At 57.8% G+C, this 56,473-nt stretch carries 56 protein-coding genes and 1 tRNA gene (2 of these 57 cut by a window edge); 27 read left to right on the top strand and 30 right to left on the bottom strand.

Annotated features, from left to right (window positions below):
• Positions 1–113 carry the final stretch of a heavy metal sensor histidine kinase gene (locus KDX37_RS05840; RefSeq protein WP_231651813.1) on the top strand. Its footprint begins 1,231 nt before the window's first position, so 113 of the gene's 1,344 nt are visible here — the last part of the coding sequence; the start codon falls outside the window, past its left edge; it ends in the stop codon at positions 111–113.
• Between the two features lie 49 nt (positions 114–162).
• On the opposite strand, the gene KDX37_RS05835 is transcribed toward KDX37_RS05840, so the two are convergent.
• The 3 genes from KDX37_RS05835 to KDX37_RS05825 all read right to left on the bottom strand — a co-directional run bounded on the left by KDX37_RS05835 (position 163) and on the right by KDX37_RS05825 (position 3,410).
• Positions 163–1,407, bottom strand: coding sequence for a lipoprotein-releasing ABC transporter permease subunit (locus KDX37_RS05835; RefSeq protein ID WP_231651735.1), 1,245 nt, complete (start codon positions 1,405–1,407; stop codon positions 163–165).
• A 61-nt stretch (positions 1,408–1,468) separates the two neighbouring features.
• Positions 1,469–2,152: a lipoprotein-releasing ABC transporter ATP-binding protein LolD gene (lolD, locus tag KDX37_RS05830; protein ID WP_231651734.1), complete on the bottom strand. Its 684-nt coding sequence runs from the start codon at positions 2,150–2,152 to the stop codon at positions 1,469–1,471.
• 7 nt (positions 2,153–2,159) lie between these two features.
• Positions 2,160–3,410 carry a lipoprotein-releasing ABC transporter permease subunit gene (locus KDX37_RS05825; protein WP_231651733.1) on the bottom strand — a complete coding sequence of 417 codons (1,251 nt, stop codon included), beginning with the start codon at positions 3,408–3,410 and terminating at the stop codon, positions 2,160–2,162.
• A gap of 102 nt (positions 3,411–3,512) precedes the next feature.
• On the opposite strand from KDX37_RS05825, the gene KDX37_RS05820 reads away from it, so the two are divergent.
• Positions 3,513–4,097, top strand: coding sequence for a PilZ domain-containing protein (locus KDX37_RS05820; RefSeq protein ID WP_231651732.1), 585 nt, complete (start codon positions 3,513–3,515; stop codon positions 4,095–4,097).
• Between the two features lie 58 nt (positions 4,098–4,155).
• Positions 4,156–4,878: a glycerophosphodiester phosphodiesterase gene (locus tag KDX37_RS05815; protein ID WP_231651731.1), complete on the top strand. Its 723-nt coding sequence runs from the start codon at positions 4,156–4,158 to the stop codon at positions 4,876–4,878.
• Positions 4,879–4,920: 42 nt separating this feature from the next.
• Here KDX37_RS05815 and sthA read toward each other — a convergent pair whose 3' ends face one another.
• A complete protein-coding gene (gene sthA, locus KDX37_RS05810) occupies positions 4,921–6,315 on the bottom strand; it encodes a Si-specific NAD(P)(+) transhydrogenase (RefSeq protein WP_231651730.1) in 1,395 nt (464 codons plus the stop codon).
• A gap of 165 nt (positions 6,316–6,480) precedes the next feature.
• The gene (locus KDX37_RS05805; RefSeq protein WP_231651729.1) at positions 6,481–7,503 is read right to left on the bottom strand and encodes an FAD:protein FMN transferase; all 1,023 of its coding nucleotides are present in this window, start codon (positions 7,501–7,503) and stop codon (positions 6,481–6,483) included.
• A 632-nt stretch (positions 7,504–8,135) separates the two neighbouring features.
• Here KDX37_RS05805 and tcuC point away from each other — a divergent pair.
• Positions 8,136–9,428, top strand: a complete 1,293-nt coding sequence (gene tcuC / locus KDX37_RS05800; protein WP_231651728.1) for an MFS transporter — start codon at positions 8,136–8,138, stop codon at positions 9,426–9,428.
• 115 nt (positions 9,429–9,543) lie between these two features.
• Here the strand turns inward: tcuC and KDX37_RS05795 are convergent, their stop codons facing one another.
• Positions 9,544–11,007, bottom strand: coding sequence for a glyceraldehyde-3-phosphate dehydrogenase (locus tag KDX37_RS05795; protein ID WP_231651727.1), 1,464 nt, complete (start codon positions 11,005–11,007; stop codon positions 9,544–9,546).
• A 189-nt stretch (positions 11,008–11,196) separates the two neighbouring features.
• Between KDX37_RS05795 and mfd the strand changes: the two genes are divergently transcribed.
• The 5 genes from mfd to KDX37_RS05770 all read left to right on the top strand — a co-directional run bounded on the left by mfd (position 11,197) and on the right by KDX37_RS05770 (position 20,975).
• Complete coding sequence (gene mfd, locus KDX37_RS05790; RefSeq protein ID WP_231651726.1) at positions 11,197–14,649, top strand: transcription-repair coupling factor; 3,453 nt, start codon at positions 11,197–11,199, stop codon at positions 14,647–14,649.
• A gap of 11 nt (positions 14,650–14,660) precedes the next feature.
• Entirely contained in the window at positions 14,661–15,185 is a 525-nt protein-coding gene (locus KDX37_RS05785) for a CsiV family protein (protein ID WP_231651725.1), read from the top strand.
• 74 nt (positions 15,186–15,259) lie between these two features.
• Complete coding sequence (locus tag KDX37_RS05780; RefSeq protein ID WP_231651724.1) at positions 15,260–17,992, top strand: DEAD/DEAH box helicase; 2,733 nt, start codon at positions 15,260–15,262, stop codon at positions 17,990–17,992.
• 65 nt (positions 17,993–18,057) lie between these two features.
• On the top strand, positions 18,058–20,241 hold the full coding sequence (locus tag KDX37_RS05775) for an outer membrane assembly lipoprotein YfiO (protein WP_231651723.1): 2,184 nt from the start codon (positions 18,058–18,060) through the stop codon (positions 20,239–20,241).
• Positions 20,241–20,975, top strand: coding sequence for a DUF3142 domain-containing protein (locus KDX37_RS05770; protein ID WP_231651722.1), 735 nt, complete (start codon positions 20,241–20,243; stop codon positions 20,973–20,975). The genes KDX37_RS05775 and KDX37_RS05770 overlap by 1 nt, the downstream gene beginning before the upstream one ends.
• On the opposite strand, the gene KDX37_RS05765 is transcribed toward KDX37_RS05770, so the two are convergent.
• Complete coding sequence (locus tag KDX37_RS05765; protein WP_231651721.1) at positions 20,972–21,535, bottom strand: cysteine hydrolase family protein; 564 nt, start codon at positions 21,533–21,535, stop codon at positions 20,972–20,974. The two genes, KDX37_RS05770 and KDX37_RS05765, sit on opposite strands and share 4 nt — an antisense overlap.
• Positions 21,536–21,585: 50 nt before the next feature.
• Positions 21,586–22,554: a LysR family transcriptional regulator gene (locus KDX37_RS05760; RefSeq protein WP_231651720.1), complete on the bottom strand. Its 969-nt coding sequence runs from the start codon at positions 22,552–22,554 to the stop codon at positions 21,586–21,588.
• Positions 22,555–22,667: 113 nt separating this feature from the next.
• Between KDX37_RS05760 and KDX37_RS05755 the strand changes: the two genes are divergently transcribed.
• The 3 genes from KDX37_RS05755 (at position 22,668) to KDX37_RS05745 (ending at position 24,935) form a co-directional block, all read left to right on the top strand.
• On the top strand, positions 22,668–23,417 hold the full coding sequence (locus KDX37_RS05755; protein ID WP_406641351.1) for a 3-oxoacyl-ACP reductase family protein: 750 nt from the start codon (positions 22,668–22,670) through the stop codon (positions 23,415–23,417).
• Between the two features lie 188 nt (positions 23,418–23,605).
• Positions 23,606–23,695, top strand: a tRNA-Ser gene (locus KDX37_RS05750).
• A gap of 403 nt (positions 23,696–24,098) precedes the next feature.
• Positions 24,099–24,935: a lipopolysaccharide biosynthesis protein gene (locus tag KDX37_RS05745; protein WP_231651718.1), complete on the top strand. Its 837-nt coding sequence runs from the start codon at positions 24,099–24,101 to the stop codon at positions 24,933–24,935.
• 111 nt (positions 24,936–25,046) lie between these two features.
• Here the strand turns inward: KDX37_RS05745 and KDX37_RS29400 are convergent, their stop codons facing one another.
• A complete protein-coding gene (locus tag KDX37_RS29400) occupies positions 25,047–26,654 on the bottom strand; it encodes a M10 family metallopeptidase (protein ID WP_264759150.1) in 1,608 nt (535 codons plus the stop codon).
• Between the two features lie 654 nt (positions 26,655–27,308).
• Between KDX37_RS29400 and KDX37_RS05730 the strand changes: the two genes are divergently transcribed.
• On the top strand, positions 27,309–27,677 hold the full coding sequence (locus tag KDX37_RS05730; protein WP_231651717.1) for a c-type cytochrome: 369 nt from the start codon (positions 27,309–27,311) through the stop codon (positions 27,675–27,677).
• 44 nt (positions 27,678–27,721) lie between these two features.
• On the opposite strand, the gene KDX37_RS05725 is transcribed toward KDX37_RS05730, so the two are convergent.
• Positions 27,722–27,886 (bottom strand): DUF6021 family protein, encoded by a 165-nt coding sequence (locus KDX37_RS05725; protein ID WP_231651716.1) that lies wholly within the window; start codon positions 27,884–27,886, stop codon positions 27,722–27,724.
• Between the two features lie 170 nt (positions 27,887–28,056).
• On the opposite strand from KDX37_RS05725, the gene KDX37_RS05720 reads away from it, so the two are divergent.
• Positions 28,057–28,479, top strand: a complete 423-nt coding sequence (locus KDX37_RS05720; RefSeq protein WP_231651715.1) for a DUF4124 domain-containing protein — start codon at positions 28,057–28,059, stop codon at positions 28,477–28,479.
• Between the two features lie 13 nt (positions 28,480–28,492).
• Here KDX37_RS05720 and KDX37_RS05715 read toward each other — a convergent pair whose 3' ends face one another.
• Positions 28,493–28,807 (bottom strand): EthD family reductase, encoded by a 315-nt coding sequence (locus tag KDX37_RS05715; RefSeq protein ID WP_231651714.1) that lies wholly within the window; start codon positions 28,805–28,807, stop codon positions 28,493–28,495.
• A 166-nt stretch (positions 28,808–28,973) separates the two neighbouring features.
• Between KDX37_RS05715 and KDX37_RS05710 the strand changes: the two genes are divergently transcribed.
• The 3 genes from KDX37_RS05710 (at position 28,974) to KDX37_RS05700 (ending at position 31,227) form a co-directional block, all read left to right on the top strand.
• Complete coding sequence (locus KDX37_RS05710) at positions 28,974–29,267, top strand: DUF6388 family protein (protein ID WP_231651713.1); 294 nt, start codon at positions 28,974–28,976, stop codon at positions 29,265–29,267.
• Between the two features lie 174 nt (positions 29,268–29,441).
• Positions 29,442–30,137, top strand: coding sequence for a crotonase/enoyl-CoA hydratase family protein (locus tag KDX37_RS05705; protein WP_231651712.1), 696 nt, complete (start codon positions 29,442–29,444; stop codon positions 30,135–30,137).
• Between the two features lie 118 nt (positions 30,138–30,255).
• Positions 30,256–31,227, top strand: coding sequence for a magnesium and cobalt transport protein CorA (locus KDX37_RS05700; RefSeq protein WP_231651711.1), 972 nt, complete (start codon positions 30,256–30,258; stop codon positions 31,225–31,227).
• A gap of 79 nt (positions 31,228–31,306) precedes the next feature.
• On the opposite strand, the gene KDX37_RS05695 is transcribed toward KDX37_RS05700, so the two are convergent.
• Positions 31,307–32,035, bottom strand: coding sequence for an amidotransferase (locus tag KDX37_RS05695; RefSeq protein WP_231651710.1), 729 nt, complete (start codon positions 32,033–32,035; stop codon positions 31,307–31,309).
• Positions 32,036–32,727: 692 nt separating this feature from the next.
• Here KDX37_RS05695 and KDX37_RS05690 point away from each other — a divergent pair.
• On the top strand, positions 32,728–33,099 hold the full coding sequence (locus tag KDX37_RS05690; protein WP_231651709.1) for a rhodanese-like domain-containing protein: 372 nt from the start codon (positions 32,728–32,730) through the stop codon (positions 33,097–33,099).
• Positions 33,100–33,245: 146 nt separating this feature from the next.
• Here KDX37_RS05690 and KDX37_RS05685 read toward each other — a convergent pair whose 3' ends face one another.
• The 8 genes from KDX37_RS05685 to KDX37_RS05650 all read right to left on the bottom strand — a co-directional run bounded on the left by KDX37_RS05685 (position 33,246) and on the right by KDX37_RS05650 (position 41,642).
• On the bottom strand, positions 33,246–34,079 hold the full coding sequence (locus KDX37_RS05685) for a transglutaminase family protein (protein WP_231651708.1): 834 nt from the start codon (positions 34,077–34,079) through the stop codon (positions 33,246–33,248).
• Complete coding sequence (locus KDX37_RS05680; RefSeq protein ID WP_231651707.1) at positions 34,076–35,035, bottom strand: alpha-E domain-containing protein; 960 nt, start codon at positions 35,033–35,035, stop codon at positions 34,076–34,078. Before KDX37_RS05680 ends, KDX37_RS05685 begins: the two co-directional genes overlap by 4 nt.
• A gap of 12 nt (positions 35,036–35,047) precedes the next feature.
• Positions 35,048–36,457 carry a circularly permuted type 2 ATP-grasp protein gene (locus KDX37_RS05675; RefSeq protein WP_231651706.1) on the bottom strand — a complete coding sequence of 470 codons (1,410 nt, stop codon included), beginning with the start codon at positions 36,455–36,457 and terminating at the stop codon, positions 35,048–35,050.
• A gap of 528 nt (positions 36,458–36,985) precedes the next feature.
• Positions 36,986–37,327, bottom strand: a complete 342-nt coding sequence (locus tag KDX37_RS05670; RefSeq protein ID WP_231651705.1) for a ribonuclease E inhibitor RraB — start codon at positions 37,325–37,327, stop codon at positions 36,986–36,988.
• A gap of 248 nt (positions 37,328–37,575) precedes the next feature.
• Entirely contained in the window at positions 37,576–37,812 is a 237-nt protein-coding gene (locus KDX37_RS05665) for a hypothetical protein (RefSeq protein ID WP_231651704.1), read from the bottom strand.
• Positions 37,813–38,023: 211 nt separating this feature from the next.
• Complete coding sequence (locus KDX37_RS05660) at positions 38,024–40,117, bottom strand: LTA synthase family protein (RefSeq protein ID WP_231651703.1); 2,094 nt, start codon at positions 40,115–40,117, stop codon at positions 38,024–38,026.
• A gap of 277 nt (positions 40,118–40,394) precedes the next feature.
• Complete coding sequence (gene speE / locus KDX37_RS05655; RefSeq protein WP_231651702.1) at positions 40,395–41,255, bottom strand: polyamine aminopropyltransferase; 861 nt, start codon at positions 41,253–41,255, stop codon at positions 40,395–40,397.
• Positions 41,256–41,450: 195 nt separating this feature from the next.
• Complete coding sequence (locus tag KDX37_RS05650; RefSeq protein WP_231651701.1) at positions 41,451–41,642, bottom strand: PLDc N-terminal domain-containing protein; 192 nt, start codon at positions 41,640–41,642, stop codon at positions 41,451–41,453.
• Positions 41,643–41,807: 165 nt separating this feature from the next.
• Here KDX37_RS05650 and KDX37_RS05645 point away from each other — a divergent pair, with 165 nt between their 5' ends.
• On the top strand, positions 41,808–42,734 hold the full coding sequence (locus KDX37_RS05645; RefSeq protein WP_231651700.1) for a ZIP family metal transporter: 927 nt from the start codon (positions 41,808–41,810) through the stop codon (positions 42,732–42,734).
• A 15-nt stretch (positions 42,735–42,749) separates the two neighbouring features.
• On the opposite strand, the gene KDX37_RS05640 is transcribed toward KDX37_RS05645, so the two are convergent.
• Together KDX37_RS05640 and KDX37_RS05635 are read right to left on the bottom strand one after the other, a co-directional pair.
• Positions 42,750–43,268, bottom strand: a complete 519-nt coding sequence (locus tag KDX37_RS05640; RefSeq protein WP_231651699.1) for a hypothetical protein — start codon at positions 43,266–43,268, stop codon at positions 42,750–42,752.
• 102 nt (positions 43,269–43,370) lie between these two features.
• The gene (locus tag KDX37_RS05635) at positions 43,371–43,910 is read right to left on the bottom strand and encodes an ankyrin repeat domain-containing protein (protein WP_231651698.1); all 540 of its coding nucleotides are present in this window, start codon (positions 43,908–43,910) and stop codon (positions 43,371–43,373) included.
• 336 nt (positions 43,911–44,246) lie between these two features.
• Between KDX37_RS05635 and KDX37_RS05630 the strand changes: the two genes are divergently transcribed.
• The gene (locus tag KDX37_RS05630) at positions 44,247–44,525 is read left to right on the top strand and encodes a DUF3509 domain-containing protein (protein ID WP_231651697.1); all 279 of its coding nucleotides are present in this window, start codon (positions 44,247–44,249) and stop codon (positions 44,523–44,525) included.
• A gap of 149 nt (positions 44,526–44,674) precedes the next feature.
• On the opposite strand, the gene KDX37_RS05625 is transcribed toward KDX37_RS05630, so the two are convergent.
• From KDX37_RS05625 to aroC, 6 genes are all read right to left on the bottom strand, one after another.
• Complete coding sequence (locus tag KDX37_RS05625) at positions 44,675–45,397, bottom strand: helix-turn-helix transcriptional regulator (RefSeq protein WP_231651811.1); 723 nt, start codon at positions 45,395–45,397, stop codon at positions 44,675–44,677.
• Between the two features lie 276 nt (positions 45,398–45,673).
• Complete coding sequence (mtnC, locus tag KDX37_RS05620; protein ID WP_231651696.1) at positions 45,674–46,357, bottom strand: acireductone synthase; 684 nt, start codon at positions 46,355–46,357, stop codon at positions 45,674–45,676.
• 69 nt (positions 46,358–46,426) lie between these two features.
• Positions 46,427–46,972, bottom strand: a complete 546-nt coding sequence (locus KDX37_RS05615; protein ID WP_231651695.1) for a 1,2-dihydroxy-3-keto-5-methylthiopentene dioxygenase — start codon at positions 46,970–46,972, stop codon at positions 46,427–46,429.
• Between the two features lie 86 nt (positions 46,973–47,058).
• Positions 47,059–47,673: a methylthioribulose 1-phosphate dehydratase gene (locus KDX37_RS05610; RefSeq protein WP_231651694.1), complete on the bottom strand. Its 615-nt coding sequence runs from the start codon at positions 47,671–47,673 to the stop codon at positions 47,059–47,061.
• Positions 47,670–48,824, bottom strand: a complete 1,155-nt coding sequence (locus KDX37_RS05605) for an MFS transporter (protein ID WP_231651810.1) — start codon at positions 48,822–48,824, stop codon at positions 47,670–47,672. The genes KDX37_RS05610 and KDX37_RS05605 overlap by 4 nt, the downstream gene beginning before the upstream one ends.
• A gap of 39 nt (positions 48,825–48,863) precedes the next feature.
• A complete protein-coding gene (gene aroC / locus KDX37_RS05600) occupies positions 48,864–49,955 on the bottom strand; it encodes a chorismate synthase (RefSeq protein WP_231651693.1) in 1,092 nt (363 codons plus the stop codon).
• Positions 49,956–50,098: 143 nt separating this feature from the next.
• Between aroC and KDX37_RS05595 the strand changes: the two genes are divergently transcribed.
• Both KDX37_RS05595 and KDX37_RS05590 read left to right on the top strand, forming a co-directional pair.
• Positions 50,099–51,106, top strand: coding sequence for an alpha/beta hydrolase (locus KDX37_RS05595; protein ID WP_231651692.1), 1,008 nt, complete (start codon positions 50,099–50,101; stop codon positions 51,104–51,106).
• A 112-nt stretch (positions 51,107–51,218) separates the two neighbouring features.
• Positions 51,219–52,016, top strand: a complete 798-nt coding sequence (locus tag KDX37_RS05590; RefSeq protein ID WP_231651691.1) for a hypothetical protein — start codon at positions 51,219–51,221, stop codon at positions 52,014–52,016.
• A 40-nt stretch (positions 52,017–52,056) separates the two neighbouring features.
• Here KDX37_RS05590 and prmB read toward each other — a convergent pair whose 3' ends face one another.
• On the bottom strand, positions 52,057–52,965 hold the full coding sequence (gene prmB / locus KDX37_RS05585) for a 50S ribosomal protein L3 N(5)-glutamine methyltransferase (protein WP_231651690.1): 909 nt from the start codon (positions 52,963–52,965) through the stop codon (positions 52,057–52,059).
• Positions 52,966–53,214: 249 nt separating this feature from the next.
• Between prmB and KDX37_RS05580 the strand changes: the two genes are divergently transcribed.
• The 5 genes from KDX37_RS05580 (at position 53,215) to KDX37_RS05560 (ending at position 56,306) form a co-directional block, all read left to right on the top strand.
• Positions 53,215–53,805: a cysteine hydrolase family protein gene (locus KDX37_RS05580; RefSeq protein ID WP_231651689.1), complete on the top strand. Its 591-nt coding sequence runs from the start codon at positions 53,215–53,217 to the stop codon at positions 53,803–53,805.
• 134 nt (positions 53,806–53,939) lie between these two features.
• Positions 53,940–54,260, top strand: coding sequence for a hypothetical protein (locus KDX37_RS05575; protein WP_231651688.1), 321 nt, complete (start codon positions 53,940–53,942; stop codon positions 54,258–54,260).
• A 46-nt stretch (positions 54,261–54,306) separates the two neighbouring features.
• Complete coding sequence (locus KDX37_RS05570) at positions 54,307–54,864, top strand: Smr/MutS family protein (protein WP_231651687.1); 558 nt, start codon at positions 54,307–54,309, stop codon at positions 54,862–54,864.
• A gap of 444 nt (positions 54,865–55,308) precedes the next feature.
• The gene (folE, locus tag KDX37_RS05565; protein WP_231651686.1) at positions 55,309–55,854 is read left to right on the top strand and encodes a GTP cyclohydrolase I FolE; all 546 of its coding nucleotides are present in this window, start codon (positions 55,309–55,311) and stop codon (positions 55,852–55,854) included.
• Between the two features lie 80 nt (positions 55,855–55,934).
• On the top strand, positions 55,935–56,306 hold the full coding sequence (locus tag KDX37_RS05560) for a glutathione S-transferase N-terminal domain-containing protein (RefSeq protein WP_231651685.1): 372 nt from the start codon (positions 55,935–55,937) through the stop codon (positions 56,304–56,306).
• A gap of 19 nt (positions 56,307–56,325) precedes the next feature.
• Here KDX37_RS05560 and KDX37_RS05555 read toward each other — a convergent pair whose 3' ends face one another.
• Positions 56,326–56,473, bottom strand: the end of a protein-coding gene (locus tag KDX37_RS05555) for a lysozyme inhibitor LprI family protein (protein ID WP_231651684.1). It continues 239 nt past the right edge of the window; the window shows 148 of its 387 coding nt (coding positions 240–387); its start codon lies beyond the right edge, outside the window; its stop codon occupies positions 56,326–56,328.

Raw genomic sequence — 56,473 nt, 5'->3', positions numbered from 1 at the left:
ATGCAGGGCTGGGGCTGGCAATCACTCGATCAATCGTCGCAGCCCACGGTGGGACCATCACCTGCGAATCGAAAAACGGTATCACCCGTTTTCTGATTGCCCTGCCCGCCTGATATTCGCGGGCTTTCAGGAGCACGCGAATATCCGATCACACCAGATTGATCACTCGTAGCGCAAGGCATGCGCAGGTTCGATCTGCGCCGCACGCCATGCCGGGTAGACCGTCGCCAGAAAGCTCAGGATGAAACCCGCGCTACAGATCAACAGCACATCGCCACCTTGCAATTCGGAAGGCAGGTTGCTGATGAAATAGACGTCGGAACTGAAGATATGCTGGCCGCTGACACGCTCGAACCATCCCACCAGACTGCTGACGTTCAGCGCGGCAATAATACCCAGCACGCCGCCGATCAAGGTGCCAACGATACCGATCACTGTGCCCTGCACCATGAAGATCGCCATGATCTGCCGAGGCGTCGCGCCGATGGTGCGCAGGATCGCAATATCAGCGCCCTTGTCGTTGACCACCATGATCAGCGTGGCAATGATGTTGAACGCGGCCACGGCAACGATCATCAGCAACAGCAGGCCAATCATGGTCTTTTCCATTTTCATGGCGCTGAACAGGCTGCCTTGAGTGTGGGTCCAGTCATCGGCCGTATAACCGGCACCCAGACCGGTGGCAATCGCCTTGGAAACCTGTGGCGCCATGTACAAGTCCTTGAGCGCCAGACGCACGCCCTGCACCTGATCGGGTTGCCAGCGCTGCATTTGCGCGGCGTCAGCGATGTTGATCAACCCCATTGAGCCATCCAGCTCGGCGCCGACCTTGAACACACCAACCACCGTCAGACGCTGCAGACGAGGAGTGATGCCACCCGGCGCACTGCTGACTTCCGGAACGATCAGAGTCAGTTTGTCGCCAATGCTCAGGCGAAAGCGCCGCGCCGTAATATCGCCCAGTACTACGCCAAACTCACCCGGTTTGAGATCCGCCAGACTGCCGCGCGTGATGTGCTGTGTGACGATCGACACTTCGTGCTCAAGCGCAGGGTCCACGCCGCTGATCTGGATCGGCTGCATCGAGCCCTTGTACGAAAGCATGCCTTCCATGTCCGTGAACGGGACTGCGGCAGTCACCTCAGGGTTTTTCAGGGCTGCGGCGGCCAGTGGTTTCCAGTCGTCGACCGGCGTCGTGCCCGCAATTACCGCGTGAGGCACCATCCCGAGGATGCGCGAGCTCATTTCGCGCTGGAAGCCGTTCATCACCGACAGCACCACAATCATCGCCAGCACGCCCAGCGCCAGACCGATCATCGAGGTCATCGAAATGAACGAGATAAAACTTTTGCGGCGTTTGGCGCGGGTATAGCGCATGCCGATGAAGATGGGTAACGGTCTGAACATTCGCGGAGCACCGTAGAAAAAAGTAGAACCCGGCGCGATGACTTGCGCCGGGTCAGGTGAATCAGGCCTCGACGAGGCGACCGTCTTCCAGACGCAGAATGCGGTCCATCTGCTGAGCAAGGCTCATGTCGTGGGTCACGACCAGAAACGCCGTGCGCGACGAGGTGCTCAATTCACGCATCAGGTCCTGAATACCTTGCGCGGTGTGATGGTCGAGGTTACCCGTGGGCTCGTCGAGCATCACCAGGCCCGGCTGATTGACCAGGGCACGGGCAATCGCCACGCGCTGGCGCTCGCCACCGGACAGCTCCGAGGGCTTGTGAGCCAGACGATGGCCGAGACCGACACGTTCGAGCAACGCCGTGGCACGCTGACGGGCCTCTGGAATGGCGGTGCGGCCGATCAACAGCGGCATGCAGACGTTTTCAAGCGCTGTGAACTCGGGCAGCAGGTGGTGGAACTGGTAGACAAAGCCCAGCGCCCGGTTACGCAATAGTCCGCGAGCCTTTTCACCGAGTGCCGACAGTTCTTCACCCGCCAGCCAGACGCTGCCTTCGGACGGCGTATCAAGGCCACCGAGCAGGTTGAGCAAGGTACTTTTGCCCGAGCCTGAACTGCCGACAATCGCCACCCGCTCACCAGGGTGCAGCTCCAGTTGCAGACCAGACAACACCACCACAGATTCCGGGCCTTCCTCGTAGGATTTACCCAGGTTGCGGCAACTCAATACTGCTTTATCAGACATGCCCGACTCACTCATAACGTAACGCCTCCGCCGGCTGGGTGCGCGCGGCACGCCAGGCGGGATACAGGGTGGCGAGGAAACTCAGCACCAACGCCGCACCGCAGACCTGGAACACGTCCTGGGCCATCAGTTGCGAAGGCAGGTAATCAATGAAATAGACGTCGGCGTTGAGAAACTTGTGGCCGATCAGCCCTTCGAGCATAGAGATGGCGGCACTTACATTCAGCGCAGCCAGAATGCCCAGCACAGCACCAATGAAGGTGCCGACCACACCGATCACCGTACCCTGCACCATGAAGATCGCCATGATCTGCCGCGGCGTTGAGCCCAGGGTGCGCAGGATCGCAATATCGCCTTTCTTGTCATTCACCACCATGACCAGCGTGGAAATGATGTTGAACGCCGCCACTGCCACGATGAGCAACAACAGCAGACCGATCATGGCTTTTTCCATGCGTATGGCCTGATAAAGGTTGCCGTGGGTACGGGTCCAGTCGCGGGAGTAGAAATGGTTTTCACCCAGCTTCTGGGCGATTTCCCACGAGGTACGCGGGGCGGCGAACAGGTCGTCGAACTTCAGACGCAGACCCTGCACCTGATTGGGCTTCCAGCGATGCAGACGGCCCAGGTCATCAAGATTGGTCAGGCCCAGGAAGCCGTCGATTTCACCGGCGCCGACATGAAAGATGCCGACCACTTCAAAGCGTTTCATTCGCGGGAACATACCGGCAGGCGTGACCGTCACTTCGGGGGCGACAAACGTCAGCTTGTCACCGATCCCGACGCCCAGCTTGGCCGCCGCCTTGTCGCCGATCATGATGCCGAAGCTGCCGGGCGCCAGACTGTCGAGCTTACCCTGCTGGATGAAGTGGTCGATGATCGACACGTTCCGTTCCTGCACAGGGTCGATGCCATTGAGCAGCACCTTCTGAACCTTGCCATCATGGGTCAGCAAACCCTGCATCTGGGTAAACGGCGCGACAGCCAGAACCTGAGGGTTTTCCTTTACTTTGGCGGCGAGACCCTGCCAGTCAGTGATCGGGTCACCTGATTCGATGGTGGCGTGTGGCACCATGCCAAGCACGCGGGTACGCATTTCATGATCGAAACCATTCATGACCGATAACACGACTATCATCACCACAACGCCAAGGGCGAGGCCGATCATGGATGTCAGGGAAATGAAGGAAACAAAATGATTGCGTCGCTTTGCACGTGTGTAGCGCGTGCCGATAAATACAAAAAGAGGTCTGAACATTTAGGAATTTGTTCGCAGGAATGAGGACGTCCGTGTGGCGGGCCTTGACGTGCAGCTTTACACTCGAAACTCTCTGACCACAGCCGCTACCATGGGTTCGCCATGTCAACATTAGATGAAGCAGGACGCCGCGAATACTACCGTATCGATGACAGCGTCGCACTGGAAATTCACCCGCTATCTTCTTCAGATCAGGCAAGCCAGGCTGCCATGCAGGAGACCTCGACCCTCTTCGACCTGCTGAGCGAACTGCATGTCAGTGAGTTCGAATCCCAGCACCTGATGCGCCAACTGGACGAGCGAGACCGGGTGCTCAACAGTTTTCTCAAGTCACTGAGCAAACGCATCGACCTGCTCGGACAGGTCGTCGCGCACACTGCGCTCGGCAAACTCGGCGCTCCACAGCCGGTAAAACTGTCCGAAGGCGGTGTGCAGTTCAATTCGTTGCAGGCTTTTGCAGTAGGCGAACAGCTCTCCATCAAGATGGTGTTGATGCCACAGGCTGCCGGCCTGATGTTGCGCGCCAGGGTCGCGCAGTGCAGCGCACTGGGCGATGGTTTCGACATCAGTACCGACTTTATCAACCTGCCGGACACCCAGCGGCAACTGCTCGCCCGGCATGTGTTGCAACGCCAGGCCCAGCAAAGACGTCAGGCTCTGGAACAGGGTCAGCCGAACGGCTCCTGAGCCACTGTCAGCTCACACATGTCCAATGTATTTGAAGCCTTCGAGGCCAGGAGTAAACGTGACCCTCATTTATGGCCACCGCGGCGCAAAGGGCGAAGCACCGGAAAACACGCTGAACAGTTTCAAGGAATGTCTGAAGCATGGAGTACGCCGCTGCGAACTGGACCTCCACCTGTCTCGCGATGGTGAACTCATGGTCATCCACGACCCGACGCTCAAGCGCACCACAGACCGACGCGGCAAGGTCAACGAACACCTGGCTGACGATCTGGTGACCTATGACGCACGCAAAGGTGGGCCTGGCTGGGTATCACCCTGCCCGATACCACGCCTGGAAGAACTGTTTGAACAGTGCGATTTCGATCACTGGCAGCTTGAAGTCAAAAGCGCTTCACGCACCCGCGCCGCCAATACCGTGCTGGCCATTCGCGAGCTTGTCCAGCGACATGGTTTGCTGGACAAAGTCACCATCACCTCAAGCTCACGCGAAGTACTGCGAGCAGCAGTCGATCTGACACCGGACATCTCGCGCGGGCTGGTCGCCGAATATGCCTGGCTCGATCCGCTGAAGGTTGCCCAGAGTTACGGTTGCGAGATTCTCGCGCTGAACTGGACACTGTGCACCCCCGAGCGTCTGCAAAAAGCACAGCGTCAGGGGCTGCATGTGTCGGTATGGACGGTCAACGAACCTGCCCTGATGCGCAGGCTCGCTGACTTCGGCGTGGACAGCCTGATTACAGACTTTCCCGGTTTGGCCACCGCCACGCTCGGGAATCACTGAAATCGGTCTCCCCGGCCGGCTCAGGCCACCGGCCGGAGTCGCTTAAAAAAGCCGGTTGAGGCCATCATAAGCCGCTACCCGATAGGCTTCGGCCATGGTTGGGTAGTTGAACGTGGTGTTCACGAAATACTTGATGGTGTTGGCCTCACCGGGCTGGCTCATGATCGCCTGGCCGATGTGCACGATCTCCGATGCCTGGTCGCCGAAGCAATGCACGCCCAGCACCTCGAGGGTTTCGCGGTGGAACAGGATTTTCAGCATCCCGACCCGCTCACCGGAAATCTGCGCTCGCGCCATGCCTTTGAAGAACGCCTTGCCGACTTCATACGGCACTTTGGCTTGGGTCAGTTCATGCTCGTTCTTGCCGATCGAGCTGATCTCGGGAATGGTGTAGATACCGGTTGGCACGTCGTTGACGTAACGCCAGCTGCCATTGTCGACCATGCTGCCAGCCGCTGAACGGCCCTGGTCGTAGGCGGCACTGGCCAGGCTAGGCCAGCCGATCACATCGCCAGCGCCATAGACGTTGGTAACACTGGTGCGATAAGTCTCATCGACCTCGATCTGACCGCGCCCGTTGGCCTTGAGGCCGATGTTTTCCAGCCCGAGACGATCGGTGTTGCCGGTACGTCCGTTACACCAGAGCAAGGCGTCGGCCTTGATCTTCTTGCCGGATTTCAGGTGCAGGATCACGCCGTTGTCCAGCCCTTCGACCTTCTCGTATTCTTCGTTGTGGCGAACCATCACATTGTTGTTGCTGAAGTGATAGCTGAGGGCCTGAGAGATTTCCGAGTCCAGAAAGCTCAACAATTGATCGCGGTTGTCCACCAGCTCGACCAGTACACCCAGACCGCTGAAGATCGACGCGTATTCACAGCCGATCACGCCAGCACCATAGATGATCAGTTTGCGTGGGGTGTGCCCTAGGCTGAGGATGGTGTCGCTGTCGTAGATGCGCTTGTGGCTGAAATCGATGTCCGCCGGGCGATAAGGACGCGAGCCGGTGGCAATGATGATCTGGTTGGCAACCAGTTTTTCGACCACGCCATTCGCGCAGACCACATTGATGCTGTTCTCGTCGGCAAAACTGCCTGTGCCAAAGAACACGTCGACGCGGTTGCGGGCGTAGTAACTGGTGCGTGAGGCTACTTGCTTGGAAATGACCATCTCGGCGTTTTTCAACACATCCGGAAACGAAAACCAGCGCGGCTCGCCGATGGCCCGGAACATCGGGTTGGTGTTGAACTGAATGATCTGTTTGACCGAGTGACGCAGTGCCTTGGACGGGATGGTGCCCAAGTGCGTGCAGTTACCGCCCACTTGCCGACGGCTGTCGACCATGGCGACCTTGCGCCCCGCCTTGGCGGCGTTCATCGCCGCGCCTTCTCCGGCAGGGCCGGAACCCAGTACTACCACGTCGTAGTTGTAGACAGCCATGCGTACTCCTTTAAAACGGACCGAGGCACCCTTCTGGCATCTCTGGCTAAATCACGCGGCGCAGTCTAGCGCTGCTCTGTTGCGGCGAACATTAACCGTTGGTCGCGTCGAAGGCCAATTTTTGTCTGCGCTGCATGCCAGTGTCTGGCATTTCCTGCTGCGGACTCAGCGGGGCTCATCAACAACCAGCCGGTCAAACGCCGTATTACTGCGAATGATAAAGCGCTTATCGGCACGAATCACAAAAAACGCAGCAATCTGATGCTCCTGCGCATAGTTCCAGCCGCGCTCCGGGCCCAGGATCAGCAACAACGAAGACAAGCCGTCAGCCATCAGCGCCGACGGATGGATCACTGTCACTGATGCCAGACTGTGCTGGATTGGCGCGCCGGTCAACGCATCGAAGGTGTCGGAAAAATGCTGACTGCCTTGTCTCAGATAACGGCGGTAGTCGCCTGAGGTAGAAACACTGTAGCCGTTCAAGGGGAAAACCTTGTGCTCTATGTGTGAGTCGTCGCGTGGCACTTCCAGCGTTACTCGCCAGGGCGAGCCATCCGGCTTGCTACCCTTGACCTTGAGCTCGCCGGTGGCCTGTACCAAGTAATCGTGCAGACCGAGCGCCTCCATTCTTTCGCTGATGCGCTCCACGGCGTAACCGGCGGCAATGCTGTTGAGGTCGACATGCACGGCGGCGTCCTTGCAGAGCCGCTGACCATCAATGCGCAGATTCCGATACCCGACTCGGGCCCTGGTCCGCACGACCTGCTGCGCAGAAGGCACGCCCTCGGCGATGGCATGGGGGCCGAAGCCCCACAGGTTCATCAAAGGCTCAACGGTCAGATCAAAAGCTCCGCCACTTTCACGGGACAGCTGCTCGCCGACACGCACCAGTTTCAGGATGGCATCGGGCATGTTCTGGCAGGCATTGGCAGGCAGACGGTTGAACCGTTCAAGATCCGAGTCGCTGTGCCACAGAGACATTTGCTGATCGATCTGCGCCAGAATCGTCTCGACCTCAGGACGCAGCACCTCCTTGTCAGGCTGATCGGGCGTTCGCCCGTACATCACCGAGTAGTGGCTACCCATGGTCGGACCACCAAAACTTTCCAGCTTGCGCGTTTGATCACAGCCACTGCACACGATCAATACAACCCACAGCACGATCCGTCCAAACCCAAACAAATGCATATCCCATCAATAAAAAGCGATCCAGAGTGCCCTGCGAAACAACGCCGGACAAGGACGCGGTCGTCTGCGTCGTTCACGCGCCGCCGATCGGCCCTGTCCTTGTAAATAACCCCATGTCGCCCTGTGTCCGATATCGCAGGCTCTCGCACCAACGTTGAGTTTTTTCACGCGCACCGGCATTTCCGAGCGGTTTCAGATAAGCGGTCGGTGCTGACTTCATAACGACGAAGGCTACTCAAGCACTTGAGTGGTCTGCGCAGCGAGATCGTTCCCAAGCCTTTGTCGAACGCCTTGCCTCACAGACTCAGCGCTCTTGCTGTGCCGCAACAGCCCCGGCGGGGCTCGTTTTGACTGAAGCCGTAGGTTGGAGATACCCGCATGGCCATCTTCAGCGGCATGACAGAACCGCCAATACTGCGATAACGCCCACCTGCGAACAGCGTTATGGAACATTCAAAACGTTAACTGTCAATAGCTTACCGACTGATAGCCAATGGCCGAAACGGTTGTTTTTGAGCGGTGTAACACATACTGTTACAAATATGCAGGAAGACGCGCAACACGCCTCTGACCTGCATACGGGATAAAAACGACAACGGACTCCAAGCCGATGAGCCTGAGCGAGTAACTAAATGGCCTCCACAACCAGTAAGGGCAAGGCGATCTTTCGCGTTGTCAGCGGTAACTTCCTCGAGATGTTCGATTTCATGGTCTATGGCTTCTACGCCACGGCCATTGCCAAGACCTTCTTCCCTGCCGACAGTGCGTTCGCATCATTGATGCTGTCGCTGGCAACCTTTGGCGCAGGCTTCCTGATGCGTCCACTGGGCGCCATCTTTCTCGGCGCCTACATCGACCGCCACGGACGTCGCAAAGGTCTGATTATCACCCTTGCCATGATGGCAATGGGCACACTGTTGATTGCCTGCGTGCCCGGCTACGCCACACTCGGTGTTGCCGCACCGCTGTTGGTGTTGGTCGGTCGCTTGCTGCAAGGTTTCTCGGCAGGCGTTGAGCTGGGTGGCGTATCGGTTTATCTGGCCGAGATTTCGACGCCAGGCCGCAAGGGCTTTTTCGTCAGTTGGCAGTCCGCCAGTCAACAGGCGGCCGTTGTGTTCGCCGGTCTGCTGGGCGTCGGCCTGAACCACTGGCTCAGCCCCGAGCAAATGGGTGACTGGGGCTGGCGTGTGCCGTTCCTGGTCGGCTGCATGATCGTGCCTGCGATCTTCATCATCCGTCGTTCGCTGGAAGAGTCTCCGGAATTCGAAGCCCGTACGCACCGTCCGACGCTGCGTGAAGTGATGCGCTCGATCAGCCAGAACTTCGGTCTGGTGCTGGGCGGCATGGCGCTGGTGGTCATGACCACGGTGTCGTTCTACCTGATCACGGCGTACACACCGACCTTCGGCAAGAACGAACTGAACCTGACTGACCTGGAAAGCTTGCTGGTGACAGTGTGCGTGGGCGTCTCGAACTTCATCTGGCTGCCGATCATGGGCTCGTTCTCGGACCGTATAGGGCGCAAGCCGCTGTTGGTCGCGGCCACCGTACTGGCCATCGCGACGGCCTACCCTGCCCTGTCGTGGCTAGTGGCGCACCCGAGCTTCGGCAACCTGTTGATGGTCGAACTATGGTTCTCGTTCCTGTACGGCTCGTACAACGGCGCCATGGTTGTTGCACTGACCGAAATCATGCCGGTCGAAGTGCGCACAACGGGCTTCTCTCTGGCTTACAGCCTGGCGACCGCCACCTTCGGCGGATTCACTCCAGCAGCCTGTACCTACCTGATCCACGCCCTGGACAACAAGGCAGCCCCAGGTATCTGGCTCACCGGTGCAGCCGTGCTGGGTCTGGTTGCAACTCTGGTACTGTTCCGCAAAGGCGGACAGCGACTGGAAGCACCTCGCGCGGCCTCTGCCACCTGACGTTCACCACGATGATCGTCAAACTGTAGAAACAAAAATGCCCCGACATGTCGGGGCATTTTTTTGCCTTGAGCTTCTGCAGCAAAAACTCAAGGCCTGTCGCTGGGTGCGGCTTTTACAGAGGGAACGCAGGCGGGTTGACGTCCGCCATGTCTTCCATAACGCGAACCACCTGGCAGCTGTAACCAAACTCGTTGTCGTACCAGACGTACAGCACAACGCGGTTATCGTTGACGATGGTGGCTTCGGCATCCACGACACCGGCGTGACGCGAGCCCACGAAGTCAGTGGACACCACTTCCTGTGAGTTCACGAAGTCGATCTGCTTGTGCAGGTCCGAATGCAGCGCCATGTAGCGCAGGTACTCGTTCATTTCTTCGCGAGTGGTCTGCTTCTCAAGATTGAGGTTGAGAATGGCCATGGAGACGTTCGGCGTAGGAACGCGAATCGCGTTGCCGGTCAACTTGCCGGCCAGCTCAGGCAGCGCCTTGGCAGCAGCAGTGGCAGCACCGGTTTCGGTGATGACCATGTTCAACGCAGCGCTACGGCCGCGACGATCGCCCTTGTGGAAGTTGTCGATCAGGTTCTGGTCGTTGGTGTACGAGTGAACCGTTTCAACGTGACCGTTGACGATGCCGAACTTGTCGTTGACGGCCTTGAGCACCGGCACGATGGCGTTGGTGGTGCAGGAAGCCGCGGATACGATCTTGTCGTCGGCAGTGATTTCACCGTGGTTGATACCGTGCACGATGTTCTTCAGCTTGCCTTTGCCCGGCGCAGTCAGCACGACGCGGTCGATACCTGGGCAGGCCAAATGCTGACCCAGACCTTCGGCATCACGCCATACACCGGTGTTGTCCACCAGCAAGGCGTCCTTGATCCCGTACTGGGTGTAATCCACCTCGGTCGGATTCTTGGCATAGATCACCTGAATCAGGTTGCCGTTGGCAGTGATGGTACTGTTGGCTTCATCGATGGTGATGGTGCCATCGAACGGGCCGTGTACCGAGTCACGACGCAACAGGCTGGCACGCTTGACCAGATCGTTCTCTGCACCTTTGCGCACAACAATGGCACGCAGACGCAGGCCATCGCCACCGCCGGTCTTCTCGATCAGGATCCGTGCCAGCAGGCGACCGATACGACCGAAACCGTACAGCACGACATCCGTGCCTTTACGCGGGCTGGTGTTCTGCTGACCGACAACACTGGCCAGCTCTTCACGCACGAACTGCTCCGGCGTGCGGCCATTGCCTTCGGTCTTGAACTTGACGGCCAACTTGCCCAGGTCCACCGAAGCGGCACCCAGCTTGAGCTCGCTCATCGCTTTGATGAGCGGGAAAGTCTCGTGTACGGACAACTCAACCGCATCGGACTGACGATGACGCGCAAAGCGGTGAGCTTTGAGAATCGCGATGACTGAACGGTTGATCAGGCTGCGGCCATAGATCGAACTCACCACATTGTTATTGCGGTAGAGCTGACCGATAAGCGGGATCATCGCCTCGGCGAGGGCTTCACGATCAATCCATTCACCAAGACACTGGTCGGGCTTCTGAGTCACGGGAACCTTCCACATGTAGGGGCTGAAAAAAGGGGCTACATTATGACTTCGCCAGTGTTTATGAGCAATGCGCGACTGTCAGAACATTGCGCACTACATAATTTTCGCCCGAAAACACGGGGCAAAACATTCGAAAACTGACAGCCACCACCTTCCCCCGCTACAATCGCGGCCCCTGTCGCAACGCCTGGAGCCTGACCTTCCGTGCCAGTTCTGCGTCTACCGCTTCTTTCTGCCGCTGCAGGCAAACAACACTGGGGCAATCTTCCCGGTGCCGCACTGAGCCTGGCCATTGCCGAGGCTGCCAGCGCCGCCAAGCGCTTTACCCTGTTACTGACCGCCGACAGCCAGACTGCCGAGCGACTTGAACAGGAGCTGAAGTTCTTCGCACCCACGCTGCCGGTTCTGCACTTCCCGGACTGGGAAACCCTGCCCTACGATCTGTTCTCGCCGCACCAGGACATCATTTCCCAGCGCATCGCAAGCCTTTATCGCCTGCCTGAGCTGGAGCATGGCGTTCTGGTAGTACCGATCACCACCGCCCTACACAGACTGGCCCCGACCAAGTTTCTGCTGGGCAGCAGTCTGGTGCTGGATGTCGGCCAGAAGCTGGACGTGGATGCAATGCGCACGCGCCTGGAAGCCAGCGGTTATCGATACGTGGACACGGTATACGAGCACGGCGAGTTCACGGTGCGTGGCGCCTTGATCGACCTGTTCCCGATGGGCAGCAAGGTGCCTTACCGCATCGACCTGTTCGACGATGAAATCGAAACCCTGCGCACGTTCGACCCGGACACCCAGCGTTCCATCGACAAGGTCGAATCGGTACGCCTGTTGCCCGCGCGCGAGTTCCCGCTCAAGAAAGAAGAAGTGACGCGTTTCAAGGCCCGTTTCCGTGAGCGCTTTGACGTGGACTTCCGTCGCAGTCCGATTTTTCAGGACTTGAGCAGCGGCATCACACCTGCGGGTATCGAGTACTACATCCCGCTGTTCTTTGAAGAAACGTCGACCCTGTTCGACTACCTGCCGCAGGACACTCAAGTATTCTCGCTGCCGGGTATCGAACAGGCTGCAGAAAACTTCTGGAACGACGTACGCAATCGCTACGAGGAACGCCGCGTCGATCCGGCGCGCCCGTTGCTGCCGCCAGCCGAGCTGTTCCTGCCCGTGGAAGACTGCTTCGCCCGCCTGAAAAACTGGCCGCGGGTGGTCGCCAGCCAGCAGGACGTGGACGCCGGCGCGGGACGCGAGCGCTTCCCGGCGCAAGCCCTGCCGGATCTGGCCATTGAGGCCAAGGCCAGCCAGCCATTGGCTGCGCTTTCGAAATTTCTCGACGAGTTTCCGGGTCGCGTGCTGTTCACTGCCGAATCTGCCGGACGCCGGGAAGTACTGCTTGAACTGCTCGAACGCTTGAAGCTGCGCCCGAAAACCGTAGACAGCTGGCTGGACTTTGTCGATGGCAAGGATCGGCTGGCCATCACCATTGCGCCACTCAACGACGGCCTGGTACTGGAGCAGCCTGAACTGGCGCTGGTCGCGGAAAGCCCGCTGTTCGGCCAGCGCGTCATGCAGCGCCGTCGCCGCGAGAAGCGCACCGATGGCGGCAACAACGACGCCGTCATCAAGAACCTCACCGAACTGCGTGAAGGCGCACCGGTGGTGCACATCGACCACGGCGTCGGCCGCTACCTGGGTCTGGCGACGCTGGAGGTCGAAAATCAGGTCGCCGAGTTCCTGATGCTGGCCTACGCCGAGGACGCCAAGCTGTATGTTCCGGTGGCCAACCTGCACCTGATCGCACGCTACACCGGCAGCGATGACGAGATGGCGCCCTTGCACCGCCTGGGTTCGGAAACCTGGCAGAGAGCCAAGCGCAAGGCCGCCGAACAGGTTCGCGATGTGGCCGCCGAGCTTTTGGATATCTATGCCCGCCGGGCAGCCCGCGAGGGTTACGCGTTCGCCGACCCAAAGGCCGACTACGCCACTTTCAGCGCGGGCTTCCCGTTCGAAGAGACGCCCGATCAGCAGACCACTATCGAAGCCGTACGCGCCGACATGCTGGCGCCCAGGCCCATGGACCGTCTGGTGTGCGGCGACGTGGGTTTCGGCAAGACCGAAGTGGCCATGCGCGCAGCGTTCATCGCCGTGCATGGCGGGCGTCAGGTCGCGATTCTGGTGCCGACCACGCTGCTTGCCCAGCAGCATTACAACAGCTTTCGCGACCGTTTCGCCGACTGGCCGGTAACGGTAGAGGTCATGAGCCGCTTCAAGTCAGCCAAGGAAGTCAGCGCCGCCGTGGCAGACCTGGCCGAAGGCAAGATCGACATTGTGATCGGCACGCACAAGCTGTTGCAGGATGACGTGAAGATCAAAAACCTGGGCCTGGTCATCATCGACGAAGAGCACCGCTTTGGCGTCCGCCAGAAAGAACAGCTCAAGGCGCTGCGCAGCGAAGTCGACATTCTGACCCTGACCGCCACCCCGATCCCCCGCACCTTGAACATGGCCGTTTCAGGCATGCGCGATCTGTCGATTATCGCCACACCGCCAGCGCGCAGGTTGTCGGTACGCACCTTTGTCATGGAACAGAACAAACCCACGATAAAAGAGGCGCTGCTACGTGAGTTGCTGCGTGGCGGGCAGGTTTATTACCTGCACAACGATGTAAAAACCATCGAGAAGTGCGCAGCCGATCTGGCCGAGCTGGTGCCGGAAGCCCGAATCGGCATCGGCCACGGGCAAATGCGCGAACGCGAACTCGAACAGGTGATGAGCGACTTCTACCACAAGCGCTTCAATGTGCTGATCGCCTCGACCATTATCGAAACCGGTATCGACGTGCCGAGCGCCAACACCATCATTATCGAGCGCGCCGACAAGTTCGGTCTGGCTCAGTTGCACCAGTTGCGTGGCCGCGTCGGACGCAGCCACCACCAGGCCTATGCCTACCTGCTGACACCGCCGCGCAAACAGATTACTCCAGACGCCGAAAAGCGCCTGGAGGCCATCGCCAATACCCAGGACCTTGGCGCAGGCTTTGTGCTTGCCACCAACGACCTAGAGATCCGTGGTGCAGGCGAGCTGCTGGGCGACGGCCAAAGCGGCCAGATCCAGGCCGTGGGCTTCACGCTGTACATGGAAATGCTTGAACGCGCAGTGAAATCCATCCGCAAGGGCGAGCAACCCAACCTTGATCAACCGCTGGGTGGCGGCCCGGAGATCAACTTGCGAGTGCCTGCGCTGATCCCGGAAGCCTATTTGCCGGATGTCCATACTCGCCTGATTCTCTACAAGCGCATCGCCAATGCCGCTGACGAGGATGCGCTGAAGGATCTTCAGGTCGAAATGATCGACCGCTTCGGCCTGCTGCCCGAGCCGACCAAGAATCTGGTGCGCATTACCTTGCTCAAGCTTCAGGCCGAACAACTGGGCATCAAGAAGATCGACGCCGGACCGCAAGGCGGGCGTATCGAGTTTGCTGCTGAAACGCCGGTCGACCCGTTGACCCTGATCAAACTGATCCAGAGCCAGCCTAACCGCTACAAGTTCGAAGGCGCCACATTGTTCAAATTCATGGTCCCCATGGAGCGTTCTGACGAGCGCTTCAATACGATCGAAGCGCTGCTTGAGCGCCTGACCCCGAAAACTGCTTGAAGGATTCATGCATGCGTCTGTTTCGTTCATTGTTCCTGATGCTTACGCTGGTCGCCCCGGCCGCGTTTGCAGACGGTGCCTATCAGGTCGAGATGATTCTGTTTCGTCAGAGCGGCGAGCCGGCTGCAACCCGCCAGTTGGCACCTGAAGACTGGGACGCGGGCGCCCAACGGATTGGCCCGGAGAACGAACGCAGTCCTGCGCTGAATGATCTGGCCGGTAAACTGCAAGGCAGCGGCAGCTACGAGGTGCTTATGCAGCGCGCCTGGCAGCAGACCCTTGGCGCCGAGCCGAGCAGGATGGCAGTTACCAAAGGTCAGGAGCAACTGGGGCACTTCCCTGTCGAGGGCACGATCAGCCTGGCTCTGGGGCGCTTTACTGACATTGATGCGCAGTTCTGGGTCAATCAACTGGACGCGCACGGCGTGGTGGTGAGCAGCGAACGCTTGAAGCAGAACGCCCGGGTCAAGAACGGTGAGCTGACTTACCTGGACAACGGCAATCTGGCGCTGCTGATCAAAGTTTCCCCACTCTGATAGGTATGTATTCAAGGGGCGCTGCGGCGCTCCCTTTCTTTTGAGCATCGCTGCGGCGTAGGGCTTTTTAAAACTTGTCGTCCATTCTCGAAAAAGTCCTCGCTTCGGCCTGGACAGACTTATTCAACGATCGAACGCTTGAGCGAGGGCTCGACTATGCCCGGCAGAAACGTATTGTGCTGGAAGACTCCAGCCCGCAGATCATCCGTACCGCCTGCCGCGGCTCCAGCCTGGAAATCTATACACAGACCCTGCTGTTCAAAGACCCGGATCGTTATCAGAATTACCTGACCTGCAAATGCACCTGCCCGGTTCGCAACGACTGCAAGCACTGTGTGGCGGCGCTGTATTTCCTGCAGGACCCGCAAAACAAATCGTTGTTGCAGGCTGCTCTTGGCGCACAACATCGCGAGATCGAACAAAAGCCGAGACTGCCTGAGCGCCTGATCGACAACCTTCAGCCCAAGCCGCGGCTGATTCTGGCCAGCATAGAATTCAGCGCTTACGAGCCGCGCAACGGCCGCATGCAGCGCCACATTCAGCACCGCGCCGCACTGGCATTTGCGTATGGCAAGCATTACGCCGTAGGCACCACCAATGTCAGCATTCTGGTGAGTTCGCTGGGCAGTGATCTGGTCAACCAGAAAAGCGACATCATCGAGCACACCGAAACTGAAACCCTGCGCATCCGCCGTCAGGGCGAGCAGGAGCGCCAGCTTCGCCAGCAGCTCGCCGACCTGGGTTTCAAGGTAGCGACGCGGCAGAGCAAGGCCCTGCCCGACAGTGCGGGCGACATGTATGAACTGCCCAACGACAAGGCCTGGCTGCATTTTGTACTCGACGACCTGCCGCGCCTGCGCGAGCAAGGCTGGGAGATCGAGATTCAGGACGAGTTCGGCTTCGACGTCACGCCAGTGGATGACTGGTACGCCGTCATCGACGAAGAGACCGAGCGCGACTGGTTCGATCTGGAGCTGGGCATCATCGTCAACGGCGAACGGCTCAGCCTGCTGCCAATTCTGATCAACCTGATTCGCACCCATCCTGAGCTGATGAACCCCTCAGCTGTTGCCAAACGGGGCGACGAAGAACAATTGCTGGTGCAGCTCAATCACTTTACGGTGAGCGGCGGCGCGCCGGTGCAGATTGCCCTGCCCTATGGTCGGCTCAAGCCGGTACTGGCAACACTTGGCGACTTCTACTGGCGCCAGGACGGCAATAATGCGCTGCGCATGAGCAAGGCCGACGCCGCTCGCCTGACACAGCTCGAAGACCTTCCTCTGACCTGGCAAGGCGGCGACCGGTTGCGGCATTTTGCCGAGCGCCTGGTCAACATCAAGGACGCGCCGATCAACGTGCCGGAGGGCCTGAACGCCACATTGCGCCCGTACCAGCTCGAAGGCCTCAGCTGGATGCAATCATTGCGAGAACTGGAAGTCGGCGGCGTGCTGGCTGACGACATGGGTCTGGGCAAGACCCTGCAGACCCTGGCTCACCTGTTGATGGAAAAACAGGCCGGACGCCTTGATCGTCCAGCGCTGGCCGTCATGCCCACCAGCCTGATCCCCAACTGGCTGGACGAGGCGGAGCACTTCACGCCCGAGCTCAAGGTGCTGGCCTTGTATGGCGCCAATCGTCATCAGGACGCGAACAATCTCCAGGACTACGACCTGATCCTGACCACCTACGCACTGCTGCCGCGCGACCTTGAACTGCTCCAGAAACAACCATTGCATGTGCTGATTCTCGACGAAGCGCAATACATCAAAAACCCCAACAGCAAAGCCGCACAGGCCGCCCGTGAACTCACTGCCCGACAACGCTTGTGCCTGAGCGGTACGCCGCTTGAAAACCATCTCGGCGAGCTGTGGTCGCTGTTTCACTTCCTGATGCCCGGCTGGCTGGGTAACAGCAAGGAGTTCAACAGCAACTACCGCACCGCCATCGAGAAGCATGGCAACCAGGATCGCCTGCAACACCTCAATGCTCGCATCAAGCCGTTCCTGCTGCGTCGCACCAAGGAGCAGGTCGCCACCGAGCTGCCACCCAAGACAGAAATCATTCACTGGGTGGACCTCAACGACGCGCAACGTGACGTTTACGAAACCGTGCGCCTGGCGATGGACAAGAAAGTCCGCGACGAGATCACCCGCAAGGGCGTCGCGCGCAGTCAGATCATCATTCTGGAAGCGCTGCTCAAACTGCGTCAGGTGTGCTGCGACCTGCGGCTGGTCAACGATGACATGCCCGTCAACAGCAAACAGGGCACATCGGGCAAGCTCAACAGCCTGATGGAAATGTTCGAAGAGCTGCTGGCCGAAGGACGCAAGATCCTGTTGTTTTCGCAGTTCACCTCGATGCTGACGCTGATCGAGGGCGAACTCAAACAGCGCGGTATTGCCTATGCGCTGCTGACGGGTTCGACCCGCGACCGGCGCACGCCGATTCACGACTTCCAGAGCGGCAAGCTGCCCATCTTCCTCATCAGCCTGAAGGCAGGCGGTACCGGCCTCAACCTGACGGCTGCCGACACCGTGATCCACTACGACCCCTGGTGGAACCCGGCGGCTGAAAATCAGGCCACTGACCGTGCCTATCGTATCGGTCAGGACAAGCCGGTGTTCGTCTACAAGATGATTGCGCGCGGCACCGTCGAGGAGAAAATCCAGCGTCTGCAACGAGAAAAATCCGCGCTGGCGGCTGGAGTTCTCGACGGTCGCACCACCGGCGACTGGAAGTTGCGCGACGAGGACCTGCAAGCGCTGTTCGCGCCCCTGCCCCTGGCGCCGAAGAAGACCAGAAAATAGCCGCCGAAGGTGCGCGCGCAAGCTATCATCAGCAGCGCTCGCACCCTCGACCTCAAGGACTTCTCATGCGTACCCGATTATTGACTGCAATGGCGGTCATGCTGGGCTCTGCCCTTTTCAATCAGGCCCAGGCCAGCGGCGACGACTCGTGCTATCCGTCCTGGACGCTCATCAAGGAAGATCTCGACCCCTTCAGCAACCTGGCATTCCTGAGCCCCGGCAATGACAGCGAGGTCAACCTTCGACTGTTGCTGGCCGATAGCGGCGTGGACACGCTGCAATTGCCGGCTGCAAAGGGCGTCGAGCTTGACGAGGGATATGGACAGGTGCCGTTTTCACTGTACCGTTTCGCCGCAAACGCATCACTGGAAGAAAGCACAGGCCGCTCGGCATCTGAAAAAAACCCGACTTCGCCGCTGACATCCCTGCTTGCAAACCTCGGGCTGACACGTGACGCAACGCCTGCTGCCGGTGACGCGTTTCTGGACGGGGAAGGCAGTCGCTGTCGCAGCAATTCAGACGCCAGCGCCGAGGCGTTCATCGAGCAAGTAACAGCGAGCCCGAACCTGCCTGATAACGAGCGCAAAGCCCTGGCAGCCAGCCGGTTGCAGATGCTCGAAGCCTGCAACTGGGACGCCGAAGCCCTGCAAGCGCTGCAGCCCAAAGACATCCAGTCCGATACGGGCAAGGCATTCGCGCGCTACCTGCAAGCCGCCACCCAGTTCTATAACGGACAGTTTGATGAAGCAGTAGCAGGCTTCAATGCGTTGACCAGTACTTCCCAGCCGTGGCTCAAACAAACGGCCCTGTACATGAGCGCACGTAGCAAATTGAACGCTGCCACCGAGGATGTGTTCGACGAATACAGCCAGTTGCAGCGGGACAAGGTGGACCAGCCCTATCTGCAAGAGGTGGAAAAAGCCTTCAAACACTATCTCGACACCTACCCGGACGGCGATTATTCGGCATCGGCGACTGGCCTCCTCAGGCGTGTCCACTGGCTAGCAGGGGATGACGCACAACTGGTCGAGGATTATGCCCGGCAGTTCAAACGCAAACCCGATGACACTGACGCTCCGGACATAAATCCGCTGGTCAATGAGATGGATCGCGCAGTTCTGGGCAGTGATCGGCAAAACCTCAGCGCGCCATGGATGCTGGCCATCGTCGACCTGATCCAGATGCGCGAAACCGCAAACCCACGCCTCACCGCAGCCGATCTGCAGGCTCAGCAAGCACGCTTCGCTGAGCAACCGGAACTCTACAGTTACCTGCAAGGGGCATTGGCGCTTTATGTAGAGGATGACGCCGAACAGGCCCTGAAATACCTGCCCACCGACCTGCCAGAACATCTGGGCTATGTGACGTTCAGCCAGCATCTGTTGCGAGGCCTGGCGCTTCAAGCACGCCAGGACTTCAAGGGCGCACAAGCCCTGTGGCTGCAGATGCTGACCCGCGTCGACCGCCCGCTGCAGCGCGAGCAACTCGAAATGGCGCTGGCCATGAGTTTCGAGCGCGACGAGCAAGTGTCGCGGATATTCGCGGCAGACTCGCCGATCAAGACCGGCAAGGTGCGCAGCATTCTGCTCGGTCATGTTGCCGATGCCGACCTGCTGCGTCAGCAAACCACGGCTGGACTGGATGAAACAGAACGCAATACGGCGCTGTTCGTGCTGCTATACAAGGACCTGATGCGCGGTCGCTACGCGGACTTCGCCCAGGACTTGAAACGCTTGCCTGCGACACTGCCGGAGCAACGCCTCGGCTACAGCCTGGGCTATACCTACGAACAGGGGCCGACCCTGAAATTGTTTCAGTGGCAGGGTGACAAACCCGAGTCTGGCTATTCCTGCCCCACGGTTATCCAGACCGCTGCAGCGTTGGCCAACGACGCCAAAGACCCCAAAAGCCTGAACTGCCTGGGCGAGTTCATTCGTGCCAACAGTCTGGACGGCATGCCGCTGGACAAGCGACGCCAGGCCGACAGCCTTGGCGGCACAGCACCGGGGTTTGCAGGAGAAGTGTTCTCGCGGCTGGACGGTTACAAAGCGGTGATCGCCAACCCCAGGGCGCCACGCGACGAAAAAGCCTACGCGCTGTATCGGGCAGTCAACTGCTATGGTCCATCGGGCTACAACACCTGTGGCGGTAAAGAGGTTGAGCCTGCGGTGCGCAAAGCCTGGTTCAAGCAGTTGAAGAAGGATTTCGCCAGCACTTCATGGGGTAAAACGCAGCAGTATTACTGGTAATGCAAGGCGGTTTCTGGCGTTGTCTGGCAGCGCTGTGGCTGCTCGGTTGCAGCACTGCGTGGGGAGCGGTAGACGCGGATGACTATGACGCGTTCTGGCTGTGGGCAGGCGTCAATCATCAGCCAGTGATCGACACGGCGAAAACGCTGTATGTTTTGCAAGGCCAAGTGAGCCATTCGCGTCGCGACCCGCAACAGCGGGTCAACTTCATCGCCCAAGGCCGCTCCATTACCCGTCTGCCTCAGGACCAGCTGTGGCTGGTCTATCGCGCGCACACGCTGCGCTGGCCCGAATCGGTGTACCGGCGCATGTTGGGGCAGGTGCAGCGCTGGCGGGCCGCAGGCAACAACGTGGTCGGCATCCAGATCGACTTCGACGCCCGCACCCGATACCTGAACGAATACGTCAATTTTCTACGTGACCTGCGTCAGCGCATGCCGGGCGAATACCGTCTGAGCATCACCGGCCTGATGGACTGGAGCAGCAATGCAGACATGAGCGCAATCAGTGATCTCAAGGGTGTGGTGGATGAGGTCGTGGTGCAAACCTATCAGGGACGCCACAGCATCCCCGACTATGCAACCTACCTGCCGCGCCTGAGCCGCATGGGCCTGCCGTTCAAGATCGGCCTGATTCAGGGCGGCGACTGGCAGGCACCCGACTACCTGGTCGACAACCCATGGTTCAAGGGCTACGTGGTCTTTCTGCAGAATCGCGAACTGCAAAGACCCTAGCGCGGCGCGCTTTGCAAGATTTCAGCGGTCGCAAGCACCGTCGCATATTCCCCATGCAGATTGGCCAGTGACATGGCGTGAACCTCTTCTGCACTGCGTGGCGTGCCGAAAAAGTCCGGCTGATCAAACGTGAAGCAGGCATCATGCGCAACGATCACCTCGAACCCGAGATTGCCACCACTGCGCGCAGTGGACTCCACAGAGTTATTGGTGACCACACCGACAATCACGATCTGCCGGATGCCGTCGGCACGCAGCCACATCTCGAGAAACGACCCGCAGAACGCATCCGGCACGTGCTTGCTCAGCTCACGCTCGTCATCCTGAGGCAAAAAAGCTGGCTGGTAATCGACACCTGACTGCTGTGGCCAGAACACCGAAGAAGGCGAAGTCGAAAAATGCCGGACATGGATCACCGGGCGACCGGTCTCTCGCCACGCACTTAGTAGCCTCGAGATCTGCTCCTCGGCGTGGGGGTTATTGCGGCGACCCAGTTTCGGGTGATTGATGCCCTGCTGCATGTCGATCAGGATAAGTGCACTGTTACCGTGTATGCCCATGCCTTGAAATAACTCCCGGATTCTGCCGATCAGATGAGATCAGAGCCTCTTCAGAGACTCCTTTGCCTGAGGCGGCCATTATGGTGTGGCCCCGCCTGGAAAGCACTGAACTGCCGAGCCAACTCCTGCCCGGCAAACTGCTCGATCAGAAAGTCGACGAAAGCCCGCGTCTTGCCAGGCAGCAGCTTGCGCTCGCTGTAGTAGAGCGAAATATTGCCATCATCCACAAACCAGTCAGGCAAGACCCGAACCAGGCTGCCGTCATGCAGGTGCGGCAACGCGAAAGGCATGCTGACAAGCGCAATCCCCAGAGCCTGCTGCGCCGCAGCGCAGGCGGCCTCGGAATCGCTCATGGTCATGCGCACGTTCAGGCTCAACGGGCGCGGCTCCAGATCGCGATGGCTCAATGGCCAGGATCGAATACGACCGGTTTGCGGCGAGCGAATCAGGATGCCCGCCAGCGCCTGCAAATCTTCAGGCTCATGGATGCGCGGGTGCTGCACCATGTAATCCGGCGATGCCACCAATATACGGTGCGCCGGTGCCAACCTGCGTGCCACGACGCCGGGGGGCAATTCGAAACCGCCGCCGATGGCTGCATCGAACCCCTGTCCGATCAGGTCCACCTGACGATTGTCGAAATGCCAGTCCGGTGTGATCTGCGGGTAGCGTTTCAGGAACTCGCCCAGCATTGGCAAAACATACAGCCGACCGAATACTGTCCCCATGCTGACCTTGAGCGTACCGACTGGCTGCCCCTCGGCCGATGCGATCGTCGCCAGCGCATTCTGAATAGTGTGAAAGCTGACACTGACTTCCTGCAAAAAAATCTGCCCGGCCTCGGTCAATGTCAGGCTGCGAGTACTACGCTGAAACAGCCGAACCGCCAGCGTCACTTCAAGTCTAGCGACACTCTTGCCAACGGCAGCAGGCGTCAGCCCCAGACCACGCGCGGCTTCGGCCAAGCTGCCCGCTTCAGCGCTACGGATAAAACACTCGATGTTGCTGAAGTTGTTCATGGCTGACGATTCGATACTTTTGGTTTACACAGCGTATCTCGATTACAGCCTACTCAGGGATCAATAGCCACTGGATACTGGCATCACCTGATACCTGCCTACTGGAGAACATGATGACCCAACACCTCAACCTTGCTGACAAAGTGGCCTTCGTACAAGGAGGCTCACGCGGCATCGGCGCCGCCATCGTCAAGCGCCTCGCCAAAGAAGGCGCAGCGGTCGCCTTCACCTATGTGAGTTCCGAATCCACCGCGCTTGACGTGCAGGACAGCATCAAGGCCAACGGCGGCCACGCACTTGCCATCCGAGCCGACAGCGCCGATGAAAAAGCCCTGCGCCAAGCCATACAGACTGCTGCGCAGACGTTCGGACGCCTGGACATCCTGGTCAATAACGCTGGCGTCCTGGCGATCGCCCCCCTGAACGAGTTCACCATGGAAGACTTCGACAGAACCCTGGCGATCAACGTACGCAGCGTATTCATCGCCTGCCAGGAAGCCGCACGGCACATGGAAGAAGGCGGTCGCATCATCAACATTGGCAGCACCAATGCCGATCGTATGCCCTTCGCTGGCGGTGCAACCTATGCCATGAGCAAATCGGCACTGGTGGGTCTGACCAAGGGCATGGCGCGTGATCTGGGTCCACAGGGCATCACGGTCAACAATGTCCAGCCAGGACCAGTCGACACCGACATGAACCCCGAGAACAGCGAATTCGCAGAGTCGCTCAAAGGCCTGATGGCTATCCCGCGTTACGGCAAAAGCGAAGAGATCGCCAGCTTCGTGGCTTACCTCGCAGGCCCGGAGGCTGGCTACATCACCGGCGCCAGCCTGAGCATTGACGGCGGCTTCGGCGCATGAGCTTGCCGCTGTAACTGCCTGCACGTCCGCCCTCGGCGCCTCTTCACGCGCCGAGGCCGGTCTTGATTCAACCATACACCGGCAAATTTGCTTAACCACATGAAAATTCTGAAAAAAAGTTTTGCGTTAAGGAAAGCTTTCGACTACATTAGCGCGCCTCGACAGACACAACGTTGTCAGCGAGATACGGTGAGGTGTCCGAGTGGCTTAAGGAGCACGCCTGGAAAGTGTGTATACAAGAAATTGTATCGAGGGTTCGAATCCCTCCTTCACCGCCATATTGAGTCAAGCCAAGGCCCCGATTTTCTAACGAAAGTCGGGGCTTTTGCGTTTCTGATGTGCGGACTCAAGGCAACTTCAGGGCAAACCTGATGCGAGGCAAGCAATGAGCCTTCATGGGCCGACAACCTCTCCCCTGCTCTAAAAAACCTTTCGCCATCAAGAACTTCCCCCTCTAAAGTGTCACTTACCAGCGCTACTCAACCTCATTACTGTAATAAGCCAAGCACTAAAAACACGTATCCAGCTCACTGATGTCAGGATAACTTTACACTTTCCTACCCACTGGACATCAAATCATCCTTGACTGGACTATATACTCGGCCCTTAATATCGATCTGCTTCCAATGATGCAACTCCAACTAAACGTCCCCGTCGCCATCATTTAGCAATCAAAATGCCATGAACACACTCTATCTAAAGACATCACATTACAGTCAGCGCTCCGGAGTAAAAGAAGGTGAGCTCGACTCTGTAAATAATGACTTTCATGACTGTAAGGGTATTGGAAAAGGCCCCGTGTTTCTAATCGGATCCGGAAGCTCGGCAACCGACTTCCCCATCAGGGAAATGTCCTGCATACCCATGATCACCATGAATGGGGCTATCTCGATGTTCACTGACGCAGGCGTCCGACCGTTCTTCTACGTGTGTTCGGACAAGGACTTCTGCAAACAGCAACCCGAACTGTTCAGCGCTGCCATGCGCGACAGCGAAAACGTGGCGCTGTGGGATGATCAGTTGCGCGATCTGGTTCAGATACCTTGGGGCCGTGCTTATCCCCTGAAGAAAGCCGAACGGGCATCGCCTTTATCAATACTTATTCGAGATGCTGCAATCGTACGAAAGCATTCACTGTTCAGCCGACGCAGCAGAGACATCGGTTTCAGCAAAGACATGACGCTTGGCTTTTTCGACGCCCGTACTGTGATGTACCTGGCGATACAAATGGCGTATCACCTGGGGTTCGATAAAGTATTTCTGGTGGGCTTCGATTTGAATCAGACGGCTGGAAGGTTTTATGAAACGCCGGGGTGTATCTGCTCACCTTGCGGACTGGATCAGCACTATCACTCCAGAATATTGCCTTCACTGGAACTGATGTCGAAGTACGTTATGGACGAAAACTTCCAGGTCTTTAACCTTTCAAGTGTTTCCAGAGTGCCAGAGGACATTATCCCGAGACTTACTATCGACGAGGTCAGAGCCCTACTCGGCATCACGGGTTTTGTGCATTGATAACGCGAAAGATGCCAACTGATCAAGGGCGCCTCAGCGATTGCCGAGTATTCTTTCACTCACCCTTCACGGATCCGCATACTCGTCACATACGGACCCGCTCCGGCTTTATCAAGCCGCGATATCGTCAGCCTGAAGAGTATTGACGCCCACCAGCTGAATTTCGAAGTCTGCTTTCAGGTCGCCGTTGACGTTGCCGGACAGCACATGATCAACGAAGCGCAATTGGCCGGCTCCAGTGAAGTCTGCACTGCCGATAAACGTAAAAGCATCCAGGTTGGGGGTAGCCACGTTTGCATCAAGCTTGAGAAAGCTCAACTTGTCGCCTTCGCTGTGATTGAAATCAACGATCACATCTTTTGTCTGACCCAGACCCGCTTCGGCCACGCTGTTGAACACAAAACGATCAGCACCGGTGCCGCCGATCAGTGTGTCGGTACCCAGACCGCCCACCAGCTTGTCATTGCCTGCGCCGCCGTTGAGTATGTTGTTCGCGTCGTTGCCGGTCAGGGTGTTTTTGCGGTCGTTGCCCAACACGTTGAACGCGCCCTCACCTTTCAAGTGAACGTTCTCGAAGTTTGCCAATGTACCGGTGCTGAGGTCGATCACAGCAGCGCTGGACGACGTGTTGCTGTACATGACTTTCAGGGTATCGGTGCCTTGATCCGCCAGTTCTTTCAAGAGCGGAATTTCATCCGCCTGATCGACGATATAGGTGTCATTACCCTTGCCACCGATCAAGGTATCGCGACCGCCGCGACCATCAAGTACGTTGTCGAGATCGTTGCCGATCAATGTGTCATCGAAGGCCGAGCCGATCGCATTTTCAATGTGTGCGCCATAGGCAATCGCCAGGCCTGAATCCATCACGGTAGGGCTGTCAGGTGTCTTGTTGTAATCAAGGAACGCCTTGCCGATCTTGCTGAATTCGCCTTCATTAAGGTTGATGCGCACCGATGCCTCCTGATTACTGGCATCAATGGTGTCCTTGCCGCCGGCGTCCCAGATCGTTTCGAACACCGACTGACCCGGCGCCCATTTGTATACGTCGTTGCCTGCGTGATACGACATGTTCGCGCCATACAGGTACTGCATGGTCAGCACATCCAGCAACATGGGCGTGGTCGGCAGGTAGCTGTAATCGTTCGTGTAGCTCATCAGCGTATAGCTGGCATCTTCGTACTTGGGGTCCAACAGAACGTCGTTGTACTGAGATTCTTCAAAGGGGTGTTTCAAGCCCAGTGCATGTCCCATCTCGTGGATGAAGGTCATGTAACTCAGCGAGCCCTTGACTGGAGAAGACGTTACGTCGGGACCGATCCAGACATCACCGGAGCGGGCCACATCGCCCGGTGCATAAGCCTGGCCCATTTCCTTGCCGACAAGCCCTTTGAAACCGCCAAAACGTATGTCTCCGACATTGGTCGCGGTGTCTTCTACCTGCGTGAAGGTGATATTCGCGACAGCGCTCCACGCATCCAGCGCGCTCTTGGCAGCCGCTTCCTGAGCTGGCGTCAATGAAAAAGCGTCGCCTGGCTCCTGAGACCGACTGTAGTCAGTGGCATAAACAGAATTTGCAGTGTGAAAACTGTAAGTCAGGTGAGCACCACTCGGCGCACCGGGCGTCCAGTATGGCCCCCAGAGCAAGCTGGTCACGCGCGCATCCGGCGCTTCTTCTTGCAACAGATCTACCGGAGTTGAACCATTCGGGCTGGGCATCGACGCTTCCTTGAAAGGTATTAATTTAAATAGCAACCATCAACACCACATAGAGTGGAACTGTTTGATGACAACTTGAATATCATGTTAATGGAACCGAATACTCTAACAACACAGGTCAATCGCACGACAGAGTGCATCAATTGCCGAACAAAAGTAAAACTTTTTATCGAAAATCCGCGCTCTTGATGGATCCAATATATCGCCTTCCGCCTAAAATATTACTTAAAGCCAGGGAACAAAACCGCTAAAACAAAGGCTTTAACGCTGCCACCCTGTTATATGACAAACGCCATAAGAAGCGCCAAACGACCTACCCACTTACAACTAAAAGCTGCTGTTTTTTTCAGCAACCTCCCGATGAATTTTTTTACCATCACGTCAATTAACTTTTTATTTATAAAACTCCACCCACATGGGTCAGGGACTTTTCCATTCAGGCAGAACGGATGAGTCGAAGTGCTTCAGCTATCGCCGATGGACACGGAACTGATAGCTCTGCACATCATGCAAAAACGCCGCTACTTTTGATGGGTCACCCAGCCGCATGCGGCTCTTGACCGCACCAACATTCATCCGGATTTCTGCCTGCTCCAGGACTGGGTTAAATTGAACGCTTTGGACAGAGGTCGTTGGACCCCACATGGAATATTCGTGAAGAAAATTGCACTACTGATGCTGGCGCTGACAACCCATACGGCAGCAAGCGCTGCAGGCGATGCACAGGAAGGGAAAGGGGTGTACACACGCTTGTGCTCTGGCTGCCACAAGATTGGCCCGTCAGCGCGCAATGCGTTCGGCCCGCCACTAAATGGCATCATCGGACGTAAGGCCGGGCAACAGGAAGGGTATGTCTATACGCAGGGGATGAAGGATTCGGATATCACCTGGACCCGCGAACAACTGCGCAGTTACATCAAGGACCCAGGCAAGGTGGTCCCTGGCACGCGCATGAAGCTGTGGTGGATGGGGAGTGATGAGCGCATGGAAGTCTTGCTGGAATACCTGGACGCCAACAAGTAGCGCGTGGTGATCAAGCGCCCCCGGATCAGACCGGGGGCAACCGATTATTTTTCAGAATTATAAGGAGGGTAATCGTCCTTGGTACCTTCCTCGTTAGCCTGTGGTTTTGCAGGCTCGGTTGGGTCCATTTGCGGATCTTCTGCGTCTGGCGATTCCGTATCGAAATCAGGCTCGTCTTTACTGCTGCCGTTTGCCTTATTGTCAGTCATGTTCGCCTCCGTTATATAAAACCAAAACCTGTTCTTCAGAGGCCGTTGATGCGCAGAGGTGCGACAAGACTGACGAACGGGCCTCACCGGACACCCCGTTCATTCAAAAACGATACTCTGGCCACGCCTGCGGACAGCTGGTAGCCTCCCGCGCGACAGGGAGATAAACCATGAAAAGGCTTTCTATGGCAGTAGCATTGTCTGCGTTTGCGGCAACGGGCCTCGCACAGGGCGAGATATTCAAGTGCACCGCACCCGACGGCAAGGTGAGCTTCACGTCGTTGCCGTGCGACAGCAGCTCGCACAGCGCCGTTCAGCGCCCGGGCCCGCCCAGAATAATGGGCCAGGGCGAACCGGCCGACCTTGCTCACACACTCAATCTGAAAGCTACCGAGTACTTGAAGGTCAGCGGCCGCGCTAAAGTGACTGTTTACGAGACCGAACGCTACAAGGCTTTTCAGAAGAGCCATCCGCCGCCGCCAAACGTCGCATCGCAGTGCCGCAGCCCTCTCTATGACAGCCAGTGCTTTGATCCATCGGGCGGGACTTCTTCGAAGCCCCGTGGATCAGTCGAATCGCTGGCTGATCATTGAGCAAAGGCTTCAATCACTCCACACGAACTTCGCTGATCTGAATGACCGGTATCAGGTCCGTGTAATTGATGATGTCGGCGTTGATGCGTTCGGCGTGTGGACCCATACCAGCCTGAAAGGCTTCGATCGACTCGCAGAAGATATGGCACATGCCAATGTACAGCGGATCGGAACCCGGCGTTGCGCCACCCAGTCCCTTGTCGACGCTGTAGCGCGTGCAATGCTCGCCCATCAAGGACTGCACCAGCGGCATATGCTGGTCACGGTAGTAATCATGGTCGAAACGGGCATCTTTCTGATACGGATAAAGCACGCTGACTTTGATCATGTTGATCTCCTGCTGATAAATGGTTCCTGGGTAACTCTACCGCGATTATTTGCGGCAAGTGTTATGACATCATTGGCACGCATTTCTCTGCTCCCTCACAATCTCACCCTCCCGTGGGGCCGCACATGATTGCAGCCTGACCATCAGAACAGTGTGAGGAACCGGTATGAATGCACTTGAGTGGAACGAGGCCGCGCTGGCGAAATACCTCTCGACCCATCCGACCCTGAAGGATGAAATCAGCAGCCTCAGCGTCGAAGAGCAAAAGCAGCAGTTGCAGTGGGCGTTTGAAGATGAGGCGGACAGTCAGGGCATCGAACCCTGGGAGTTGGCGCTGGAGCTGATCGCAGAGTCACCAGAACAACTCAAGAGCATGCGCCTGGAAGCTCATGCCCAAGTGGCCGAGGCGCTCGGAATGGACTGGGGCGAGTATTGCGAACTCAACGAAATCCAGCCCTGACCTGGGCATACCATTACTTAATGGATTTTCGGGCCAAATCCTCTGCCAAAGCTGCACTGAACGCCGCCAGACAGGCCATTACGCAGTAACCCGTTCAGTGACCCATCAGTCAGCGCTTTACCTGCTCATTGCGGGTGAGTAACGTCTGCTCACTTCAATAAAAGGAATCGCGTCATGAGTGATCTGGTCTCGTACCACCTGGACGATGGTATCGCCACCCTGACCCTGAACAATGGCAAGGTCAATGCCATTTCTCCGGAAGTCATCATCGCGCTCAACAGCGCACTGGATCAGGCCGAAAAAGACCGCGCGGTAGTGATCGTGACCGGGCAGCCGGGCATTCTCTCGGGTGGCTATGACCTCAAGGTCATGACCTCGAGTGCCGAAGCCGCGATCAATCTGGTTGCCCAGGGTTCGACCCTGGCAAGAAGGCTGCTTTCGCATCCATTCCCCGTGATTGTTGCCTGCCCGGGCCATGCCATAGCCAAAGGTGCCTTTCTGCTGCTCTCGGCAGACTATCGGATAGGTGTGGAAGGCGCGTTCAACATCGGCCTCAACGAAATTCAGATCGGCATGACCATGCACCACGCAGGTATCGAACTGGCGCGCGATCGACTCCGCAAGTCGGCGTTCAATCGCTCGGTCATCAACGCCGAGATCTTCAACCCGCAGGACGCCATGGCGGCAGGTTTCCTGGATCAGGTGGTCAGCATCGAAGCGCTGCCCGAAACGGCGCGTGCGGTTGCAACTCAACTGAAAAAAATCAACATGAACGCCCACAAGAAAACCAAGCTCAAGGTCAGAAAAGCATTGCTCGACACCCTCGACGCTGCGATTGAACTGGATAAACAGCACTCGCTTCAAGGTTGATCAAAGCCCGCAGATGCGGGCTTTTGTTTGTGGGCGAACTCGTAGGCGTTTGGATAATCTCATCAGCCACAGCGCATCGTTTGATGCGCCACTGCCACATTGAAGAAGCGATAGCACCATGGGTCGAGTTGTTGCAGCAGCGGTTTACAGCAAAGGCAAAAAAGTCCGCGACATCACCCTCGACGAAGGCGCGGCATGGGCCGCCAAGCCCGACCACTTTGTGTGGATCGGCCTGGAGCAGCCCAACGCGCAAGAACTGACCAGCTTGAAGAACCAGTTCAATTTGCATGAACTGGCCCTTGAAGATGCCATGGAAGTGCACAGTCGTCCCAAGCTCGAAACCTTCGGCGACGCCCTGTTTATCGTGACTTACGCCCCGGTGCGTGATAACGGAAAATTGCTGTTTATAGAAACCCATATCTTCGCTGGCAAGGGCTACATCATTACTTCACGCAACGGCCATTCCAAGTCTTATGGGCTGGTGCGCCAGCGCTGCGAAGCCAGGCCACTGTTGCTTGAGCACGGCGAAGACTTTGTTTTGTACGCCCTGCTCGACTTTGTGACCGAAAACTACCAGCCCGTGACCGAAGCGATTCATGCCGAACTGGAAGTATTGGAGCAGAACGTTCTGGGCGGCGCGTTGCGCGAGGCTGACATCCAGAATATTCATTCGCTGCGCCGTGACTTGTTGCGTATGCGCCGCTACGTGGCACCGATGGTAGAAGTGGGCGAAGAACTGCAGAAGCTGAGTTTCCCGTTCATCGACAAGAACATGCGCCCGTACTTCCGGGACGTGGAAATTCATGTCAAACGACAGATGGAAGACTTGGGCAACCTGTGCGACATCGCCAGCCAGACCATTGAAATCGGTCTGCTGCTGGAGTCATCCCGGCAAAGTATCGTGCAACGCAAGTTCGCCGGTTGGGCAGCGATCCTCGCATTCCCGACGGCCATCGCTGGCATCTATGGGATGAATTTCGAGAACATGCCCGAACTGACCTGGCATTACGGGTACTTCATTGTGCTGGGCGTGATTGTGGGCGGCTGCTCGGCGCTGTTTGCGAGCTTCAAGCGTTCGGGCTGGCTCTAGGCGCCGACGACGCGAAGAAAGAAAGCTGCATCCTGTCGCACAACGGTAATGCTCCGCTGTGCGCACAGGGTGATTGTGATCAGAGCGCTGGAGACTCTGGCTTGTGTGCCACGAAACGCATCATCCATTCAGCAACGGTCACGCCATGGTGGTCGTGTTCCAGGCTGGCCACGCCTTTCTGATAGACCTGCTCGCCCAGCGACTGCTGGCGAATATCCAGTAACGTACGCGAATAGTCGTGAATGAACTCGGGATGCCCCTGGAAACACAGCACCTGATGATTGATGTGGTAGGCGGCGAACGGGCAGAACTCGCTGGAGGCGATCACAGTGGCATTCTGCGGCAACTCCGTGACCTGGTCCTGATGGCTGATCAACAGGGTCAGCTTGTCCACCGCAGGCGTCATCCAGGCCGTGGCGGCCGCCAACTGATAATGGTGAGTGCCCACACCCCAACCCTGAGTCGCGCGCTCGGTCTTGCCGCCCAGCAGCAATGCCAGCAACTGATGACCGAAGCAAATACCCAGCAACTTGTCGCCACGCTCGTACAGCTTGAGCAGGTAAATCTTCAGCGTTTGAATCCAGGGGTCGACACCGAATGAATCGGCCTTGCTTCCGGTGACAAGGTAAGCATCAAACTGCTCATCTTCCGAAGGGTATACGCCCTGCATCACGTTATAAACCGTGAACGTAGCAGCAATAGGCTGGCGTGCGAACAGCAGCTCGAACATGCGCCCATAACCGTGATATTGCTCTACCAACTCGGGGCGCAGAATATCGGTTTCCAGAATACAGATGCGTAACGACATGACGGAGGGACCTGAAGCAATGATGGCGATAGCGCACCGGCGCAGACTGCCCTGAATGCCATGTCCAGATCAAGTGGTGCTTGGCTTGAAACAAGCAGTTTGGCAAACGTCGACAAACGCAACGGCAAAACAGCAGGCTAATTCGATTCAGTCTTGTTCCGAGCGGTCAGTCCGCCATTTTCAAATGTAGGAATTTTCCTGCCCGGACGAACGGTAGAAAGCTAACGATTATGCTCGACGCGTCTAGTCAAGGCATTCTCACCGAGACGCAGACATTTTAATTCCATATCAAACTAAAAACGCTTTTCAAAATTCTTAACGGTTCTAAATAGTGGTGCACGCGCGCTCTAAGGTTAAGTCTGTAACAGGGTGGCGCTACAAAAAAGGCGCCCATTCCGGGGTTGCCGATCCTCTGATCGGGCCCACCTGTTCAACGATTTCACCTTTGCCAGCTGATTGGAGTGCTGCGTGTCGGGGCCTTCAATCGGCTGTTGTCGCTCAGGAATAACAACAAAAGGCGGACAGCCATGTTCAAACGCTCAAAAGTACGTCAGGCGGGGCTTATTCTCTTTGCTACCACCCTCATATTGATTTTGCCCAACCTGAACCGGTTGTTCGGCTGACCCTGCATGCGCTATCAGCCAGCCTTTAACTGTGCCACTCTTCCCTTACACAACTAAGGAGGCAGGTTCATGCGCCAGGGACTAGCGATAATCATGTTGGCAACCAGCGTTGCCGCTCACGCCGGTGTGGTTGATCAGGCTGCTGCGGTGGCTGCGCTAAAAGAAGGCAAGTTGGCGATGGATATCCGTAGCCAGACTGACTATGACGCTGGCACCGTCCTGAATGCGGTGCGGGTTGACAACGTGCGTCTGGTCAATCAGATGAAGCAGGTGCTTACTGATCGCAACTCGGTGTTTGTGATCTTCAGCAGCTCCAATGAAAAAGCCAACACGGCCCAGGACAAACTGACGAAAGCCGGGTACTACAGCGTGATCAACGGCGGTAATTATGAAGAGCTGCATAACGCGCTCTATGACATCAGCGACGACCCTGCCGAATAAGCCAGATGTTGCGCGGCATGGAAAGCGTCAAGTCTATCGTGGTTACTCGCAGTCCATGTTCACAAGAAATACCTGACGCCCCACGCCGACCTGAACGAAGGTCGGCGCAATACGCGTAACACCCTGACTGAAACCCTCTCACCTATCTATTGATGCTGGGCCTGGACCTGAACCCGGACCTTGGGTTTCGGCGTGCTGCTGACCATGGGTGAAACGACGACTTTGGCGTGCATCTGCTCGGACCCACCGCCACGACGCATGCCGCGCACCGGACAGGCATCGAGATAATCCAGCCCTACCGCCAGTTTCAGATGGCGTTCGGGAATCGCCAACTGGTTGGTCACATCAAAGCTGTACCACGCGTCATCAATCCATGCCTCGGCCCATGCGTGACTGGACAGGTGATCGCTGTCTTCGCTGCACAAGTAACCCGACACATAACGCGCAGGTACGCCCAGGCTTCGGGCGCAGGCCAGAAACGCATGGGTGTGGTCCTGACAGACACCGGAGCGTCCGGCGAACGCCTTGGCGGCGCTGGTATCGACTTCGGTCGTGCCTTGCGTGTAGGTCATGTGCTGATTCAGCGCCTGCATGAGGTCGATCAACACCGTACGGTCGGTGCGCTGACCGCAATGCTTGATAGCGAAACTGCGGATCGCTTCATCAGGCTCTGTCAGGCGCGTGACGCGCAAGAACGGAAACGCCGACTGGCTTTCGTGTTCAGCCTCGCGCGTCTGGTCGATTTCGACCTGCCCTCGTGCCCCGATGATGATTTCTTCGTGAGGCTCTTCCAGACTTAGTACATGCAGAATGTTGCCAAACGGGTCGATTTGCGCGCGTACCGGCCGGGGCAGCGTCAACTGCCAACTGAGCACTTGCTGTCGCTGGCTGTCGCTTGGGGTCAGGCGCAGATACTGAATGCTGGAGCGGACCTGATCGTCGTAGTGATAGGTGGTCTCGTGGCTAATTGAGAGTCTCATGCAGCCTCCAGATACGAAATGTGAATGGCATCACCCAGTTGGGCCAGCATCGGAATGAACTCGTTCAACCACTCATGCAGGCCTTCGTCCAGGATCTCGTCGATACTGGTGTAGCGCAGTCTTGCATCCATCTCCGCGGCCATGCGTTGGGCAGGCCGACCATTGATGCCGGGCAGACTGGCGAGAATAAGGTCCATCTCCTCCAGACAGGCCCGTAGCGAGCGAGGAATGTCGGCGCGTAATAGCAGCAGTTCGGCAACCTGACGGGCGCCGGGTGCATCGCGATAGACCTCGGTGTAGGCCTCGAACGAAGACAAGGCTCGCAACAGGGCGCTCCACTGGTAGTAACCGGCTGCCGAGTTGTCCGCCGCCGCGTTGGCCTGAGGCCCACGCAACTCAAGCATTTCATAACGCGCATCGAGCATGCGCATCGTGTTGTCGGCGCGCTCGATAAAGGTCCCCAGACGAATAAACCGGAATGCGTCGTTGCGCATGATGGTGCCGTAGGTGGCACCACGAAACAGGTGCGAACGCTCCTTGACCCATTCGCAGAAACGGCTCATGCCATAACGCGTCAGGCCCTGCTGAGCGATACCGCGTATCTCCAGCCAAGTGGAATTGATGTTTTCCCACATATCGGCGGTGATACGCCCACGCACGGCATGGGCGCTTGCCCGTGCAGCGCCCAGACAGCTGTAAATGCTGGCAGGGTTGGTCGCGTCCAGGGCGAAGAAGTGCAGCATACGCTCGGCATGCAGCTCGCCATGGCGTTCAACATAGGTTTCAAGCGTGCCGGTGATCAACAACGGCATGGCTATTTCATCCAGCCCGTCACCGCGCCCGTCCTGGGGCATCAGCGACAGCGAATAGCTCACGTCCAGCATGCGGGCGAGGTTCTCCGCTCGCTCCAGGTAACGCGACATCCAGAAAAGATCCGAGGCAGTTCTACTTAACATTGGCAGGCATCCTTAATCCTCGACGACCCAGGTGTCTTTGGTTCCACCACCTTGAGACGAATTGACCACCAGCGAGCCTTCACGCAACGCCACTCGGGTAAGACCACCAGGTACAACACGCGTCTCTCGCCCGGACAGCACGAAGGGACGCAAGTCGATGTGCCGCGGAGCAATGCCGTTCTCGACAAATGTCGGACAGGTCGACAGGCACAACGTGGGCTGGGCAATGTAGGCATGCGGCTTGGCCTTGAGTCGTGCCCGGAAGGCCTCGATCTCGGCAGCGGTCGCAGCCGGGCCTACCAGCATTCCGTAACCGCCGGAGCCCTGAGTTTCCTTGACAACCAGGTCACCCAGGTTGGCCAGCACATGGGAAAGCTCTTCAGGCTTGCGGCACTGCCAGGTGGGCACGTTCTTCAGAATCGGCTCTTCGTCCAGATAGAAACGGATCATGTCCGTGACATACGGGTAGACCGATTTATCGTCCGCAACCCCTGTGCCAATAGCGTTGGCCAGCACGACGTTACCGCTGCGGTAGGCGGCCAGCAGACCCGGGACACCCAGCATCGAATCCGGATTGAACGCCAGTGGATCGAGGAACGCATCGTCGAGACGACGATAGATCACGTCTACAGCCTTGGGACCATCGGTCGTGCGCATGAAGACTCGATCATCACGCACAAACAGATCGGCGCCTTCCACCAGTTCGACACCCATCTCGCGTGCCAGAAACGCATGCTCGAAGAACGCACTGTTGAAACGTCCGGGCGTCAGTACCACCACGCTCGGATTGTCGAGATGACTTGAACTCTTGAGTGTGTCGAGCAGCAGATTAGGGTAATGATCGATCGGCGCGATGCGCTGTGCCGCGAACAGTTCTGGGAACAGACGCATCATCATCTTGCGGTCTTCGAGCATGTAGCTGACGCCACTGGGCGTGCGAAGGTTGTCCTCAAGCACGTAGTAAGTGCCGTCGCCATCGCGTACCAGGTCGACGCCAGAAATATGCGAATACAGATCGCGGTGCAGATTCAGGCCCTGCATCGCCAACTGGTATTGTTCGTTGGCGAGCACCTGTTCCGCAGGAATGATCCCGGCCTTGATGATGCGCTGATCGTGGTAAAGATCGGCCAGAAACATGTTCAGCGCCTTGACGCGCTGAATGCAGCCTCGCTCAACGATGCGCCATTCACTGGCCGGAATGCTGCGAGGAATGGTATCGAAGGGAATAAGCCTTTCGGTGCCCTGCTCGTCACCATAGAGCGTGAACGTGATGCCGGCGCGATGAAACAGTAAATCGGCTTCACGACGACGCTGAGCAAGAAGCTCAGGAGGCGTGTCACCCAACCACCGGGCGAATTCCCGATAGTGCGGGCGGACCAGACCGCCAGCGTCGTACATCTCGTCATAAAAGGTGCGGATCATGCCGTACTCCTTGTCACCATGGACACCAAGACCTTCGCAAGGCCCGTGCCATCGGCATAAACGCTTGAATATCAATAAGTTAGATAAACATTTGACGATCTACGCACCATTCCTGTGCACTAAACGCTTAAGCCAATTCTCCTACGCCTCATTCGGAAGCGTCATTCAACCGTGAAATCTATGAACAGCATAGTCAGAGTTGATTTCCGCTGGCGATATTAGTTCGCCATAATCGCCAGCAACTGAGCAAACACGGCATCAAACGCCACTATCGCCCTGAAATATTTTTTTGACGCTTTGCCGTTTCTGCGTTGATAGCACTCGTATCCGCAACTGACTTCCCTTTGAGCCACTCGATTGAGTGGCTTTTTTTTGCCCAAAAGAAGTGCCCGACCGCAGCAAGCTGATACACAGTGATGATGCGAAGGTTCGAAATGCTACAAGTTCTGCTTGTCCGGCATCAGAAACCAGACCGGCCGATCCAGGACATCATCCCGAATCAGCCGGTCAGTTATCGCGCGCAACACATCACGCGTGCAGTCTTCTGATCTCCTGTGTCACGCCCCAGCCTTCAACCTCCCCGTCCATTGGCGAAATAACCATCTGAAAATCTTGCTCGAAGTCGCCGATAGCATCGTAGGTGGCATACATGACCTTGCTCAGTTGCAAGTGCCACGCACCGTCGTCACGAATGTTGATCTGGGTATTAAGGGACTCACCACGAAATTGCTCTGCAGCCTGCCGTGCCCGTTCCTCGTCGGGGAAAATGGCATAAAACTCAATGGGATGAATTCGTGCAAAGTCAAAACCGCCTTCTTTCATGCGGCGCAGTACGCTACTGCTGATGTCCTCTTGATAGGCTGTGCTCATGAAACGTCCTCCTATGCAACGATAGATAGAGTTTCAACTCTTCCCTGGGCGACCACCTGGCGGGGGTCGCGACACGACAGTTAATCCGACGCGGGGAATCAAGCATGTAGCTGACCAGACCTGGCCTTGGGACAGGCCGGGTACGACATGTGGCAGAGGTCGCCCTAGCGACCTCAATTGCAGAGTAGACCCATAGCGGGGCCGTTGCCAAGTGTCTGGCATGACAAGACTTTTATCGAGGAGCGGAATCAGCTTGTTTCTGTAATGGAAATGATCTGGACACTGTTGTGGTCCTTGAGCGTCTTGACCGTAGGTTCGCTGGTGCGTCCATCGAGATCGTTGAGATCCAGCTCGCCCGTGACCGGGAAGAGGTTCTTGCGAAGAAGCTGCGCGGCCTCCTCCTCGCTGGGACGTTCCTGATACTCAACTTCGTGACGCTGCTGTACACCATCCTTATCGAGATACGAAATGGCCCACTGTTTCATCAATGCCTCCAGAACGAAGCCAGACACTCCGGCTTACAACATCTGGACTCTCTGAGGGATACATTCGTTCAAATGGATTGCGGGCCGACGACCACTTCAAAACCGCCCATGCAAAAGGCCCTTGCAGTGAATGCCAAGGGCCTTTTTGTGTAATGCGGGTGCAGAATCAGCCGTTCGGCTCGCCAGGTCGTCCGGGCGAGCCGTAGGGGCATCAGTTCCTGTTTTTGCTGGCCTCCACACCAGCCGTGTTATCCAGCAGGCTTTTGGTGGCCGTCTGCAGGAAGCTTTCAAGCTTGCGCTTGAGCTCCTGAGTATCCGGCGCGTCCGGCACTTCCTCAGCATGCGGCTTGGCGCCCAGCGTGTAGGTCAGCAACTTGGCCGGCATTTCGGTTGGTTCGATCAGGATGCGATTACCGCTGATGATCGCAACCACCTGCTCGCTGCCCGATGGCTTGATCACACCAAAGCCCTTGTCGCCTTCCGGCAGGTTGAGCAGGTCACGTCCCCAGCACTGGTTACGGGTTTGGCCACCCAGGCGACCCATGATGGTTGGAACCACATCCACCTGCGTACCCACGATGCTGCTGCGCTGACCGAACTTCTCCTGCATGCCAGGAGCAATCAGCAGCAACGGCACGTTGAAACGACCCAGGTCCATTTCGGTCAGCTGCCTGTTGTTGCCAAAACCATGGTCGCCCAACACGACGAACAACGTGTTTTTGTAGTACGGCTCTTTTTTGGCCTTCTCGAAGAACTGACCCAACGCCCAGTCGGAATACCGCATGGCGGTCAAATGCTCGTCCAGAGAGCCATGGCCGGTCACGCGCTCGACCGGCAGGTTTTCCGGCAGTGCATATGGGGTATGGTTGGACAGCGTCTGCAACAAGGCATAGAACGGCTTACCGTTCTGACGGGCTTTGAGCTCCACTGCGCCGCGGTCGAACATGTCCTGATCGGACACGCCCCAGGTCGGATCAGAGAACACCGGATTGACGAAGTCTTCACGCCCGACGAAGTTGGTCATGCCCTGGTTGCTGAAGAAGCCTGACTGGTTGTCCCAGGCAAAATTGCCGTTGTAGACATACACGTCGTCGTAATTGCGGCCAGCGCTGAGCAGTTGCGGCAGGCCCGAAAGCTTGTGGCTGCCTTCCGGCGTCTGCATCAGGTATTCGAAACCTGGCAGGTTCGGGAAGCAGGCCATGGTGGCGAACATGCCCTGGTGGGTGTGTGTACCGTTCGAGAAGAAGTGATCGAACAGCAGACCTTCCTTGGACAGCCGGTCGAAGTTCGGCGTGATGTTGGCATCGCTGCCGAGTGCGCCCACCGAGTGACCGGCGAAGCTTTCCATCAGGATCACGACGACATTACGGATCGGCAGCGTGTTTTCTGCTGGAGGCGTGAAGTCACGACGCACAGCGGCGATATCCGGCTCGACCAGCTTGTCATGAGAGGTCAGTAGCATGTCACGCACGGTCTGCTGGGCATCCGCCTGAGGCAGCGTGGCCTTCCAGATATTGTCGCGATCCTCGGACATACGACTCTTGGCTGCAGTGATCAGCGTCAAGGTGCCGTTGAGGCCCAACTGGTTGGCGAAGTTGGAGTCTGTGGTGTACGCGTCGCCCCAGCGCAGCGGCGGCCCCTGGCGCAATGTGCCACGTGCGCAGATCACTGCGACGATCAACACCAGAAAGAACACGCCGATACGCAGGTACCACGGCGCAATCGACCGTCCACTGCTACTGCTGACGCTGAACTCGCGTCGCGGACGAGTGACCCGATCGATGCCCTTGAATACCAGACTCAACAGCCACGTCACAGCGGCCCATGCCAGCAAGTAACGCACCACCGGAAAGCCGTACCACAACATGCTCAGGACGGTCTTGGGGTCTTCCTTGACGTACTGGAAGACCAGACCATTGAGGCGCTGGTGGAACTCACGGTAGAAGTCCATCTCCATCAGGCCGAAGAACAGCGTGATGCTGCCGACCAGTGTCAGCCAGAACCGGAAAAACCCGCGCGCCGCCATAGCCCGAGCGCTGAACAAGGCCAGCATCAGAGGGATCAGCAGATAGACCGTCAGGCGCAGGTCGAAACGCATGCCGTTGAACAGCGCCTCGATGAAAGTGGAAGCTGGCGTGTCGCCAATCATCTCGCGGTTGTAAACCAGCAGGCCGATACGCAGCAGCGTGTACATCACCATCAGGGCGAAGCCACTGAGCAATGTGTAAGCCAGATGCGATTTGACGGTGGGGTTTTGCAGGCGGGACAAGGCTTGCCGATGAATCTGGGCGTCCGTTTTGGCCATGGTTGTCAGGATCCGGTGGATTCAGGGTTGGGTTCAGGCATGCGAAACCGGCCTTCCATCGAATGGCAGCCCGGTTGCAGGGGGGCAGATACTACTTGATCGCCGGTCATTTGGCGCTCGTTGAACCTGTAAAGGTATCTGCGTGTTCAGCTTCGCGCGCAATTCTGTAGCAGGCATTGTGAAAAATTCGTCGCATCTCGCTACGTCGCAACGGCCTGTCGCTAGCCGTTCGGTCAGCAGACCGAACGTGGCGCGACAGGCTGCCAGGCTTTAAGTGTCAGTCATTGCTCGGCTTGTTGACCGCGTTTAGCACGTATTGCGGCAATGCAAACGAACCGATATGCACTTCAGGGTTGTAGTAACGCGTGACAATGCCACTGCCCGCAAAACGCTGGCGCAGTGTTTCCAATGGCAGCTTGCGGTAGGCCGCGTTGGTGGCACCCCAGGCGAAAGTCATGGCGCCGCCGATGTAAGTCGGGATCGCCGCCTGATAGAAGTGCCAGTCGGCAAACAGACCGTTCATACGACCCGCAGTGGTTTGCACGCCACTCAGCTGCATGAACGGCGTGCCGTTCTGAGTGACCAGAATGCCCCCTTCGTTCAGGCAGCGATGACAAGCCTGATAGAAGTTTTCCGAGAACAGCACTTCACCCGGACCGATCGGATCGGTGGAGTCAGAAATGATCACGTCAAACTTCTCTTCGGTCGTGGCCACGAAGCGCATGCCATCGTCGATCACCAGATTCAGGCGTGAGTCCTCGAAGGCACCATTGGAGTGGTTCGGCAGAAACTCCTTGCACATCTCGACCACGGTAGCGTCGATCTCGACCATCGTGATGTGCTCAACGGTGAGGTGCTTGGCCACTTCACGCAGCATGCCGCCGTCACCACCACCAATGATCAGCACGCGCTTGGCAGCGCCGTGCGCCAGAATCGGCACGTGAGTCAGCATTTCGTGGTAGATGAACTCGTCCGCTTCGGTGGTCTGGATCACGCCATCAAGCGCCATCACCCGGCCCATGCGCGGGTTCTGGAAAATCACCAGGTGCTGGTGGTCGGTACGCACTTCGTGAAGCATTTTTTCCATACGAAAGCGCTGGCCGTAGCCTTCGTACAACGTTTCCTGATAATCACTCATGGGTAATCTCCTGATGAATAAGAATGACAGGACGACCAACCGCCCGCACAAAGGCGCGCATTCTACTGTGCGCAACATGACAGGTCGAACCTCTCTGTCTGCGCTTCGCTGCACATGAATCACACGTGACGGCCCATAAAGCAAAAAACGCCTGATTGCCGAGGGCAATCAAGCGTTTTTCCGATGTGAGCCAGGTCAGATACGCACGTTACCGCGCGGCCCTGCAATTGCCCAGATGATCAGGCCCAACACAGGCAGAATCACGATCAACAATATCCAGAGAATTTTCTTCCCGGTTTCGGCGCCACTTTTCAGCACATTGATGATGGCCCAGATATCGAGAGCCAAAATGATCAAGCCGACCAGACTATTAAACGTGGAACCCATGATGTTGCCCCTGATTGAGTACTGACCCTTCTAGGATAGTTGCGCTGTTCGGGGGTTCCGTTGAACCAACCGCTTATTTTCAGGCTCCGAAACGGAGCTCATACCTGTTTTTGTCTTTGCTGCGGCCAGTGTTCCGTCAGCGCTCTCACAAAGGTGCCGCTTTTTATGCAAACACCCGCACACCCTCGAACGCTCTGGTCGTCCTGGTCTGCCCAGTTACACAAAAGCCCACTGGTAAGCCTGGGCTTTATCCTTGCGCTCGTGATTATCCTCGGCCTCGGCGGTATCAGCCTCTATAACGCCTTTGTCGGCACCAGCCAGGTTACTTTCAATTACGCGCTGCTCGGCGGAACAGCGGGTTTTGCCGCCACGGCGCTGGGCGCCATGATAGCCGTAGCGTTTCGGGACATTGCGCAGCGCACTCAGGACATCATGCTTGGCTTCGCGGCGGGCATGATGCTCGCTGCCAGTTCGTTTTCGCTGATCTTGCCGGGCCTCGAAGCCGCCCGGGAAATCACAGGCACGGGACCACTCGCGGCGGCAACGGTGGTTACCGGCCTCGCGCTGGGCGTGTTGCTGATGCTGGGGCTGGACCGATTCACGCCCCATGAGCACGAAAGCGTGGGCCGACAAGGGCCGCACTCGGATCGAATCAATCGGGTCTGGCTTTTCGTGCTGGCAATCACCCTTCACAACCTGCCGGAAGGAATGGCCATCGGCGTCAGCTTTGCTGGCGGTGACATGAACGTCGGCCTGCCGCTGACCACGGCCATCGCGCTTCAGGACATTCCGGAAGGCCTGGCAATCGCCCTCGCCCTGCGCGCCACCGGCCTGTCCGCGTTCAAGGCGATGCTGGTCGCCGTCGGCTCAGGCCTGATGGAGCCGCTCGGTGCCCTGGTGGGCCTGGGGATTTCCAGCGGTTTCGCAATTGCCTACCCACTCAGCATGGGGCTGGCAGCGGGCGCGATGATATTTGTGGTCTCACATGAGGTGATCCCGGAAACCCACCGCAACGGCCATCAGACCTCGGCAACGCTGGGCCTGATGGGCGGGTTCGGGGTGATGATGTTTCTCGACACGGCCCTGGGCTGAGCCCTTGGCTGATCCTCAGCCGCGCAGCGCTTCCAGCGAAGGCGCGGCATGGATACCTGCAACCGCCGCCAACTCCAGCACGCGTGCCTGATCGCAGCCATATACCAGTACGGCCTGCAATTCATCATCCAGCGGCTGACTGAAGTCCATCAGTACGTAACCGCCCATTTCCGTGTTCATGCTGCTCAACTGGATCTGGATGCGATTAAGCGCCACCAGCGGTTCGACCTTGGCCAATTGCTTTGGCTTGATGTTGAACGCCACGTCCTTGCCAAACGACTGGACGATCTGCTCGAACAGGTCCATGTAGGTGTCGGCCTGAAACAGAACGGTTTCCGGCAGACTGCCGACCACCACCCATTCACCCAATGCTATGGGGAAGGTGTCGTCGTAATTCACATCGGGGTTGGCGGCCAGAAAGGCCTGCGGGTCGGCGTAGGCCTGAGCAGCTTCGTCGGCGATGCCGGCGATTTCATCATCGCTCATGCACCCCGAACTGACTTTGCTGATGAGTTCGACCAGTGGGTCTTTCATGGGGGGCAATCCTGAAGGCGGGAAAAAAGAGGCGCGAAGGATAACGGGAAATCCTTCGCGCCTCTACGCTATCAGTCACACTTGCGTCGTCAGATCCCGGTATCAGCCCGTTTGAACACCCAGCCGGGTCAACTGCTCTGCTGTCCCGGTGGCGCCCATTGCCTGAGCCGCACCCAGGGCGCTGATGCCCTTGGCGTCTCGGGCGTGAGGATCAGCACCTTGCGCGATCAGGTAGTCAACGATTTCGATGCGGTTGAACATGGCAGCCATCATCAGTGCAGTACGGCCATCCGCAGCGGCCCCCTCAACACTGGCTCCGCCTTCAACCAACAGCTTGACCACCGGCAGGTCACCCTTGAATGCCGCGCCTGCAATCGGGCTCTGGCCGTTGTCATTGCGAATTTCCGGATCTGCCTTGTGGTTCAGCAGCACCCGAACCGCATCCTGGTGGCCGTGGTAGCTGGCAAGCATCAGCAGCGTATCGCCTTTATGGTTACGGAAGTCGGCAGGCAGGCCTTTCTCCAGAAGACGCTCAAGCATTACCGCGTCACCCTGGCGGGCGACGTCAAATACCTGCTCGGCGAACTCCGCGGTCTCTTCATCGGTCATAGTCTTCGGCTGGCCGAGATTTGAATCAGTCATGGGTCGCTCCTTGGCGTGCGGTCATCCGGGAATCCGATGTACCCGGTAGCGGTACACACAGTGACCGCAAGTCTTGCCAGCTGTTCGGTCCGTATCAAGCTATGTCTTTGATAGCAAAAAATGTGATGTCGTCGCCTTCCCTCTCCGCTGACAATCCCCTCAAACCGGCAAAATGCAGGACGCTCGAAAGGGGTTCATGCAAAATGCACGAACAACGAAAAATCGCCATATCATAACTTATTGATTTTAAAAGAAAAAATAAAGAACAAAAGCTGGCACAGACACTGCACTAGTACTTCCAAGCTTGTTATCCCATGAGCAATGGAGCCGCTAGACATGACTTTTATTCAAGAAAAATTCGCTTCCGTATTCTCCGACTACAACGTGACTACTCAGCCTCGTCCTGACGGCGGTGTGTTGTTGTCCCTGCGCAACGATGAAGGCAAACAAATCCGTCGCTCGGTTTCTTATGCCCAACTGCACACCCCAGTACAGCTGGAGTGGGTGATCAGCGCAATTCGTCGTGACCTTGCTGCTCAAGCAAGTGAACTGCCAGCGATCTCGATGTTGCAAAGCCAGCACCGCTTTGACTTGCCGACGTACCACACACGTTGATAGTTATTGATGTTCCGCGCCGTCCGAAATGGGCGGCGGATGTTTTACGCTCTCTCATCCCTTGTTAGCCGCGATAGCAGTTTTGTTATCGCGGTTTTTTTTCGACCACAAGAATTGCGTTTGATCACGGCAGACTTCTCATCATCTGATCAGTGGATCAAACCGCGACACAGCGCTTCACCGACTGCCTGAGCCCGGTTGGCGACGCCCAGCTTTGAATAGATCGCCTTGAGGTGATATTTCACTGTGGCCTCGGACACTTCGCGGATGGCGGAAATTTCCCACACAGTTTTGCCGTCTCGCGCCCACTGCAATACTTCAAGCTCCTTGTGCGTCAGCCCACGAGCACGAAACTTGATGCCCCGACCCACCCGGTGCAACACCGGTACCAGGCTGGTGATCAGGTATTTATCGTCCGTTGTCGCGTGGCGCCGCATACCTCCCAACGTGCAAATCGAGGTCACGCCATCTGCCCCTCGACAATGGCTTGTGTAGCCATAGGACAAGGCCGGGATAATGTCGCAGGTTTCCAGCACGTCGATATATGAGGAAGGCGGCGGGTAGCTTTCAAGCGCATCATCCCAGTCCAGAAACCCGAGCGCGTTGCGATAGAAGCGAATGACGGGGTCGTCCGCCATCATCTGGCGCTGGCGATAGGCGTCTCCCCAGGCGTCGTCAACGTTGGACGTGATAAACGTGAGCAGCAGCGGCCCCTTGAATTGGTAAAACAACGCCCGATCGCACCGGCATTCGCTGCGGAGCCACTGGAGTGCATTTTCAATGGCGGCTTCGCCGTCAAGTTCGGTAATGGTTCTGACCATTTGCTCTATCAATAAACCCATTGTTTCGTTGTTGGTCGTGGCACCGCACATCGCTGCCGCTCTTCTTCCCCGCTCAGACACCGTGGCGCTCCTGGTCAACAAAGGGGTCAATGGCGGGCAACTTACACGACTGAAGGCGTTTAAAAACAACCCCCCGAACAAACAGGATTAACGTACTGACAGGCAGGCAGCGTCCGACCTGCAAGCCGGACGCAGCTTACAGATAAAGACCTGATTCGAGGCTATGGGGGACTCGAGACGAGCCTGGCGTATCACGCTGATAGAGTGCTGCCAGGCCGGGCTCGTCCAGGACGGGGAAAACGATGATCAGAACGTCGAGGGATCGATGACAGCGAAGCTGGCCACGTTTTCGTGCCCGCTCAGAACACCGCCCACACGGACCAGCCCGCAGGTTGCCATGCCAGCGGCCTGCGCAGCGTCGAGTTCCTCGACGATGTCCGACAGGAACAGAATCTCACCTGCCTCACAGCCGATGGCCTGGGTAATGCTGCGATAAGACTGGGCGTCACGCTTGGGGCCGGACGTGGTATCGAAATAACCGCTGAACAGCCCGGAAAGGTCGCCCGCCTCAGAGCAACCAAAAATCAGTTGCTGCGCCTGTATTGAGCCCGAAGAGTAGACGTACAACCGGTAGCCTTCTTCGTGCCAGCGCTTCAACGCTTCAACCGCGTCAGGGTAGACATGGCCTTTGAGCTGTCCGGCGTTGTAACCCTCGGCCCAGATCATGCCCTGCAACGCTTTGAGCGGCGTTGCCTTGCGGTCCTCGGCAATCCATTCCAGCAAAATCTCTATGACCCGTTCGAGATTTGCCTCTGGCTCGTCGCTCTCTGCTCGCACTGCGTCGAGCTGCGCCGCCACAGACGGCTCAGCGGCATGGTGGCGAACGAACTCTGGCAGATGTTTTTTGGCATACGGAAACAGCACGTCGAATACGAAACTCACGGCGCTGGTGGTGCCTTCGATATCCGTGAGGATGAATTTTATGGACATCTGGGTGGGGCTCCTGTCGGGCGACACTGGCTTGGGTGAGATCAAACAACGCACGAAGTGATCAGCCGATCAGTCTTCCAGCCGAGGGAAACGACCCGCAATGTCTTCACCGGTGAAGTTCGCTACCCAGCCTTCTGGATTGTTGAACAGGCGAATCGCAACGAAATGTGGGTTTTCCCCCATATCGAACCAGTGCCGAGTGCCGGCCGGAACCGAAATCAGATCGTTCTTTTCGCAAAGCACGGCATAGACGTAATCATCGATGTGCAGCGTGAACAGGCCACGGCCGGCCACGAAGAAACGTACCTCATTCTCACCATGACGGTGCTCTTCAAGAAATTTGGCACGCAATTCGGCTTTTTGCGGGTGATCGCTGTTGAGGCTGATCACGTCCACTGTCACATAACCGTGCCGGGTCATCAGCGTATCGATCTGTGTGCGATAGGCGTTGATGACCTCTTCCTGGCTGGCGCCCGGCGTGATCGGCGTCGCAGCTTCCCAGCGGTCGAACGCCACACCGTGCTCGGCGAGCGTCGAGGCGATATCTTCAAGATGGGTCAGTACCTTGTTGGGTACCTCGGGGCTTGAAACGTGATAAACGGACAGACTGCTCATGGAGTGTTTCCTCGGCTATCGGCGTGGGCCAACGCCTTCCGGCTTTTACAGGCCGGTCAGGCAAAGAACGTTTTAGTGGCTGAAGGTCAGCGATTCAATACAGAACGCATCTTCAGCTCGCATTCGAACAAAAACTCGAATGCTTCTATCTGGCGCAGTGCATCACTCATTTTCGCACCCCAGGTGTACAGACCGTGACCGCGGATGAGGTAACCGGCGCAGTCGGGATGCGCGTCCAGCCAAGGCTGTACCTTGGCTGCCAGACGGGCAATGTCCTGATCGTTGTCGAAGATCGGTACCACGACACGCGACTCGTGGGTGACTACACCCTGGAAAGCCTTTTGCAGCTCGTAGTCCTCAAAGACCAGGTGGTCGATCTCGGTCAACCGGGACAGCACTGTCGCATTCACAGAGTGAGTATGCAGCACAGCGCCGACCTGTGGCCGGCAGCTGTAAAGCTGGGTATGCAGCAAGGTTTCGGCGGACGGTTTTTTGCCTGGCTCCAGGCTGTTGCCGGCAAGATCAGTCGCCAGTACATCTTCACTACCCAGTCGGCCCTTGTGCTTGCCCGACACAGTCAACAGCGCCTCACTGGCCGACAGTCTTACCGAATAATTGCTGCTGGTGGCTGGCGACCAGCCACGGCCGTACAAAAACCGCCCGGCCTCAATGATTTCCAGAGCCAGTTGCTCGCGGGTCATACACCTTCCTCTTTCTTGGGTGTGACAATAATGACGGCTGCGGCCAACGCCGCAAGGCTGGCGATGGCAAACGTCCAGGATGGCCCCAGCGCAGTCCAGCTGTAGCCCGAATAAAGCGCGCCCAATGCGCCACCGACGCCGGACAAGGCAGCATACAGCGCCTGCCCCTGGCCTTGCTGGCGTGAGCCAAAGCTACGTTGCACGAAATGGATGGCAGCCGCGTGAAAGCTGCCGAAGGTTGCCGCATGCATGACCTGGGCAATCAACAAGGCCAGCACATGCTCGGCAAATGCGCCCAGCAATATCCAGCGTGCAGCGGCCAACAGGAAACTGGCCAGCAACACCTGACGCACCGAGAAACGCTGCAGGACGCGGCTCATCACCATGAACATCAGCACTTCGGCCACCACGCCGACGGCCCACAGCAGACCGATCAGGCCGCGGCTATAACCGAGCGCCTCCAGGTGCAAGGTGAGAAAGGTGTAATACGGGCCATGACTGAGCAGCATCAGCGCCACGCTGACGTAGAACGCCAGAACGCCGGGCCTTGTGAGTTGCTTGAGAAAGCCTCCTTCATCTGCCTCCCGGGTCGACACCACCGGCTGCGCATTCGGCACCCACCAACTGCTGAGCGCTATACCGCCCATGACCACCAGCAGCACTTGTGGAAAAAGGTCCAGACTGAACCACTCGAACAGACGGCCCAGCACCACCACGGCCAGAATGAAGCCGATCGAACCCCACAGACGGATCTGACTGTAGCGTGATGTCTGCCCTTGCAGGTGCGCCAGGGTAATGACCTCGAACTGCGGCAGGATGGCATGCCAGAAGAACGCGTACAGCGCCATGACCATCGCCAGCCACGCGTAGCTCTTGTCGACCAGAATCAGCGAAAACGCCAGCAGCGTGCAGATGGCGCCAAATCGGACGATGGTCAGTCGCCGTCCGGTGTAATCACCCAGCCAACCCCAGATGTTGGGCGCGACACAACGCATCAGCATCGGGATGGCGATCAGTTCGCCGATCCGCGCACTGGAGAACCCCAGATGATGAAGGTAAAGCGACATGAACGGCGCCGCCGAGCCGAGCAAGGCGAAATAGCAGAGATAGAACCCGGACAGCCGCCAGTAAGGCAACTGTCCGCCGGTCATAGGCGTCACGCTAGCAGCCCGTGACCGTGACTGTGTCCATTACAGCTGAGCCAACACAGGGGTGCTGATGTTGACATCGGCATTCTGCCCGCGGTGGCGAAGCAGATGGTCCAGCAGCACGATCGCCATCATGGCCTCAGCGATCGGCGTGGCGCGGATACCCACGCACGGGTCATGGCGACCTTTGGTAATCACGTCCGCCGCATTGCCATCAACATCGATGGAACGACCCGGCGTGGTAATACTGGATGTCGGTTTGAGCGCCAAATGCGCAATGATCGGCTGACCGGACGAGATTCCGCCCAGAATGCCGCCAGCCTGGTTGGACAGGAAGCCTTGAGGGGTCATCTCGTCGCGATGCTCGGTACCGCGTTGCGCAACGCAATCGAACCCGGCGCCGATCTCGACGCCCTTGACGGCATTGATACTCATCAGCGCATGCGCCAGCTCGGCATCCAGACGGTCAAAGATCGGCTCACCAAGGCCGGGCATTACACCCTCCGCGACCACCGTGATCTTCGCTCCAACCGAATCCTGATCGCGACGCAACTGGTCCATGTAGGCTTCCAGTTCAGGCACCTTGCCAGGATCAGGGCAGAAAAATGCGTTGTCCTCGACACAATCCCAGGTCTTGAACGGGATCTGGATCGGGCCCAACTGGCTCATATAGCCCCGAATCACGATGCCCTGGGTGGCAAGATACTTCTTGGCGATCGCCCCGGCAGCTACGCGCATGGCAGTTTCACGCGCAGAACTGCGGCCACCTCCACGGTAATCACGAATGCCATATTTGTGGTGATAGGTGTAGTCGGCATGCGCTGGGCGGAACAGATCCTTGATTGCGGAATAGTCCTTGGACTTCTGATCGGTATTGCGGATCAGCAGGCCGATGGAGGCACCGGTGGTCTTGCCCTCGAACACACCGGAAAGAATTTCGACTTCGTCGGCTTCCTGGCGCTGCGTGGTGTGGCGGCTGGTACCTGGCTTGCGCCGGTCCAGATCACGCTGCAGGTCCTGCAGGTCCAGTTCAAGCCCCGGTGGGCAGCCGTCTACGATAGCGACCAGCGCCGGGCCATGGCTTTCGCCAGCGGTGGTGACAGTGAACAGCTTGCCGAAAGTGTTGCCGGACATGCGGGCGCTCCGAAAAATCAGCCAAAAAACCAGATCGTTAAACCAAGCGCGCCAGTATACGCAGGCTCGCCGTTCAGTTCATCCTCGAACCTTCCGTGACGGTACGCGTCCAAGCGAAACCCCGACCCAATGATGGCGATGCGATGTTATCTGTAAACACTCTTGCTCTTGCTGCAACAACGCTGCGTCGCTTGACGTTGCCCGTGGCGCTGTTACTGAGTCTGCTCAGTGGAATGGCCAGTGCCGCCGCGCCCAGCGTGGTGCAGCGCCCTATCAGCGTCGACACCGGCAACGGCAAGCTGTACGGCACGCTGCTACTGCCGCGCTCCGACAAACCGGTGCCAGTGGTGCTGATCATCGCGGGCTCCGGCCCCACCGACCGCAATGGCAATAACCCCGAAGGCGGGCGTAACGACAGCATGAAACGCCTGGCCGTTATCCTCGCCAGCAACAATATTGCCAGCGTGCGCTACGACAAACGCGGCGTAGCGGCCAGCAAGGCCGTCACGCCCGACGAGCGCAATTTGAGCGTCGAGGGCTATGTGGCGGATGTTCAACTCTGGGTGCGTGCAATCCGGGCCAACCCGCGTCTCGGCCCGCTGATCCTGCTGGGCCACAGCGAAGGGGCACTGGTGGCAAGCCTGGCCGCTGAAAAAGCGGATGCAGCCGCCGTGATCTCCGTCGCTGGTACTGGTCGCCCGGTGGATCAAGTGCTGCGCGAACAATTTCAGGAACGCTTGCCGCCAGAGCTGCTGCAGCGTAGTGACCAACTGCTGGATGAGCTCAAGGCTGGCAAAACCGACGACAACGTGCCGCCAGAGCTGGAAGTGGTATTCCGCCCCAGCGTACAACCTTATCTGATTTCACTCTTCAGGCAGGACCCCGCGGCCGCGTTTGGCGCGCTGCGCATGCCCGCGTTGATTGTTCAGGGCCGCAACGATATCCAGGTCGGGGTGGGCGATGCGCTGTTGCTGAAAAAAGCCAGGCCGGATGCCGAACTGGCGCTGATCGACGGGATGAATCACGTGCTGCGCATCGTACCGGATGATCTTGAACAGCAATTACTTTCCTACCGTAACCCGACGCAGCCCTTGGCTGAGGAGGTAACGGCACGCATCCTGCGCTTCATCCGCGGACTGCCAGCGGCCTGACCAGAAGTTTTGGCGTCAGGAACCGTAAACCCTTCAGTCCGGAGAAATTCTGCCGATAGCGATGTGCTGGCGCTGTGTTTGCTACACAAGGCCATGGACAGGATCGCCATCAATGACTGACACACATACCATGACCGAAACCGCTGCTGAAACCGTCATCGCCGAAGCCCCGCTGCCACCTCAGCCGTGGGAAGACGTGCTGCCCGAGCACTTCCAGATGCTGCGTCTGTCGCCACTCCCGACTGACCGCACTACAGGCGGTCGGCCGCTGCGTTTCGTGCAGTTCGGTCGTGCCGAGCGGCACAGCAAGGAACTCAGTCTGCTGCGCATCAACATCCAGCTGCCCGGCCAACGGGTGCGCAAGGAACAGAACAATCTGGATATCTGGGCCGATCACGAAAAGCGCATTGTGCGTTTCGGGCCGGAATCCGGCCTGCAGATCGAGCCGTGGAACCGTGGCATCGGTCGGTTCCTGATCGCCCATGGTGTGCATTGGGCGCAGAAGCGCTGGTCGTCATACAAAATCGAAAGCGTTGCGCTGGCCAGCAAGGACGGTCTCAACGAAGACACCCGCCTGCGTCGGGACCATTTCCTGCGCACATTGGGCTTTGAAGTGGCCTATGCCGATGCCCAGCACATGAAAGGCTCCATCAAGGACGTGCATGTCGGCAACCTGCACAGCACCTGGAACAATGACAAGGTGCAGATCATCGAGATTCTCGAAGCTTCGCAAATGCTGGAAAAGGCCGAGAAGAACCTGATCGAGCAGGAAGTGACCATTCGCCAGCACGAAGACCGCGTCAGCAAATACAAGCGCGAAGACAGCAGCTTGCGTTTCACCATCGCGTGCCTGGTAACGTTCGCCGTGTTTCAGGCCGGTCTGCTGATCTGGATCGCGACACACCGTTGAGAAACGGGCTGACAATGCCAGCCCGCGCCTCAAACCGGCTTCATACCCGTGACTGAAACAACGCCTGATGAGCCTGGCACTGATCGGCAGTGAGCATGAACACGCCGTGACCGCCACGCTGAAAATCCAGCCAGGCGAAATCAACTTCTGGATACAACGCCTGAACGTGAACCTGACTGTTGCCGACCTCGACGATCAGCAGACCTTTTTCGTTCAAGTGATTCGCTGCCTCGGCGAGCATGCGACGCACCAGATTCAAACCATCGCTGCCACAGGCCAGTGCCAGCTCCGGTTCGTGCTGAAACTCGTCGGGCATGTCGGCAAAGTCTTCGGCATCCACGTACGGAGGGTTGGACACGATCAGGTCGAAACGCTGCCCCGGCAAACCGTCAAAGCCATCGCCCTGCACGGTGTACACACGGTCTTCCACGCCATGGCGCTCGATATTCTGGTTGGCGACTTCAAGCGCGTCGTAAGACAGGTCGGCCAGTACCACTTCCGCATCCTTGAACTCGTCTGCGCAGGCGATACCGATGCAACCCGAGCCGGTACACAGATCCAGAATGCGCACCGGATCACTGGCCAGCCACGGCGCGAAACGGTCTTCGATCAGCTCGGCAATCGGTGAGCGCGGGATCAAAACGCGGTCATCGACAATGAACGACATGCCGCAGAACCATGCCTCGCCCAACAGGTAAGGCGTTGGCACGCGCTCATCGATACGGCGTTTGATCAAACGCTGCAGCTCTGAGATCTCATCCACTTCCAGACGGCAGTCCAGATAGCTGTCGGTAATTTCCCATGGCAAATGCAAGGCACCCAGCACCAGCTGCCGCGCTTCATCCCAGGCATTGTCAGTGCCATGACCGAAAAATACATCTTCCTCGTGAAAACGGCTGACGGCCCAGCGGATGTGATCGCGCACGGTACGCAAACGGGAAGTGATCATGGACAAACTCCTTGGGAAAACGACAAGCCATTCTGAAATGACCGGTTTTGAATAACTCAGCATTCCGGGTGCCGGACAGGCGTGGAAGTTTCGCCCATTAATGCCCCCTCATCAAGGCAAACCGCCAGTAACTGTTACCCGTCACATGCCCCGCAGCCCAGAAAAACCGGGGCCTGCGATTCTTGCCATTCCCAGAACGCTCCAGCCAGAGGACAATGTCGCAAAAGCCCCACGCAAAGGAGCCCCGGAATGCCCTCTATCAAGACCATGTTTCAACTCAGCGGCCGTGTTCACGCCCCGGCCAATCTGAGCAATGCCACACTGATCATCATCGATGCTCAAAAGGAATACCTCAGCGGTCCTCTGGCGCTGACCGGCGTCGACGAAGCCTTGGCCAACATTGGCCAACTGGTCTCGAAGGCCCGGGCATTGAAGTGTCCGATCGTGCATGTACGCCACCTCGGTACGGTTGGCGGCCTGTTCGACCCACAAGGCGAACGCGGTAAACTGGTGCCGGAGCTGCTGCCGCTGGACGACGAGCACCTGATCGAAAAGCGTCTGCCCAACGCCTTCAATGGCACTGGCCTGCACGAACTGTTGCAACGCCTGGGGCATCTGGACTTGATCATCTGCGGCTTCATGAGCCATTCAAGCATCAGCACCACAGTGCGCGCGACCAAGGATTACGGTTATCGCTGCACTCTGGTCGACGACGCCTGCGCGACTCGCGACCTGCCCAGCTCACACGGGGTGATCAGCGCCGAGATCGTGCATCGGACCGAAATGGCAATCATGGCGGACAACTTCGCCACGCTGGCACTGACCAAAGACCTGATCTGAGCCATACTCACTGCAGAGGTTGTGTGACTGCCTTCACATAACCGCCCATCTCTTAGTGATCCCATGTCCCGTCGAAACGGGAACCCCGCCCCCTGGTTCTGGTCAGAGCGCCGATACTCATTGAGGAAATCGGAATGAAGATATCCGATGGTTTCGACGCCCGGCGTCTGCGGCCCAAAGGCCGGGGCAACTGGCGTACGCGGATAGGCGCCCTGGTGGCGGCGATCCTTGCAGTGCTGGGCATATTGCTCATGGTAGCGGGCGTATCCAGCCTGACTGGCCGTGCTCAGGCCATGGGCGACCTGGGTGCCAGCCCGACAGGTGCAGCGCTCGTTGCCGCTGCTGGCCTGCTGGTTTTTTACCTGGCCGTATTGTTGTGGCGCCGCTGCCGTCGACGTCAACGCGGTGCCAGCGGCTTGAGCATGTCGGCCCATTTGATGAAAAAACACGACTGACCCGTTCGCGTTAGCCGGTTAGACTAGCCTCCTTCGCGGAGGCCCCATGCAAGACGACGATTTTTCCCTGTTCAGAAGCGAAACGCGCGGCGTAAAGCCGCTCAAGCACGAGCACGCCGATGTCGGCAAACCCAGAACCGACCGCAAGTTGCTGGCCAGATTGCGCCAGTCAGCTACCGTGCGCACGGACTCTGTGACCGTTGACGGCCTGTCCGATCAGTTCGTGATCGATGTCGGACCTGAGGATGTGCTGAGCTGGGCGCGTGATGGCGTTCAGGAAGGTCAGATGCGCAAGCTCAAGCTGGGCCAGATTAGCTTCGAAGGAAGCCTGGACCTGCATGGCATGACCGTAGAGCTGGCCCGGGAAACGCTCTGGGAGTTTCTGGCAGAGGCCACCAGGCTTGAGATCCGCTGCGTGCGTGTCACCCATGGCAAGGCAGTGCGGCTGGACGGTAAGCGACCGATGATCAAAAGCCACGTCAACACCTGGCTGCGTCAGCATACGCAGGTGCTGGGCTTTTGTTCGTGCCTCGCCAAACACGGCGGCGCCGGTGCGGTTTACGTCATGCTCAAGCGCACAATGATGGAGGGTCGCGACGAGTAAAGCGTCGCGCCCTGCCTTGATGACTTCAGCGACCGCCAGGACCGCTACCAGGACCAAATCCCGGACCTGGTCCAGGGCCGCCACCGCCCTGACGATGACCGCCGCTCCCGCCCCCGCCGTGGCCACCCGGGCCGGGCCAGAACGGCCAACAGACTGACATCGACGACAATACGATGGCGAACATCGCTATTTTTGCTACTCGACTCAACATCTGATTTTACTCTCACAGGCAGTTATTCGATTGACCTGCCCATCAGACCGCCCATCACCACGCAAGTGGGTAGCGGTTTGGTCTCAGGTGCGTAAGCAAGCCGATACAAAACCGCGCGCAGGTCGGTTTTGCAGTGTCGCCGTGCACCTGTCACCGCGCGTACGTTACTATGTGCGCCTCGGCGAAGGCCCTGCCCTTCGCGCTTATCGAAACCCACACGGAAACACAGTCCTGTGACACTGGAACAGAATTACACCGCCATATTGGGACAACTGGGCGAGGACGTCTCGCGAGAAGGTCTTCTGGACACGCCCAAGCGCGCCGCCAAGGCCATGCAGTATTTGTGTCGCGGTTATACGCAGACACTCGAAGAAGTGACCAATGGCGCCTTGTTCAGCTCGGATGCCAGCGAAATGGTCATGGTCAAGGACATCGAACTGTATTCGTTGTGTGAGCACCATTTGCTGCCGTTCATTGGCAAGGCTCACGTGGCTTATATTCCAAGTGGCAAGGTACTCGGCCTGTCGAAGGTCGCGCGCATTGTCGACATGTACGCGCGTCGCCTGCAGATTCAGGAAAACCTCAGCCGCCAGATCGCTGAAGCCATTCAGCAAGTCACCGGCGCACTTGGCGTCGCCGTGGTGATCGAAGCGCAGCACATGTGCATGATGATGCGCGGCGTCGAGAAACAGAATTCGGCCATGATCACCTCTGTGATGCTGGGCGAGTTCCGCGAAAACGCGGCAACGCGCAGCGAGTTTCTCAGCCTGATCAAGTGATCCGATCACGCCCGCGCCCACGTGCCGCTGCGCATTGGGTGCCGGCAGGTCTTCCCCCTGCTCCCGCAAGAGGTTTGAACGTGTTCATGAAAGCGCTAAGAGTCGGTCTCGGCCAACTCGTCATCTGCATCGACTTCCTCACCCGTCCAGGCAAGAAAAAACGTGATCCCCAGGCTCAGGCGGCCGTCAACGATGCCGCGCAGAACCTGACGCTGTATCAGTTTCACGCCTGCCCGTTCTGCGTGAAGACCCGTCGCACCCTGCACCGCCTCAACGTGCCGGTTGCATTGCGCGACGCGAAAAACAACGAGCTGGATCGCCAGACGCTGCTCAACGAAGGCGGCAAGATCAAGGTGCCTTGCCTGCGTATCGAAGAAGGTGACAAGACGGTCTGGATGTACGAATCCAAAGTGATCATTGACTACCTGAACCAGCGCTTCGGCGCCGTTTGAGACCAGCGGGTTGACCGATCTAACGCGGGCAGCTTTCATCCCGACAGCTTTCGTAGGTTTTCAACTGTTCTACCCGCAGCCGGGTCTGTTCGGCCAGGCATTGCGATTGAAGCAGCGGCCAGATAGAACCTGAGTCTTCGCGCTTGCCGACCTGATACAGACAATCA

Origin of the sequence: Pseudomonas californiensis, assembly GCF_021147775.1 — a bacterium.
GTDB lineage: Bacteria > Pseudomonadota > Gammaproteobacteria > Pseudomonadales > Pseudomonadaceae > Aquipseudomonas > Aquipseudomonas californiensis.
This window is presented reverse-complemented; position numbering and strand designations above follow the sequence as displayed.

What these genes read in the sequence shown, in the direction of transcription:
- KDX37_RS05570 (WP_231651687.1), top strand. Translation starts at nt 54,307, where the DNA reads ATGCAAGACGACGATTTTTCCCTGTTCAGAAGCGAAACGCGCGGCGTA.
- KDX37_RS05705 (WP_231651712.1), top strand. Translation starts at nt 29,442, where the DNA reads ATGAGTGATCTGGTCTCGTACCACCTGGACGATGGTATCGCCACCCTG.
- KDX37_RS05610 (WP_231651694.1), bottom strand. Translation starts at nt 47,673, where the DNA reads ATGACCCGCGAGCAACTGGCTCTGGAAATCATTGAGGCCGGGCGGTTT.
- prmB (WP_231651690.1), bottom strand. Translation starts at nt 52,965, where the DNA reads ATGATCACTTCCCGTTTGCGTACCGTGCGCGATCACATCCGCTGGGCC.
- KDX37_RS05715 (WP_231651714.1), bottom strand. Translation starts at nt 28,807, where the DNA reads ATGATCAAAGTCAGCGTGCTTTATCCGTATCAGAAAGATGCCCGTTTC.
- KDX37_RS05805 (WP_231651729.1), bottom strand. Translation starts at nt 7,503, where the DNA reads ATGCATTTGTTTGGGTTTGGACGGATCGTGCTGTGGGTTGTATTGATC.
- aroC (WP_231651693.1), bottom strand. Translation starts at nt 49,955, where the DNA reads ATGTCCGGCAACACTTTCGGCAAGCTGTTCACTGTCACCACCGCTGGC.
- KDX37_RS05645 (WP_231651700.1), top strand. Translation starts at nt 41,808, where the DNA reads ATGCAAACACCCGCACACCCTCGAACGCTCTGGTCGTCCTGGTCTGCC.
- KDX37_RS05765 (WP_231651721.1), bottom strand. Translation starts at nt 21,535, where the DNA reads ATGGGCATACACGGTAACAGTGCACTTATCCTGATCGACATGCAGCAG.
- tcuC (WP_231651728.1), top strand. Translation starts at nt 8,136, where the DNA reads ATGGCCTCCACAACCAGTAAGGGCAAGGCGATCTTTCGCGTTGTCAGC.
- KDX37_RS05580 (WP_231651689.1), top strand. Translation starts at nt 53,215, where the DNA reads ATGCCCTCTATCAAGACCATGTTTCAACTCAGCGGCCGTGTTCACGCC.
- KDX37_RS05640 (WP_231651699.1), bottom strand. Translation starts at nt 43,268, where the DNA reads ATGAAAGACCCACTGGTCGAACTCATCAGCAAAGTCAGTTCGGGGTGC.
- KDX37_RS29400 (WP_264759150.1), bottom strand. Translation starts at nt 26,654, where the DNA reads ATGCCCAGCCCGAATGGTTCAACTCCGGTAGATCTGTTGCAAGAAGAA.
- KDX37_RS05795 (WP_231651727.1), bottom strand. Translation starts at nt 11,007, where the DNA reads ATGTGGAAGGTTCCCGTGACTCAGAAGCCCGACCAGTGTCTTGGTGAA.
- KDX37_RS05605 (WP_231651810.1), bottom strand. Translation starts at nt 48,824, where the DNA reads ATGACCGGCGGACAGTTGCCTTACTGGCGGCTGTCCGGGTTCTATCTC.
- KDX37_RS05690 (WP_231651709.1), top strand. Translation starts at nt 32,728, where the DNA reads ATGCGCCAGGGACTAGCGATAATCATGTTGGCAACCAGCGTTGCCGCT.
- KDX37_RS05745 (WP_231651718.1), top strand. Translation starts at nt 24,099, where the DNA reads ATGAACACACTCTATCTAAAGACATCACATTACAGTCAGCGCTCCGGA.
- KDX37_RS05695 (WP_231651710.1), bottom strand. Translation starts at nt 32,035, where the DNA reads ATGTCGTTACGCATCTGTATTCTGGAAACCGATATTCTGCGCCCCGAG.
- KDX37_RS05625 (WP_231651811.1), bottom strand. Translation starts at nt 45,397, where the DNA reads ATGTGCGGTGCCACGACCAACAACGAAACAATGGGTTTATTGATAGAG.
- KDX37_RS05700 (WP_231651711.1), top strand. Translation starts at nt 30,256, where the DNA reads ATGGGTCGAGTTGTTGCAGCAGCGGTTTACAGCAAAGGCAAAAAAGTC.
- KDX37_RS05835 (WP_231651735.1), bottom strand. Translation starts at nt 1,407, where the DNA reads ATGTTCAGACCGTTACCCATCTTCATCGGCATGCGCTATACCCGCGCC.
- KDX37_RS05675 (WP_231651706.1), bottom strand. Translation starts at nt 36,457, where the DNA reads ATGATCCGCACCTTTTATGACGAGATGTACGACGCTGGCGGTCTGGTC.
- KDX37_RS05760 (WP_231651720.1), bottom strand. Translation starts at nt 22,554, where the DNA reads ATGAACAACTTCAGCAACATCGAGTGTTTTATCCGTAGCGCTGAAGCG.
- mtnC (WP_231651696.1), bottom strand. Translation starts at nt 46,357, where the DNA reads ATGTCCATAAAATTCATCCTCACGGATATCGAAGGCACCACCAGCGCC.
- KDX37_RS05680 (WP_231651707.1), bottom strand. Translation starts at nt 35,035, where the DNA reads ATGTTAAGTAGAACTGCCTCGGATCTTTTCTGGATGTCGCGTTACCTG.
- KDX37_RS05820 (WP_231651732.1), top strand. Translation starts at nt 3,513, where the DNA reads ATGTCAACATTAGATGAAGCAGGACGCCGCGAATACTACCGTATCGAT.
- sthA (WP_231651730.1), bottom strand. Translation starts at nt 6,315, where the DNA reads ATGGCTGTCTACAACTACGACGTGGTAGTACTGGGTTCCGGCCCTGCC.
- KDX37_RS05635 (WP_231651698.1), bottom strand. Translation starts at nt 43,910, where the DNA reads ATGACTGATTCAAATCTCGGCCAGCCGAAGACTATGACCGATGAAGAG.
- KDX37_RS05720 (WP_231651715.1), top strand. Translation starts at nt 28,057, where the DNA reads ATGAAAAGGCTTTCTATGGCAGTAGCATTGTCTGCGTTTGCGGCAACG.
- KDX37_RS05725 (WP_231651716.1), bottom strand. Translation starts at nt 27,886, where the DNA reads ATGACTGACAATAAGGCAAACGGCAGCAGTAAAGACGAGCCTGATTTC.
- KDX37_RS05670 (WP_231651705.1), bottom strand. Translation starts at nt 37,327, where the DNA reads ATGAGCACAGCCTATCAAGAGGACATCAGCAGTAGCGTACTGCGCCGC.
- KDX37_RS05590 (WP_231651691.1), top strand. Translation starts at nt 51,219, where the DNA reads ATGACTGACACACATACCATGACCGAAACCGCTGCTGAAACCGTCATC.
- KDX37_RS05785 (WP_231651725.1), top strand. Translation starts at nt 14,661, where the DNA reads ATGCGTCTGTTTCGTTCATTGTTCCTGATGCTTACGCTGGTCGCCCCG.
- KDX37_RS05685 (WP_231651708.1), bottom strand. Translation starts at nt 34,079, where the DNA reads ATGAGACTCTCAATTAGCCACGAGACCACCTATCACTACGACGATCAG.
- KDX37_RS05575 (WP_231651688.1), top strand. Translation starts at nt 53,940, where the DNA reads ATGAAGATATCCGATGGTTTCGACGCCCGGCGTCTGCGGCCCAAAGGC.
- KDX37_RS05595 (WP_231651692.1), top strand. Translation starts at nt 50,099, where the DNA reads ATGTTATCTGTAAACACTCTTGCTCTTGCTGCAACAACGCTGCGTCGC.
- KDX37_RS05710 (WP_231651713.1), top strand. Translation starts at nt 28,974, where the DNA reads ATGAATGCACTTGAGTGGAACGAGGCCGCGCTGGCGAAATACCTCTCG.
- speE (WP_231651702.1), bottom strand. Translation starts at nt 41,255, where the DNA reads ATGAGTGATTATCAGGAAACGTTGTACGAAGGCTACGGCCAGCGCTTT.
- KDX37_RS05770 (WP_231651722.1), top strand. Translation starts at nt 20,241, where the DNA reads ATGCAAGGCGGTTTCTGGCGTTGTCTGGCAGCGCTGTGGCTGCTCGGT.
- KDX37_RS05825 (WP_231651733.1), bottom strand. Translation starts at nt 3,410, where the DNA reads ATGTTCAGACCTCTTTTTGTATTTATCGGCACGCGCTACACACGTGCA.
- KDX37_RS05650 (WP_231651701.1), bottom strand. Translation starts at nt 41,642, where the DNA reads ATGGGTTCCACGTTTAATAGTCTGGTCGGCTTGATCATTTTGGCTCTC.
- KDX37_RS05755 (WP_406641351.1), top strand. Translation starts at nt 22,668, where the DNA reads ATGACCCAACACCTCAACCTTGCTGACAAAGTGGCCTTCGTACAAGGA.
- KDX37_RS05630 (WP_231651697.1), top strand. Translation starts at nt 44,247, where the DNA reads ATGACTTTTATTCAAGAAAAATTCGCTTCCGTATTCTCCGACTACAAC.
- KDX37_RS05660 (WP_231651703.1), bottom strand. Translation starts at nt 40,117, where the DNA reads ATGGCCAAAACGGACGCCCAGATTCATCGGCAAGCCTTGTCCCGCCTG.
- KDX37_RS05775 (WP_231651723.1), top strand. Translation starts at nt 18,058, where the DNA reads ATGCGTACCCGATTATTGACTGCAATGGCGGTCATGCTGGGCTCTGCC.
- KDX37_RS05665 (WP_231651704.1), bottom strand. Translation starts at nt 37,812, where the DNA reads ATGAAACAGTGGGCCATTTCGTATCTCGATAAGGATGGTGTACAGCAG.
- lolD (WP_231651734.1), bottom strand. Translation starts at nt 2,152, where the DNA reads ATGTCTGATAAAGCAGTATTGAGTTGCCGCAACCTGGGTAAATCCTAC.
- KDX37_RS05615 (WP_231651695.1), bottom strand. Translation starts at nt 46,972, where the DNA reads ATGAGCAGTCTGTCCGTTTATCACGTTTCAAGCCCCGAGGTACCCAAC.